General features: G+C 46.3%; 54 protein-coding genes and 1 pseudogene (2 of these 55 cut by a window edge). 16 read left to right on the forward strand and 39 right to left on the reverse strand.

The genetic code is table 11. The annotated features are described in order from the left end of the window. The 19 genes from V1499_RS17855 to V1499_RS17945 all read right to left on the reverse strand — a co-directional run. On the reverse strand, positions 1–626 hold the 5' portion of the coding sequence (locus V1499_RS17855) for a phosphopentomutase (RefSeq protein WP_409271278.1). 565 nt of this gene lie to the left of the window's left edge; 626 of the gene's 1,191 nt are visible here — the first part of the coding sequence; it begins with the start codon at positions 624–626; the stop codon falls past the left edge of the window. Between the two features lie 2 nt (positions 627–628). Further along, positions 629–1,789, reverse strand: coding sequence for a YhfX family PLP-dependent enzyme (locus V1499_RS17860; protein WP_409271280.1), 1,161 nt, complete (start codon positions 1,787–1,789; stop codon positions 629–631). Positions 1,790–1,830: 41 nt separating this feature from the next. Next, a complete protein-coding gene (locus V1499_RS17865) occupies positions 1,831–2,964 on the reverse strand; it encodes an aminotransferase class V-fold PLP-dependent enzyme (RefSeq protein WP_409271282.1) in 1,134 nt (377 codons plus the stop codon). 6 nt (positions 2,965–2,970) lie between these two features. Then, the gene (locus V1499_RS17870) at positions 2,971–3,882 is read right to left on the reverse strand and encodes a phosphotriesterase (protein ID WP_409271284.1); all 912 of its coding nucleotides are present in this window, start codon (positions 3,880–3,882) and stop codon (positions 2,971–2,973) included. Positions 3,883–3,897: 15 nt separating this feature from the next. Continuing rightward, complete coding sequence (locus V1499_RS17875) at positions 3,898–5,196, reverse strand: YhfT family protein (protein ID WP_409271285.1); 1,299 nt, start codon at positions 5,194–5,196, stop codon at positions 3,898–3,900. A 27-nt stretch (positions 5,197–5,223) separates the two neighbouring features. After that, positions 5,224–5,583 carry a DUF2620 domain-containing protein gene (locus V1499_RS17880; protein ID WP_409271287.1) on the reverse strand — a complete coding sequence of 120 codons (360 nt, stop codon included), beginning with the start codon at positions 5,581–5,583 and terminating at the stop codon, positions 5,224–5,226. After that, on the reverse strand, positions 5,580–5,963 hold the full coding sequence (locus tag V1499_RS17885) for a PRD domain-containing protein (RefSeq protein ID WP_409271289.1): 384 nt from the start codon (positions 5,961–5,963) through the stop codon (positions 5,580–5,582). The genes V1499_RS17880 and V1499_RS17885 overlap by 4 nt, the downstream gene beginning before the upstream one ends. A 55-nt stretch (positions 5,964–6,018) precedes the next feature. After that, positions 6,019–6,951, reverse strand: coding sequence for a GntR family transcriptional regulator YhfZ (gene yhfZ, locus V1499_RS17890; protein WP_409271291.1), 933 nt, complete (start codon positions 6,949–6,951; stop codon positions 6,019–6,021). 170 nt (positions 6,952–7,121) lie between these two features. Next, on the reverse strand, positions 7,122–7,607 hold the full coding sequence (locus V1499_RS17895; RefSeq protein ID WP_409271293.1) for a hypothetical protein: 486 nt from the start codon (positions 7,605–7,607) through the stop codon (positions 7,122–7,124). Further along, a complete protein-coding gene (locus tag V1499_RS17900; protein ID WP_409271294.1) occupies positions 7,607–8,395 on the reverse strand; it encodes a DUF3100 domain-containing protein in 789 nt (262 codons plus the stop codon). The genes V1499_RS17895 and V1499_RS17900 overlap by 1 nt, the downstream gene beginning before the upstream one ends. A gap of 344 nt (positions 8,396–8,739) precedes the next feature. After that, a complete protein-coding gene (locus V1499_RS17905; RefSeq protein ID WP_409271296.1) occupies positions 8,740–10,008 on the reverse strand; it encodes a M20/M25/M40 family metallo-hydrolase in 1,269 nt (422 codons plus the stop codon). 455 nt (positions 10,009–10,463) lie between these two features. Next, complete coding sequence (locus tag V1499_RS17910) at positions 10,464–11,804, reverse strand: PilX N-terminal domain-containing pilus assembly protein (RefSeq protein ID WP_409271297.1); 1,341 nt, start codon at positions 11,802–11,804, stop codon at positions 10,464–10,466. A 111-nt stretch (positions 11,805–11,915) separates the two neighbouring features. Next, entirely contained in the window at positions 11,916–12,332 is a 417-nt protein-coding gene (locus V1499_RS17915) for a type II secretion system protein J (protein WP_409271299.1), read from the reverse strand. 11 nt (positions 12,333–12,343) lie between these two features. Then, a complete protein-coding gene (locus tag V1499_RS17920; RefSeq protein WP_409271300.1) occupies positions 12,344–12,799 on the reverse strand; it encodes a prepilin-type N-terminal cleavage/methylation domain-containing protein in 456 nt (151 codons plus the stop codon). Between the two features lie 730 nt (positions 12,800–13,529). Next, positions 13,530–15,593, reverse strand: coding sequence for an Ig-like domain-containing protein (locus V1499_RS17925; RefSeq protein ID WP_409271302.1), 2,064 nt, complete (start codon positions 15,591–15,593; stop codon positions 13,530–13,532). A gap of 179 nt (positions 15,594–15,772) precedes the next feature. Next, positions 15,773–16,465: an AAA family ATPase gene (locus tag V1499_RS17930; RefSeq protein ID WP_409271303.1), complete on the reverse strand. Its 693-nt coding sequence runs from the start codon at positions 16,463–16,465 to the stop codon at positions 15,773–15,775. Between the two features lie 18 nt (positions 16,466–16,483). Further along, positions 16,484–17,257, reverse strand: coding sequence for a hypothetical protein (locus V1499_RS17935; protein ID WP_409271305.1), 774 nt, complete (start codon positions 17,255–17,257; stop codon positions 16,484–16,486). 42 nt (positions 17,258–17,299) lie between these two features. Continuing rightward, entirely contained in the window at positions 17,300–17,731 is a 432-nt protein-coding gene (locus tag V1499_RS17940) for a hypothetical protein (RefSeq protein ID WP_409271306.1), read from the reverse strand. Positions 17,732–17,858: 127 nt separating this feature from the next. Continuing rightward, on the reverse strand, positions 17,859–18,062 hold the full coding sequence (locus V1499_RS17945) for a hypothetical protein (protein WP_409271308.1): 204 nt from the start codon (positions 18,060–18,062) through the stop codon (positions 17,859–17,861). 176 nt (positions 18,063–18,238) lie between these two features. On the opposite strand from V1499_RS17945, the gene V1499_RS17950 reads away from it, so the two are divergent. Beyond that, positions 18,239–18,691: a DUF2269 family protein gene (locus V1499_RS17950; RefSeq protein WP_409271310.1), complete on the forward strand. Its 453-nt coding sequence runs from the start codon at positions 18,239–18,241 to the stop codon at positions 18,689–18,691. A 684-nt stretch (positions 18,692–19,375) separates the two neighbouring features. Here V1499_RS17950 and V1499_RS17955 read toward each other — a convergent pair. Further along, positions 19,376–20,302 (reverse strand): NERD domain-containing protein, encoded by a 927-nt coding sequence (locus V1499_RS17955; RefSeq protein ID WP_409271312.1) that lies wholly within the window; start codon positions 20,300–20,302, stop codon positions 19,376–19,378. A gap of 218 nt (positions 20,303–20,520) precedes the next feature. After that, positions 20,521–21,699, reverse strand: coding sequence for an LL-diaminopimelate aminotransferase (locus V1499_RS17960; RefSeq protein ID WP_409271313.1), 1,179 nt, complete (start codon positions 21,697–21,699; stop codon positions 20,521–20,523). Between the two features lie 164 nt (positions 21,700–21,863). On the opposite strand from V1499_RS17960, the gene V1499_RS17965 reads away from it, so the two are divergent. Continuing rightward, positions 21,864–22,934 (forward strand): LCP family protein, encoded by a 1,071-nt coding sequence (locus V1499_RS17965; RefSeq protein ID WP_409271315.1) that lies wholly within the window; start codon positions 21,864–21,866, stop codon positions 22,932–22,934. Between the two features lie 208 nt (positions 22,935–23,142). Here V1499_RS17965 and V1499_RS17970 read toward each other — a convergent pair whose 3' ends face one another. The 3 genes from V1499_RS17970 to V1499_RS17980 all read right to left on the reverse strand — a co-directional run bounded on the left by V1499_RS17970 (position 23,143) and on the right by V1499_RS17980 (position 26,076). Further along, positions 23,143–24,384 carry a transglycosylase SLT domain-containing protein gene (locus tag V1499_RS17970; RefSeq protein ID WP_409271317.1) on the reverse strand — a complete coding sequence of 414 codons (1,242 nt, stop codon included), beginning with the start codon at positions 24,382–24,384 and terminating at the stop codon, positions 23,143–23,145. A 114-nt stretch (positions 24,385–24,498) separates the two neighbouring features. Next, positions 24,499–24,954, reverse strand: a complete 456-nt coding sequence (locus tag V1499_RS17975) for a DivIVA domain-containing protein (RefSeq protein ID WP_409271319.1) — start codon at positions 24,952–24,954, stop codon at positions 24,499–24,501. 438 nt (positions 24,955–25,392) lie between these two features. Further along, the gene (locus V1499_RS17980; RefSeq protein ID WP_409271321.1) at positions 25,393–26,076 is read right to left on the reverse strand and encodes an SH3 domain-containing protein; all 684 of its coding nucleotides are present in this window, start codon (positions 26,074–26,076) and stop codon (positions 25,393–25,395) included. Between the two features lie 1,115 nt (positions 26,077–27,191). On the opposite strand from V1499_RS17980, the gene proC reads away from it, so the two are divergent. Both proC and V1499_RS17990 read left to right on the forward strand, forming a co-directional pair. After that, positions 27,192–28,025, forward strand: coding sequence for a pyrroline-5-carboxylate reductase (proC, locus tag V1499_RS17985; RefSeq protein ID WP_409271323.1), 834 nt, complete (start codon positions 27,192–27,194; stop codon positions 28,023–28,025). Positions 28,026–28,096: 71 nt separating this feature from the next. Further along, positions 28,097–28,291 carry a hypothetical protein gene (locus V1499_RS17990; RefSeq protein ID WP_409271324.1) on the forward strand — a complete coding sequence of 65 codons (195 nt, stop codon included), beginning with the start codon at positions 28,097–28,099 and terminating at the stop codon, positions 28,289–28,291. Positions 28,292–28,420: 129 nt separating this feature from the next. Here V1499_RS17990 and V1499_RS17995 read toward each other — a convergent pair whose 3' ends face one another. Continuing rightward, the gene (locus V1499_RS17995) at positions 28,421–28,702 is read right to left on the reverse strand and encodes a hypothetical protein (RefSeq protein WP_409271326.1); all 282 of its coding nucleotides are present in this window, start codon (positions 28,700–28,702) and stop codon (positions 28,421–28,423) included. Positions 28,703–28,922: 220 nt separating this feature from the next. Between V1499_RS17995 and V1499_RS18000 the strand changes: the two genes are divergently transcribed. Next, positions 28,923–29,306: a glyoxalase superfamily protein gene (locus tag V1499_RS18000; RefSeq protein WP_409271328.1), complete on the forward strand. Its 384-nt coding sequence runs from the start codon at positions 28,923–28,925 to the stop codon at positions 29,304–29,306. Positions 29,307–29,633: 327 nt separating this feature from the next. On the opposite strand, the gene V1499_RS18005 is transcribed toward V1499_RS18000, so the two are convergent. After that, positions 29,634–31,805, reverse strand: a complete 2,172-nt coding sequence (locus tag V1499_RS18005) for a prenyltransferase/squalene oxidase repeat-containing protein (RefSeq protein ID WP_409271330.1) — start codon at positions 31,803–31,805, stop codon at positions 29,634–29,636. 71 nt (positions 31,806–31,876) lie between these two features. Here V1499_RS18005 and V1499_RS18010 point away from each other — a divergent pair, with 71 nt between their 5' ends. The 6 genes from V1499_RS18010 to pstA all read left to right on the forward strand — a co-directional run bounded on the left by V1499_RS18010 (position 31,877) and on the right by pstA (position 38,547). Then, positions 31,877–33,064 (forward strand): DUF2515 family protein, encoded by a 1,188-nt coding sequence (locus V1499_RS18010; protein WP_409271332.1) that lies wholly within the window; start codon positions 31,877–31,879, stop codon positions 33,062–33,064. 143 nt (positions 33,065–33,207) lie between these two features. Then, entirely contained in the window at positions 33,208–33,648 is a 441-nt protein-coding gene (locus V1499_RS18015) for a CBO0543 family protein (protein ID WP_409271334.1), read from the forward strand. A gap of 310 nt (positions 33,649–33,958) precedes the next feature. Beyond that, the gene (locus tag V1499_RS18020; protein ID WP_409271336.1) at positions 33,959–35,740 is read left to right on the forward strand and encodes a stalk domain-containing protein; all 1,782 of its coding nucleotides are present in this window, start codon (positions 33,959–33,961) and stop codon (positions 35,738–35,740) included. A gap of 85 nt (positions 35,741–35,825) precedes the next feature. Further along, positions 35,826–36,677, forward strand: a complete 852-nt coding sequence (locus V1499_RS18025; RefSeq protein WP_409271337.1) for a phosphate ABC transporter substrate-binding protein — start codon at positions 35,826–35,828, stop codon at positions 36,675–36,677. Positions 36,678–36,741: 64 nt separating this feature from the next. Continuing rightward, positions 36,742–37,671, forward strand: a complete 930-nt coding sequence (gene pstC / locus V1499_RS18030) for a phosphate ABC transporter permease subunit PstC (RefSeq protein WP_409271339.1) — start codon at positions 36,742–36,744, stop codon at positions 37,669–37,671. A gap of 3 nt (positions 37,672–37,674) precedes the next feature. Further along, positions 37,675–38,547 (forward strand): phosphate ABC transporter permease PstA, encoded by an 873-nt coding sequence (pstA, locus tag V1499_RS18035; protein ID WP_409271341.1) that lies wholly within the window; start codon positions 37,675–37,677, stop codon positions 38,545–38,547. A gap of 216 nt (positions 38,548–38,763) precedes the next feature. Here pstA and V1499_RS18040 read toward each other — a convergent pair whose 3' ends face one another. After that, entirely contained in the window at positions 38,764–40,152 is a 1,389-nt protein-coding gene (locus V1499_RS18040) for a M28 family peptidase (RefSeq protein WP_409271342.1), read from the reverse strand. A gap of 473 nt (positions 40,153–40,625) precedes the next feature. Here V1499_RS18040 and V1499_RS18045 point away from each other — a divergent pair, with 473 nt between their 5' ends. After that, a complete protein-coding gene (locus V1499_RS18045) occupies positions 40,626–41,696 on the forward strand; it encodes a hypothetical protein (RefSeq protein WP_409271344.1) in 1,071 nt (356 codons plus the stop codon). A 261-nt stretch (positions 41,697–41,957) separates the two neighbouring features. Here the strand turns inward: V1499_RS18045 and V1499_RS18050 are convergent, their stop codons facing one another. The 3 genes and pseudogenes from V1499_RS18050 to V1499_RS18060 form a co-directional block, all read right to left on the reverse strand. Then, on the reverse strand, positions 41,958–42,749 hold the full coding sequence (locus V1499_RS18050) for a hypothetical protein (RefSeq protein ID WP_409271345.1): 792 nt from the start codon (positions 42,747–42,749) through the stop codon (positions 41,958–41,960). Between the two features lie 276 nt (positions 42,750–43,025). Beyond that, a pseudogene (locus tag V1499_RS18055) lies at positions 43,026–43,169 on the reverse strand (FCD domain-containing protein); the annotation flags it as partial. Between the two features lie 32 nt (positions 43,170–43,201). Next, the gene (locus V1499_RS18060; RefSeq protein ID WP_409271347.1) at positions 43,202–44,245 is read right to left on the reverse strand and encodes an NERD domain-containing protein; all 1,044 of its coding nucleotides are present in this window, start codon (positions 44,243–44,245) and stop codon (positions 43,202–43,204) included. Positions 44,246–44,494: 249 nt separating this feature from the next. On the opposite strand from V1499_RS18060, the gene V1499_RS18065 reads away from it, so the two are divergent. The 4 genes from V1499_RS18065 (at position 44,495) to V1499_RS18080 (ending at position 46,681) form a co-directional block, all read left to right on the forward strand. Next, positions 44,495–44,881: a hypothetical protein gene (locus V1499_RS18065; protein ID WP_409271349.1), complete on the forward strand. Its 387-nt coding sequence runs from the start codon at positions 44,495–44,497 to the stop codon at positions 44,879–44,881. Positions 44,882–45,002: 121 nt separating this feature from the next. After that, positions 45,003–45,506, forward strand: a complete 504-nt coding sequence (locus V1499_RS18070) for a DinB family protein (RefSeq protein ID WP_409271351.1) — start codon at positions 45,003–45,005, stop codon at positions 45,504–45,506. Positions 45,507–45,585: 79 nt separating this feature from the next. Beyond that, positions 45,586–46,170: a hypothetical protein gene (locus tag V1499_RS18075; protein WP_409271353.1), complete on the forward strand. Its 585-nt coding sequence runs from the start codon at positions 45,586–45,588 to the stop codon at positions 46,168–46,170. A gap of 70 nt (positions 46,171–46,240) precedes the next feature. Next, positions 46,241–46,681, forward strand: a complete 441-nt coding sequence (locus tag V1499_RS18080) for a GNAT family N-acetyltransferase (RefSeq protein ID WP_409271355.1) — start codon at positions 46,241–46,243, stop codon at positions 46,679–46,681. Between the two features lie 99 nt (positions 46,682–46,780). Here V1499_RS18080 and V1499_RS18085 read toward each other — a convergent pair whose 3' ends face one another. The 9 genes from V1499_RS18085 to V1499_RS18125 all read right to left on the reverse strand — a co-directional run. Then, positions 46,781–47,644, reverse strand: a complete 864-nt coding sequence (locus V1499_RS18085; RefSeq protein WP_409271357.1) for an ROK family protein — start codon at positions 47,642–47,644, stop codon at positions 46,781–46,783. Positions 47,645–48,085: 441 nt separating this feature from the next. Continuing rightward, positions 48,086–48,982, reverse strand: a complete 897-nt coding sequence (locus V1499_RS18090; protein WP_409271359.1) for an HNH endonuclease — start codon at positions 48,980–48,982, stop codon at positions 48,086–48,088. A gap of 111 nt (positions 48,983–49,093) precedes the next feature. After that, on the reverse strand, positions 49,094–50,311 hold the full coding sequence (locus V1499_RS18095; protein WP_409271361.1) for a hypothetical protein: 1,218 nt from the start codon (positions 50,309–50,311) through the stop codon (positions 49,094–49,096). Between the two features lie 74 nt (positions 50,312–50,385). Continuing rightward, positions 50,386–50,823 carry a hypothetical protein gene (locus V1499_RS18100; protein WP_409271362.1) on the reverse strand — a complete coding sequence of 146 codons (438 nt, stop codon included), beginning with the start codon at positions 50,821–50,823 and terminating at the stop codon, positions 50,386–50,388. Positions 50,824–51,099: 276 nt separating this feature from the next. Beyond that, positions 51,100–51,627 (reverse strand): competence protein ComK, encoded by a 528-nt coding sequence (locus tag V1499_RS18105; RefSeq protein WP_409271364.1) that lies wholly within the window; start codon positions 51,625–51,627, stop codon positions 51,100–51,102. A 914-nt stretch (positions 51,628–52,541) separates the two neighbouring features. Then, the gene (locus V1499_RS18110; protein WP_409271366.1) at positions 52,542–53,828 is read right to left on the reverse strand and encodes a glycosyl hydrolase family 18 protein; all 1,287 of its coding nucleotides are present in this window, start codon (positions 53,826–53,828) and stop codon (positions 52,542–52,544) included. A 319-nt stretch (positions 53,829–54,147) separates the two neighbouring features. Then, a complete protein-coding gene (gene opp4C, locus V1499_RS18115; protein ID WP_409271368.1) occupies positions 54,148–55,068 on the reverse strand; it encodes an oligopeptide ABC transporter permease in 921 nt (306 codons plus the stop codon). Between the two features lie 10 nt (positions 55,069–55,078). Continuing rightward, complete coding sequence (locus tag V1499_RS18120) at positions 55,079–56,044, reverse strand: ABC transporter permease (RefSeq protein WP_409271370.1); 966 nt, start codon at positions 56,042–56,044, stop codon at positions 55,079–55,081. A 149-nt stretch (positions 56,045–56,193) separates the two neighbouring features. Further along, positions 56,194–57,671, reverse strand: partial view of a peptide-binding protein gene (locus V1499_RS18125; RefSeq protein ID WP_409271372.1) — the 3' portion only. The gene runs 268 nt beyond the window's last position; 1,478 of the gene's 1,746 nt are visible here — the last part of the coding sequence; its start codon lies beyond the right edge, outside the window; it ends in the stop codon at positions 56,194–56,196.

Consider the following 57,671-nt stretch of genomic DNA (forward strand, 5'->3'; position numbering starts at 1 on the left):
GCTTTCGGGCTGTCGACTCCCCACTGCCCGGGATTCTTCTCCTTTACGACAGATAAAATCCGCTCAATCGACGTATAAGGGCCGCCATATGCAATCACCCTGCTGGTGTCAACGTGGCCACGAACTATTTTGCCAACCCTTTTTAATTCTTCGAAAGGCATTATGTTAAAATCTGCACAAAGATTGATAATATTCCCTAAAGAAGACTCTAAATTGTCGCCGACAACACACCCGCCGTTAACGAGGAAAACCGGGCGGTCTGGCCATGGATAGCTGATTTCATAGCCCTCATCTTTTAAAGCATCAGCCAATTCATTGTGAATATCCTTCATCAATCTTTTCGTTGATTTTTTCGGGCAGCTGCCCGCGATTTCCTGGTGTCCAAGATACGTATCCGCGCCGTGGTGGGCTAGCTTCGATCTCCCGTATGCAATGAAGGGAGGCTCTTTTCCATCTGCGAGCGCCCCGAGGCCCAATCCATATAGAGTAGGAATATGCAATGAAGGCACAGCTTCGCGGATGTGCTTAAATGTGTTTGCGTGGCAATCCGCTTGATTATATTCGCCGCAATCCTCCATGGCGCCAATCCCGAAGCTGTCAATGACAAGCAAAATCATTTTTGCCATTGTTACCACTTCCTTTCAAAATGTACCAGCTCGGGATTTCCGGCTTGAATGCCTTTAACCAATGCGATATGGGCCCTTGTGACAAAAACTTGAGTCCGGAAGGCGAACACGGCTGTGTCCCCAGTATTAATCGTAAAGGTAGCGCTTTTTCCGATTCGGCCATAATAATCGATGGCCTCGGGACTCCCTTCATAAGCGGGGACAAATTGATTCAAAATGGTCTCCTCGGAATCGCCCACCAAGCAGCCGGATAAATTTGAACGGCCATAATACCCTCCGCCAATCACATAATTGAAATCTGAATCGCTATGGGAAACCTCGGTGACATAGACAATGGCTGGCTCTTCCGGCAAATCCTTATAAGCATGCAATGGAGTTGTCCCTGTGAGTGCGTGTCCAGGTTCACCGTGGGTAACTCCGTTTTCCGCCAGGAAGGGAATCGTTTCAACACTTGTCGCGCTCGGGCCATTAACCTGTTGGACTGTAATGCCGTTCTGCTCAAGAATGCCCTTCGCCTTCAGCAATGTATAAAAGTTGGGAGTCGGAACCATGCTGTCACGGAATCCCGACAACTGGAAATTGGGAAAAGTAGTGATTCCGGCTATCCTGATTCCGGGGAAGCTTTTTAAAATGGCAAGGGAATCGTTCAAATCATTAATACAAAATCCACCTTCCTGCCCGGGATAAATAAGATCAGATTCCCCATACACTTTAAGCAAAACATCCTGGACTTGGCCTAGCTTTATTGCCGCATTTGAAACCTGCTCTGCTCTTTCGTTTGAAAAAACGGTTACTACCTCAGGTTTCCACGACAGCACTTCATCCCATTGGTTTTTGCCGGGCTGGACAAGGTGCCCGATATTTCCAATCGGAATTCCCGCTTCAAACAATGTTTTCCCTTCATCGAATTCAACCGCGACAGCTTTTTGAATGCCATTTTCATAGATGAGTTTGGCAACCTCGGGTAGCCTACCCAACTGCTTGCTCATAAAATAAAGATGGAAATTGTGCTCTTTAGCCGTATTGGAAAGCAGCCTGACATTTTGCTGTAAACTATCCAAATCAATCACATACGTATTTGGGGGAATCTTCCCCATTTGGTGCAGCGCGGCGCCGACACGGATTAACCCTGGATTCCTTCTTTTCGTAACATCTAAAAACACGAAGCTCCCCCCTTTTTACTGGGATTTTCTAACGATGCGTATCATGTTTCCATTGCTTCCGGTATCGTTTCTTGCAAAATTGAAATAATTGTTGATGCCCCTGCTTTCATCGGATTGATTCTGAGCCCATAGTCCTTAAGGCGGGGCTGGGCTTCAATAAAGCTTCCTGACACACGGTAAATCATCGGGATGATCTCGTATTTTGACTCAGCGCCGACTGGATGGGTCGCAGCACCTTTCAAATCACTAATTTCAATGACTTTTTTAGCGATCGGATGGGCCAATTCAACAATGACGTTTTTGGATTGAGCGTTTGTCATGTAGGCCGAACCGATACCCGGTACTTCCCCTTCATTCAACCGCCTGCAAAGTTCTTCCACCTGTTCGTTCTGAATGGCAAGTGAAACCGGGGCGAAGGTCATCATCCTAAGCAGCTCCATCGCTTCGTATCCTTGAACCTGGCCGCCGCCTGAGTAATTCCGTTCATGGACAAGATCGATTGCCTCCTTCTTCCCTACAATGATGCCGATGCCTTCGGGTCCTAAAACTTTAAAACCAGAAAAGGTAGAGTAATCCGCTCCATACTCCACGCCAATACCATGAGTCTTAAAAGCACAATAGTTATCATCCACCACAATTGGCAGATCAGGGCGAATATTTTTCACTGCGGAAATTACTTCCTTCAGGCTATAAGTGTCAGTAGGCTGCTGCCGCGCATGCTGAATATAAAAAACCTTCGCGTCACCGATCGTGTTGACAGCGTTTTGTACATCCTCAAGATTGTTAAAATCTACACTTTCCGTTTTCAAACCAAGAATTCGGATTGTTTCCTTCGTAGTCATGTAAACCGGGGCACTATGGATGATCATTTTTTCTCCCGCGGAGAGAAGAGCACTTAAGACAGTACGAATCGCTCCTGTTCCAGCACCCCTTACGAGTACACACTCCTCCGTTTCAAAAAAATCAGCGATAGCCCGTTCGACAAGGTATGTCTGTTCAGGGCGTTTCCATTTCGGTGAAACGCCCAAATCCCCCATTGATAAAAACTGCTTTCCTTCAAAATGCCTGCTCATCATATGGACAAGCCTGAACTGCAGTTCTTTTGCTTCCTCAATAGACAAGCTTGGCAAAACAGATTCCGCATATTTTAGTTTCGCAGGATCATATCCTGGCATCCTGAATCACTCCTTAACTGTAAAAGCTCTTGCCGGATTTGAAACCAGGAATAGATGAATAATCTCCTCTGGTACTCCCTCAGCTTTAAGGCGTGGCACAAAGTTCTGGAGAACAAGCCCATAACCAGGGCCGCCATGCTTTTTCCAATGTGACTTCCTCGTTAAATCAGCTGATAATAGAATTTGTTTTTCATATCCGCGCTTGATGAAATCTAGCAAAAAGTCAACCCGCTCTTCATCTGGGCGATAGTTGTTTTTTCCAATCGTGTCAAAATCAATGAAAACTCCTGTTTCAAGGACAGCCAGAACCTCATCCTTATTCGGATTAAGGTCCTGATGGCCAATAATGATTTGTTCGACTGGCAGTCCGTGGGAAGTCAACAATTCGACTTGTTCGAATCCCAATGTCCCCAGTGTGGTATGAGTTGTAACTGGAAGCCCGGTTTCCTTCCCAGCGATGGCCGCTCCAATCAATAGCTCTTTTTCGATAGGCTTCATCTCATCCTTGCTAGTACCAACCTCGCCGATCACGCCTGGAAGAATACCGGTCCCATCAATACCTTCTTTCGCCTCGCGGATAAAATGCTTTGCAAATTCTTCAGAATTCCACCCGGCAGCATAGTCTGGAATAAACGGATCTTTATAAAATCCTGTGCAGGTTACAATATGCACTCCAGATTTCTCACTGAGCCTTTTTAATCTTTTTACATCCCGGCCCATACCATCATTCGTCACTTCCACCATCGAACGTCCGCCCTGACGGTAAAAGTCTTCCAATTCCTCAAGCATGCCCTCTTCATCGTCAAGGATTGTATCGGGGTCTTTCTTAATCCTCGAAAGGTCAATCGACAAATGTTCATGGACAGCGCAAACGCCGAATTCCTCCGGCTTGATTTTGCCTAGAACTGTTTGTATCATCTTAAACCCTCATTCCTATGGTTGTGGTGGAATGGCCATAATCCCCATCGCTACAAGAATATTGGCAATAATTCCTACAAGGATTGCTCCAACCGGTCCTACCGCCATGCGCACAATCGGCCGGCCTGCAGCCTCATTCAACAAGTACGTGCCAGCGATGAAGAAGAAGCCAAATCCAGGGGCAATGGCATTCGCTGCATTGGCACCACCGATTAATAGGGCAACCTCAAGCAACTTCGACATGGCATTACGGATATTTTCACCTGAATTACGGATACCCGGGTATTTATCCAAAAACCTTGCAATAGTAGCCAAAAGCATGACTTCAAGGAAAATAACAATAACCCCTGCTAATAAAGCAACCCAAACATTCGGTGAGAATAAACCGACAACAAATATGAGCGTAAAGCCAACCGGGCTGTATACACCCGTTGCAATCGCGGTACTCGCTATAAGCGGAATGAACCCAAGAGCACGAGCGGCAGCCGCAATACCGGCGTCAGTCTCTTTGCCATCAGCAAGCAGATTGAGAGATATTGGATCCCCAGCCATGATCGCCAAGTTCGTAGCGGCGGCAATTAAGCCACCGATAATCATGAAGAAAACAACATTTTTTCTAATCTTGGCTACCTTGTCACTGAAGATGGCTGCCAGATCGATTGAAGTGCCTTCCTCTTTCTTTTCTTTCATTGCAAAAACAAGAAGGAAAATCATACCTGTAATAAGTGCCATACCTTCCTGGTTCAGCGTGACCGCTGTATCGGAGAAGGTCAAAAATTTGTTTTCATTCACAAAAACAGCCAATTGGCGTACAAGTGCGGAAACGATAAAGGTTAAGAGGCCTTTTTTTACACTGAACTGAAAAGCGACTGCCAGTGCGGGGAATGCCATAAACGTAACGACGACCGGCGCGCCAACCTGGCCCATGGCCGGAAGAAAGTTTAAAGGAAGTTTTTCAAAGAGCTTTACGAACCCCTCAAGCCCTACGAGCAAGCCGGCGCCATAGGCACCGCCAATAATCGCTGCCACAGGTGTACCCCACTTGTTCTTCGGGGTCATCAACCCGATAATGTCAGTCCCAAGCAGGATACTGTGGATCAGAATAATACTGGCCGTAAGTGTGAAGGGTATCCCAAAACCGATTACGAGGCCGAAACTCATGGCGAATGCGGTGAATGCAAGGTCCCTTCTTGTCAGCCGACCTTCAGTATGCTCGGATACAATTGGGCGGAGCCCATCATTGAACACTGCGATATTCATATTGGCCAAAACAGCAGCAACAGCACCGATTAAGACTATCAACGTCATTTCCATCTTATTTTCCTCCTAATAAATGTAGGTTTAGGCCTTAGTTTTTATTGCTGCTAGAATCATTGGAACTGCCTGCTCTTTATGGTCAGCCGTAAAGCCAAATGCTATCTTTCCTTCATTAACCGCTTGAATGACATTCGCCTCCACAGGCTTTCTGCCTGGCATTGAGACCGTTTCACAATTTGGTTTTCCAAGAAGAGCAATCGCCATGGCCAATGCGCCGCCGCCACCGGTGTGGCAAGCACCAAGATAATAATCAGCCTGGCCGGTTTTGACTGCCATTGCAGCTTCGAGATCCGATTTAACCATTGTGGTAATGCTGCTATCAAAGCTTTTTACTAAACTTTCAATCTCCTTTTTATCCACTTGCCCGCCAATTACAATTTTCATTCCGTCACGCTCCTATTTTGGTTTTGCGAAAAAACAGTCGTATAGTGAAGCAATAAATAATCAATTTCTTCCGGTGGCAATGGTTTTCCATGAATCGTTTCTAAGTATCTAATTTCTGCCATTGCCTCATTAAACCATTCTGACTGTCTCACCTCTTCCATTAATTCGGGTATTGGCCCTTCGATCTCTTCACCCCTTTCGATTCTTGAAATTGCGGTCGGCAAATGGGTAAATAACATTTCCGAACCCTCAATGTTTTCTGCTCCCAAACGCCTTACCAACCGCTGAAAAGCATCAAGGCAAATTTTCGCGGATTTTTCTGTGATAACTTCTGAATCTAGTAAAATAGAAAGTCTTTCTTCAAGGGCTTGGATATCCATACAAACCTCCAAAATACTGTATTTAGTATATTTGTTTTAAAGGAAAACATTCCGCTTAGTAATGCGGATACTTTTTTCCTTCGATAACTAGACGCTGAATACGCATGACGTTCTTAATGTTAATCGACTGGATTCTCTCCTTTATCTCATTTCGCATAGACTCGACGATTACCACAGCTGTCGTTGCCTTGGCTGCCAGTTCGTTAGCTTCTTTGGATGTAAAATCTGAGGAAGGAAATGTTCGAAAGGTATTTTCCTCATCCGCATTCCAAACAGCGGCATCAATCGTGCCTTCTTTTAGCATGGAAAAAAGCTGCATATAACCAGCTTCAATAAATTCTACGTGTTTCCCTTTGCATTCACGCAATGTGATTTCCGCCTGATCGACAGATGAGTAATCAATCCCCACTCTCATTCCGTCCTTGATAGAATTGAACTGCTCGTTAGAAAAAAAGATTTTATGCGAGGTAACATAAGATTCCTCTCCAAAGTCTCTTACGATTTCAAGGCCTTCAAATCTTCTCACTGCTTCTTCAGCCGCCAATAAAGACATAATTGAAAAATCATACCGGCGGGATTTTAACGCTTCAATCCGAGGTACTGCCCCTCTCATGTACGCAAGGCCGACTTTAATATTTAGACTTTGCAGCTCTTCAATTAATCCGGTAGCCAGCCCTTCATACCTTCTTGAATATGGTAGTGGCATTACCCCAACGATTGGCCCGATCCCAGCAATTTCATAAAGCAAATTCACATCTCTTTTACGTAAAAAAGTCCCCAAATGCCCGCGGGATTCCAATTGAATGGCGTGTAAATCCTCTAGAACCTTTAAGGCTCCCTGGACTGTCCCTCTTCCCAATTCCAGCTTTTCAGTAAAATCACTGACCCGTGGTATCCGCTGCCCTTCCTCCAAATCCAACAACTCTTTTGCAATATACCTGGCTGCCAAACCATTTTTAGAATAAAGGCTTTCCCAAATACGCGACATTTCCTCACAACCTTACATTCAGCAATATACAATATTCTGTATATTTCTACTATAGCGCTTTCAATTTTATTTAACAAGAAACAAACAACGCCTTTATAAAACTCGGCATCCTTGGGAAAGTAAAAACCCGCAAGTAATTTACTTACGGGTTTTTTAAAAAGTATCTTACTTTACTTCCCAGACACGAAGAGTCCGAATTGGGCCAGCAATGCGCTGCCGATGTAGGTGCCGAGGAAGACGAAGACGGCGACGATGCCGACTTTCCACGACGTTTTCCTTAGGTCCACGAGTTGGTCGACGACGGAGATTCCAGCAAAAGCCAGGATTGGTGTTGTGATCGATAGGAAGTCGACGGCGCCAATCGCCTTGATGAACCAGTCCGAGATTGAGCAGAAGATTAGCGATGTAATCGCGACCCATCCGAGGACCGGGAAGTCTTGAACTACTTTTACTTTAGTTTTTTTCATCAAATCGGAAATCAGGATGCCAATAAAGGAAAACATCCATAAAACGGCCAAGCCGTAAATGGTCATAATCGAAATCGGTGTTGATTCAGGGTTTTTAATTAGTTTTATTTGCTGGGTGAACAGGATTAGCCCGATACTAAGCAATAAAATCAGTCCGAATTTTACATATTTATTTAATCCAGCGGCCATTATTTTTCACCCCTTACAAATAGACGGTACATAAAGCGCTGCAGCGGAACGGCAAGGAAAACCATTGTGAACGTCCCGAGGAAGCTGGTCAAAAGCTGGCTGGCGGATGCGTATGCCAAAATCGTACTTTGCATATCTGGCATACGTGCCACAAGGCTCGAGGACGATGCCGTCATCATACTAGCTGATCCCATCCCTGAGGCAATCGCGAGTGCCTCGACACGGAAGCCAAGGTCAAGCAGGATTGGCGCCAGAATGCTGAAGAAAATCGCGCCAAATAGTGTACCTATGATGTAGAGTGACAATACCCCGCGCCCTTCAGGTGAATCAAGTGTATATTTCTCCGTAATGTAAGCCAGTTCCCCTTCACGGCCAAGCCCAAGCGTCGAGCCGATTGCTTCCCGCCTTAACCCTAGGAAAATCGCAACCGGAAGGCCGAAAAGGACCGTTCCTAAGTTCCCAAGCTCTTGGAAAAGAAATATCCAGCCAAGCTTGACAATTTCCTGGAAATGCGGAGCAACATCCGCTCCGTACCTTGCCATTAACGGAAGCATGATGAAAATCAAGTTCTTGCTAGAAAACAAAACATTTTCACGGCTGTAAATATTTTTTAAAATTCCTTTCCGAAACACTGGTATCCCCAAAATCATTGTAATCAAGATGGCGAATACGAGCGGCAAAAGTCCGACTTTAAAGGTTCCAATCGTAATCGCCTGGAAACCGATAAATTCAGCGGCAGTGATGACAAGCAGGACAAAAACGAGCAAATAAAGTAATTTTGATTTCATAGTCAGCCTCTCTGTGGTCGATAAATTTTTAAAAAAGTAGGTGTTTCGTATCGTGGCCAATGGCTGACGCCGGCCTATTCCCGATGTTTGGACAGTAAAGTGAATTTTCAAGGGTTCCGTGTCCAAAGATGCCCTATGTTTGGACAGTAAAGTGAATTTTCAAGGCATGTGTGTCCAATGATGCCCTCTGTGTACCGCGGACAATTCTCCGTGGAAAAGTACATAAAGTAGATAAAGCCAGCCAAACGGCGTTACAATTCACTCGGGGTTACATACCTTGGCATCACGACAAGGCAGGTAATTCAGAGTAACTTAAGTTAGTTTTCCCACACTCTATGCCTGTATTAAATTTGATCCTTTTCCAAAATCCCCGCGAGCAGTTTTTCATAGTCCGCATAGGAACGCTTGTACAGCTTGGAACGGTCGATTTTCCCGTTCATTTCTTCAAGTACCTGTACCATGAACCTTGGAAATACCTCAAAGATGTATTCCGGATCGATATCAATGAAATCATCGCCATGGATCGTGCCTGTAAATCCGCTGTACCCTACCTGGATGCATGGGAACATGTAGGAAAGGTCCCCAATATCACCGGCCGCGCTGATTGGGTTGTTGTTTTTAATCTGTGTGATTTCATCACTTTTTTCAAAAGCGCTAATCACGAACTCGTTCAGGTAGCGGTCCTGGACGAAAGGCAGGTAGCCCATTTGCGTTTCAATCGCGACTTCACCCTGAAGGGCGCGGGCGCTTCCGATGGCCGCGTCATCCATCCGCTTGACGACCTCTTTCATATAGCCAACCGATTGTGTCCTGATGTCGCTGCCAACTGTAATTTGGTTCGGGATGACATTGGTCGACATGTCCGACTCCATGACAATCGGATTGATGCGCACCATTTCGTCTTCGCGTAGCTGCTGGCGGCTTAGGCCGAGCGCCACATTAAAGAGCGTCGACATGCTGTAAGCATTTTTAGCAGAGAAAGGATCGAACCCTGCGTGGGTCGCCTTCCCTTTGAACGTGTATTTTTTGTATAAAAAGCCTGCCAGGTCACAGTTGACCTCGATCGTCCGCTCCGGGAACTCCCCGCCCATCGCATGGACGCAAATGCCGATGTCGATTCCGTCGAAAACCCCGAGCTTCATCGCTTCCGGCTTACCTCCGTAATAGCTGATTTTGTTTTCAGACAAAAGCTGGGCGCGGTAAGCGAGGTCCAGGTATTCTTCCGCAGGTACAAAAACGAACGTCAGCTTGTAATCGAAGTTTTTGTAAGCCTCTGTTTGGAAAAAATAGCTGTACAGAGCTAGCGCGATGCCGACCTGGGTGTAGTGGCCGCAATTGTGGGCCGCGCCGGTTTCCGGGTCCGACCACTTATGGCTCGGCGCGTAAACAGCATCAAGTTCTGCAATGATTGCGATGTTCAGGTCGGTTTGGCTGCCTAGAGTGGTTTTCAGCCCGGTTGTACTGAATTCTTCCATCTCAATGGCTGGATTCACCTTCTGTAAAAATTCCTTGACGGTGTCTCTCGTCTTGAACTCCTTGTAGCCTAATTCGGGGTTCTGGAAGATCCTCTTCGAAAGCTCTGCAATATTCTGATATTGTTTTTTGAATAACATTTCACAAATGCCCCCGTTCACTCTTGGAGTATAATTATTGATTACTTCAATATATTAGTCAAACAAAGTATGGTAGTCAATACGAATATTTTGTATTTCAGGAATCAAATCGTTTGGATTTAGGTTCAAAATTTCCAATTTAATTATGTATAAAACCCAATAGCATTCACAAAAGAATAATATTCATTCAATTCAAAATTGGTAAATAATAATACAGAAAATCATTCTCATATAAATTTTCTTCTATTGAAATTTTCCAAAAAGTTATTGTGCTTTAGTGTATCATTAAGTAGTACTTAGCACCAAAAACGCGGGACTTGAAGAACAGGAAAAGGCTGCTGAGCGGTTTGCTTCAGCAGCCTTTGTTTTTAAGCTTGCGAGGATTTTACTAGGTTTGGTGATAAACTGTTTCCCTAGACCGAGTTCCGTTTTGCCAATACCCGAACAGTAATCTGCTAGTTAATTTCCCTAAGTGGATCAGTGACGATGCTGTCCTGGAGGGGCGTTCCATTCGCACCTGTATCGATATAGAGGGGGGAATTCTCATAGTTGATTTGAACAAATTCAAATTTTCCAGATGTATTGGCACCTTTGGAAATTATTTTTTTCGCAATAATCGAGCCGGAAAACGTAACGTCTAAATCAACAGTTGCATGTGGGGCATAAAACATTCTTGGATAGGTGAGCGGGTCCCCTTTTAGCGTAATCTTAGACCCACCTGTAATAATGTGCCCTTGCACGCCATTGATGTTGTTTACATTCATATCGGCACTTTTTGCATACATTGAACCGTAAATGGTTCCATTGTTTAATGTACCCCCTGCTCCCTCAAGAAACACATAAAGCTTATTCAAATCTCTATCCACGTTTATAATCGTTCCGCTGTTCATCACAATCGTTTTGGCAAAAATGGACAGCTTTCCTTTTCCAATAATTTTTATTTTCCCATTTTGCGCTAATGCCAGATTACTAATGACAAGATTCCGGTTATAATCCCCTGTATCGATGGTCAATGTATTGCCGCTGCCCACAGTAAACCCTTTGAACGCCATATCCCGGTTCATTTTTAATAGATCGCCTGAAAAATCAATGGCAGTGGAAGGTACTTGAAAGCTAGGGAATTCTGGAAGGATGACAGGCGTATTGGCAGCATATTTTATTTGGCTTTCACTGATATTTACATTATTCCCCGTGATTTTTACATTTCCGCTTGCCTTTGTAGCATTGGTGCCGATGCTCCCGGAAATGGGGGTGTTTGCAATGTCTAACCCCTCTGTGCCGAACATGACTGTGTCCGCGTATATGTTCCTTACAACGCTCTTCGGCTTCCACGATACATGGACAATCCTCGAAACAGTTCTGGATCGGTTGTTGATTGTCCCCGTCGAAGTGATTTTATAGTCAATTGTATACGAGATGATCGTGTCGCTTGTTACTTTTTCAATTTTCACTTTGGCGACCGGCTTGTCCCCGAATGTTTCCTCAAATTCGATATACGGCTTTTCAACGCCCAGTTCAAGCGCAGCATCGACCGCATTGAAAAAACTTTGAAGTGTCGACTCGTTTTTATAAACCGTTCTGATTGCCGCACTCATTTCGTTCAATCTGGCGGTCGCGCCAGCCTCGGCGATGTAATACGCGGACTGGTAGCTCCGCTCAAATGAGCCCATCTTCATATTGTTCGCCGCCATCGCCATCATGCTGAGCCCCATGATTACAATAACAACCAAAACAAGCAGAACCATCACCATTGCCATGCCTTTTTCATTTTTCAAAATCGTTTTAGCCTGTTTCATGGTCTCACTCATTTCTGGGAAGCTTTCCTATTTCGGATATAAAACTAAGGAATCCAGGCAATTGTCGAATATAAATCCATTTAGTTTTTTTCAAAAATAAAGGCGGCTCTCTTATTTTCGGATAAAAATCGTTGTAGATAACGTGGTTTGCGGATTGTTCGGAGTGTTTTTGGCGGACATTGAAATGGTAACTTTATTGCCGGACATTTGAATTTTAAAATCTTTGAGGCCTGTAATAACCTGAGTGCTGTTTTTCATCAAATTGCTATTTTCCAGTTTGTAAATATCCGTTTCATTGATTGTCAGGACATTGTTGGCGACGTTCACACTTGTAGCCTTCCTGATTTCTTTTGTGATGATATTCAGGCCGAGGCGGACATCTGCCTGGTTTTGGACTTGCGCGGATTGATTTATTGCCTGTTTTTGCCCATACAGAAAAATCGAGCTGCCAAGCACCAGGATGAGTGAGAGGAGCGCAACGCCTGCTAAAACCTCTGCCAAAGACAAGCCTTTCTGATTTTTCAGCATGTTGAAACCCCCTATTGGTTCCACGAAAGTAACGTTTCCATCTGTGCTTCCTTAACGGCTTTTGTAGAATCTTTATATACTTTGACTTTCACCTTGGCCAATTCATTTGCGGTGCCTGAATTGGCAAGCTGGACAAAAGCGTAATGGCCGCTGTCCACTTTTTCAAAACACCTGCTGCCTGTTGGGCAATCGGATGTTGTTTGTGTATAGCCGTAGGTGGCATTTGTGAGTAACGCCGCCGCGCTATCGATGGACGGTACAGTCGAAACCACGTTGTAAACAGTCTCCATTTGCGCTTCTGCCACGTACGTTCCATCAACCATGTTTTTAGAAAAACTATTGGAACGGGCGGAATGGGCAAACATCGGCAGCATGGAAACAATGATAATCGACAGGATCATCATCGCGGCCAATATTTCAATTAGCGAAAACCCTTGTTTCGAATTAAGAATCCGAAATAGTTTCATAGTGGTAGTTTCCTTTGTAAAAAAGACTAAAAATTACAATGAGTGACATTTTCTCATTAGTTAAGCCTATTTTAGCAGTGGAAAACCTTTCATACAATTCCCCAATATGACAATAGTGTGGCGGTAAAACTTGTTAGTTAAGGTTGGAAATACCTAGTGGAATGGCTTTGTTACTGGGGAAAATGTTGATGCTTCCTCTTGGGACCGTTTTGGGGGAGATCCCATGGGGAAACGGTCTTGATGAACCCTCTAAAGACCGTTTTGAGGAAGTTCCTCCGAGGAAACGGTCTTGATGAAACGTCTCAGGACCGTTTTGAGGATGTTCCCCCGAGGAAACGGTCTTGACGAACCCTCTAAAGACCGTTTTGGGGAAGTTTCCGTGGGGAAACGGTCTTGATGGACCCTCTAAAGACCGTTTTGAGAAAAGTTCCCTTGGGGAAACGGTCTTGATGGACCCTCTAAAGACCGTTTTGAGGAAGTTTCCCCGAGGAAACGGTCTTGATGACCCTCCCAGGACCGTTTTGAGGATGTTCCCCCGACGAAATGGTCTTGATGAACCGTCTTAGGTTCTTTTTAATAGATTAATAATTTCTCCCTTCTAGCTTGAAGCTATATCCGAAAGAAAAAAGCAGACCGGAGCCAATTCCGATCTGCTTTTTATCCTAGAGGGCTTGCGCTCCACCAGGACATTTTTTTATCCCGGAGCGGGGCCGTACCCTAATTTTTTGTGTTAAAACGATTTTATCGTTGTTTCGAACTCAAATGTTTTGCCGTTTTGTGTTTTTACTGTGATTTTGGTTTTACTGTTGTCGAGCCACATGCCGAATTTGTAGTTGATGCTGAAGCCCCAACTGGCGTATGGGTTGATGGTTGCGCTGATACCGGCGCTTTCCAAATCAGACGCTGTATACGTTGTGTAGAGCCTTCCTTTTTCGTATATCTCGACTTTTTCGACAGTGACAGCCTGTTCATCACGGCTGTACACGTTGACCGCAAGAGATTGGATGACGTTGTTGATGAGCACAGACGGATAGCTGTTCAGCACAAGCTGCGGCCGGTCGCTAACTGTTACAACCGTGCTCGCGCTTTTCCCTTCCGCTGTTGCCGTAATGGTCGCCGTTCCTTCCGCAACCCCGGTCACGATCCCATTCTCATCAACAACAGCCACGCTAGGATCCGAAGTTGACCACGAAACACTTTTGTTCGTTGCATTGGCCGGGGAGACAACTGCGTTCAACTGCTTTGTCCCTGCGATTTTCACAGTCGCGCTCGCAGGCAACCCTACCGATGAAACCTTCTCAACATACGTCACAGCCTTGGAAAGCTCTTCCGTCGTATTGCCCACCGCGTCCGAAGCAACAACAACGATCCGGTTCAAGCCTTCCGCCAAAGCAATTTCTTTCGTAAAACGGCCTTCAGAATCAACCGTTGCCGCTTCACCGTTCACGGTAACAGCCGCGCCGGCCTCCACAGTCCCGCTAACCACATATGAACCGTTGTAAACTGTTTCATCCGCCACATCGAACGTGACCGTTGGAGGCGTTGTATCAATCGTAAACTTCACCTCAACCGTAGCCATTAAGTTATCATGCTCAGCTGTTACAGCCAGTACATAATTGCCATCTGCACGGATTTCCGAACCGAGCTCATAACCCGGCACTTCCACCCCGTCTTTTTTGAGGACGGCCGTGTACTCCACGCCTTCCACCGCTTTAACCGCAGGGGTAGCCGACTTCACAACATCCCCGTCAATCCCGGTTACCACCGGAGCTTCCGGTGCAATAAGCGGTTCAAGCACAATTGGAGCCGCATTTACAGCTTCACCGCTGCCAAGCTTTATTCCATAAACGATTTCTTGCTTCACAGTCGTGCGCTCCACTTTTGGGACCGCAACAACCAACTTGTTCCCATCCACCGTTATCGCATCCGATGCAATCTCGATGGCCTGGCCATTTTTTACAAAAACAAGCTCTTCAGGCACCTCGGTTACTTGCTTATCCAGCGTAACGGTTACCGTTCCATTGACGGCTGCCACGCCTGTCACTCCCGCCGGGCGCGCCTCCTCGTATTTCGGCATCACCACTTCGGCCTGCTCGGTCAGTTTAGCCTTGAATGTACCGCTGACTTTTGGAAGGTACTCGTTCACCTGGCGAGCCGCATCCTTCGCGGCGGCGAGTTCCTTGTCCTCAAGCCCCCCGTCGAGCAGCTTGTCCAGCTGGTCAAGCTTCATCGCGACGGACACATCATAAATCATACTATCGCGGAGATCCTGCGCCTCTTGCTTGTACGCTTTAAAGAGGTTCCGCGTCGTCAGGCCGTATACGCGGTAAATGATGACCGTCCGTGCCTTCAGCTGGTAAGAAATTTCGTGGTAGTACGACTGGACGCCATCAAGGTCGCCGGCATTGATGCTCTTTTGAAGAGCGTCGGTGTTCGCCATGACATTTTTGACAGTATAATTGTACGCGTCAATGTACGGGATGACCCGCTCGGTGATGTACGTTTTGTAGTTCGTATCCAATTTTAAAAGCAGCGCCGCCTTTTGCGTTCCGCCGCGTTTTACAACAGCTGCCCTCGCGCTCGCGTATGCCGCTTTGGCCGCGTTGTATTCCTTGTACACATCAGTGATGTTCGCGAATTTTCCAGTCGCCGTCACATCGCTGTACTGGTGGTAGGCCTTCTTCATCTGGACTATGGCCCGGTCCACCGTTGTCACAATGCTTGTCGCAGCGTTCGCCTGAAATGGCGACACGAACAACAGCAAGGACAATAATAAGATAGTTATCCTTTTCATTATGTAAAAACCCCCTTTTCAACCTAAATTATATAAATATACCAATTAGATTGAAACGGCAACTCTTTCCTCTAAAATTAGTTCCTTCCTTTATTACCAAAAATGGTATTTTTACATAATAATAAGGGGCAAGCCTTTATCGGCTTACCCCTTTCTTTTTTTTAAAAATGGACATCGCACTACATTGCCCCTGTCAAGATATTGAAGGCGACGTCCGGATTTGTTGTGCCGGTCTCCTCCAGAAACTCCACGTACGTGCCCTGAAAACTGATTGTGCCGCCATTGAGCAGGTAAAGCCTGGAGTCCACATACTCAAGTTCATGCAAAATATGCGTCGACATAAGGACGAGCGTGCCATCCTGTTTCGCCAAATCTTCAATTCTTTTTAAAATTTTGATCCTCGAGTCGGGGTCAACTCCGCTCGTGGGTTCGTCAAAAATATAGACTTTCCTTTCCATTTGGCATATCAATGATACAATTAGCCAGCGCCGTTCCCCAAGCGACATTTTGCCGTACGGAGTATCCCAGAGCTTTTTTAATAGAAGTTCCTCACGCTGGTCGAGCGTTTTGAAAGCTGCCTTCGAGTCCCTCCTGCGAAAATCGGTTTGAAAGAACAGCCTCACAATGTCCTTTCCTTTTAAAATATAGAGAAATGGCACGCTTTGAAGCTGATAAATTACTTCCTCTTCCCGCGGCGCATCGATGATTCCCCCATTCGCATCAAGCGCGCCGGATATCAGGTCAAAAAGCGTCGTCTTCCCCGCCCCATTTTGCCCGAGGATAACGTTCACCTTGTCCGAAGCGAAAACGAGCGAGATTTCGTTCAAAACTTTCTTATTTCCATAAGCAAAAGATAGATTCCGTATCTTCATGATTTCAACACTCCATCGTTAATTTCGGGCAATTTTTGAAACAATCCCGATCCGCCTTAATGTGAAAAAACCTAACGAAGAAAACAATAAAATGATTGCCAAGAATAGGACTGGCGGGGTTGCGGAGGATTCGTACCCGCCGATGGTGAACAGATTCCTTGCCATCCTTGCCACAAATTCCACGGGATTCAGCAGCGCCAGGAACACAAGGCCTGTTTCACGTGCCTCAAGCGTTATCATTGATAAATACGACAGGACGACCGGTAACAACATGGTAATCGGGGTCAGGGATTCCGCCTTCAAGTTCAATGCAGGTATCCACGAAAAAAGGAACGCAACCGGCAGGATTGTTACAAGCCCGATTAATAGTGAAATGAATACAATTTGCAATAGTAAATGTGGAACAAAAAACAGTGAAGTAACGATCGAAAACACGCTTATATTCAGCAGCAGGAAGGTAAACTGGGCGAGGAAAAACCCCGCGATGACCGTATATTTATTGCCAGCTACAAACTTGAACATTTTTAAAAAGCCGAATTCCCTCAAGTTGAGGAGACCCACGCCAACACCGTTCGCAGTTGTCATCACCACCATGAACCCTAAATAGAACGAGTACATCGGAACAAATTCACCGATATCCGGCTTTGCGGCAAACCACGCCCTCGCCGAATACGACATCATGATGGTCGGAAAAAGTAGAGTCCAAATAAACGACACTTTATAGCTTATCGCATTTTTAAAAAAGAGCTTGAAGAATGCTAAGGACGTTCTTGTGAAATTCCGGAATTTCATTTGGCACAGTCTCCTTTCATGGCGCAGCGCGAAGGTTTTGAATTACTTCCCCGCCGCTTCCATATACCGCCACATCAACCTATGGTGAGGGTACAGCTTGCGAGGGATATCGGCAAGAGTATGTATTTTTTCGTCTTCCTCATCTTTACGACCATAAAGGTAAAAAGTTCCGTCTAAAGGGATTGATTTTCGAAACTTAAAGAGAGCAACAACGTACGTTTCCTCGTCACCCTTTTCTAAGTCCTCCGGCTTTATCTTGTTGTAATTTTTCAAGGCTGTGATGCTGTCCCGGATTTGGACGGCTACATGGGGGCTAAATTCCTGGGGATAAAAGGTAGTCGTCGAGCTTATCGTCAGGAGGAGAGTAATTAGCCAAATAAACCTGTTTTTGCGGTGAGCGGTTCCTTTTCGGGTAAGGTAAATCGCCGCAGCCACGAGCGCAAGGTTTACCGAAAGAATAAGCGGGATAGCCAAAATGCGTGCAAGGCCGGTATACGGGAAAAGCCTTATGAACAATTCGATTAAGATGAACGTGGGTAGGATTCCGCCATCCCCTTTAAAACGGCTTTTTGCCCGCCGCTGAGCTCCTTCTCTTCTGCCATTAGCCTATAAACCACCTTGTTAGCATAACAAAAGCGAAAATGACAAACGCCAGCACCGCAATGTTAAACAGGATTTGCTTCCAGCCCCCGCGGAAAAACTCACCCGGCGGTCCGGTTAACCCTTGGCGCTGTGCCTCGTTGAACGTATAACCAGGGTCTTTCCGCATTTCCCTCTCAAGGCGGTCCCTATCCTTTTCCGACATCCAAATCCCCCATTTCGGCAAGTTTATTCCATTATATACCACCACTATTTAGACGAGTAGCTTGAATTTTCAAAAACGTTCGGTAATCGAATTATTTTTAAGCTGTTTCGTAATTATCCACAATTTCCAAGCATAATTTGGTAACACCCCAACTAAACGTATAAGGAGGAACAACCATGGACCTTTATCACTTTCTCGTCCTGATTCACATCATCGCCGCCATCGTCGGAATCGGTGCAACCTTCGCCCTGCCCGCAATCGCAAAAAAACCGAAAACCCCCTCACAGGCGCAATTTACCTTTGGTATCCTCGACGGAATCGAGAAGATTGCCAAAATCGGCAGCATCACCCTCCTGCTTACCGGACTTATCCTCGGCGCCCTCGAAACCAGCCTATTCAAGGAATTCTGGTACATCGCCTCAATCGTCATCTACATCGCCGTCCAGCCAATCGTCGCCGGCATCCTGCCAAAAAAAATCAAGCAGCAAAAGCAAATCCTCGAGGAGCACACAGGTGACGGCCTGCCCGAAGCCTACCTCACCATCGCCCGGCAAATGGACCGCCTCAACCAAATCACACACGCCGCCGCCATCATCCTCATCATCCTCATGGTCGCCAAGCCCTTTTGATTTTTTGTGAAAAAGGGCCCATGCCACAAGTATTTGTACACACCGGGTGCGGCGCTCCGGCACCGGGACATAACCGTGTAAAAACGCAGAAGCCAGGCAGAACCTGGCTTCTATTTCCTATTAAGTTTAAAAACAGGTTAATGGAGAGCCAGGCAAGTCTTTTCTAAATTTGCTTAAGCGGCCGCGCCCCGCAGAAACACCGAAACCAGGCTGAACATTGGCTTCTATGTTTCTATCAAGTTCAAAGACGATGTTAACGAAAGGCCAGCCAAGCTAGCTTTTTATTAAAGAAGCGAGTTTGATTCGTATTATTCACTCCAAGAAGTGAATTAAAAGTACCGTGGACTGATTTAAGAAGTAAATTATTGAACTTATTCTGAGCATAAGACTCATCAAGACCGTTTCATCTTAAGTAACCCTTCAAAACGGTCTTTAGAAGCGGTATTAAGACCGTTTCACCCTAAGGAACCCTTCAAACCGGTCTTTAGAAGCGGCATCAAGACCGTTTCACCCTAAGTAACCCTTCAAAACGGTATTTAGAAGCGGCATCAAGACCGTTTCATCCTAGGAACCCCTTCAAAACGGTTTTTATAAGCGGCTTCAAGACCGTTTCACCCTAAGTAACCCTTCAAAATGGTCTTTAGAAGGGATACACGAGAACGAGGAGAATAAGCAAGCTAATGTTTAATGTTCGCGAATATATTCATAAAAGGACCAACGACGTTTATTTACTAAATCTAAGTTTTTCTCTAAAACCCTCCGTATCCGCCGCTTCGACACCCTTCCCCCGCACCACTCAAAAATATCATTTGTAGTTATTTTCCTCCCGTGGAATAAAACCTTGTATTCCCACACATGCCGCATGACTGCAGCATCAACAATTTCTCTTTCTCCACAAGCCCCACAAACACAATAATGCCCCTCCACCCCAACGAAAGCCGAGCCGCACCGCCCACAGAAAAGCGCCTTTCGCAACCCATCATACTCATAAGCCGGGACATTAGAATAACGAGACTCCACCTGGTGCAGGGCAACTAGGTGATCCGCAAGCTGATAGTGGTTTTTCGTCAACCTCGTTTTACGCGAATCGAATTTTTTAAAAAAGCGGTTTAACTGGGAGTGCACGAGCATTGGCTTGTCGTAAGGAGCATGGAATAAGGTAAATTCGGGGTTAATAAATACGGCGGTTGATTGTATTTGTGGAGAGTAGCCAAGCGTGTGGAGCATATTGCGGAGCTGCGAATCATTGCGGGCCATTTGAAGCAGCGGATTCGTAACATCCACATCAGGTAGCCTGATAATCCGGTCATTCTTTGCTTCATAGACATGGTCGCCATAGAGGTTTTTCACTTCAAACGGGTAAAGCCTTTCGGGAGCCACAATCAGCGAATCGATTTGGAACGTCGTGTTGTTGAACTCGAAAAGCAGGTCGTTCAAGACAAGGCACTCACTTTGAAGCCGGCCTGTCCACTCATCAAACATCAGCTCCCCTTCAAACCCCTTCTTTTTATTGGCATAATAATTCGCATCCTTCTCAGCCAAGGCCGACCTAATATCCAGCATCCTCAGCACCGTCAACTCACCAGGTTCAGTACGCGGTTTGTACAGCATAATTCACAACCTTTCTCAATTTATCGACACAATTTTATTTTACAAAAGTTTCCTGTCTATCCACCGGACATTTATGAATTTTTTGCAAAAAAAGACCAGACAACGCGATTTGACGGTGCCTGGCAATGGATTTGCTTACGATAGTAGTTTACCTTATATAATTGTTATCTCATCAAGGTTTCATCTTTAAAAATATGAAAAAATGGAAAAAACTCTTATTATACTTCTACTCTAACCTTCAAAAACTCCCGAATCCGCCCGGCTGCTTCCGCGAGCCTTTCCGCTTGTTGGACGAGGGCTATCCTCACGTAACCTTCGCCTTGCTTGCCGAATGCGTCGCCCGGTACGACCGCTACGCCCGCATGATCCAACAACTGAAACGCAAAATCACGGGATGTCCAGCCTTCCGGGATTTTTGCCCAAACAAACATCGTGGCCGGGGATGATTTTACCTGCCAGCCGCTTTGGTTCAAGCCTTCAATAAGTGTGTCTCGGCGATTTTCGTAGATTTTCACCCGATCGGCAAGGTCTACAAAATCCGAAGTAAGCGCCGCTACGGCCGCTTTTTGAATCGGCAGGAAAATGCCGTAGTCGATATGCGATTTGAACGCCGCAAGGATGCGGATTGCCTGCTCATTCCCAACCGCGTAGCCAATCCGGCAGCCCGCCATGTTGAACGTTTTCGAAAGCGAGTTAAACTCGATGCCTACCTCTTTCGCACCCTCAACCGACATGAAACTGATTTGCGGGCGGTTGTCAAAAATCAGTTCAGAATACGCAAAATCGTGCAAGACGAGAATTTCATGTTTTTTCGCAAACGCGACGACTTTTTCAAAAAAGCGCCTGTCCGCCAAAGCCGGAATCGGATTCCCCGGGTAGCTGAGAATCATGAGCTTCGCTTTCGCCAGAACCTCCGCCGGAATGTCCTCAAGTACTGGAAGGAAATCATTCTCCTCATGAAGCGGCATTGGGTAAGCCTCAGCCCCGGCAATCGCCACACTTGCCTCGTAAATCGGGTAGCCCGGGTCCGGCACAAGCACATAATCGCCCGGATTCACGAGCGCGAGCGCCAAATGCGACAGCCCGTCCTGCGACCCCATCAGCTGCAAAACTTCTTTTTCCGCAATGATATCCACGTTATAGCGCTGCTTGTAAAAATAACTCACGGCCTCACTGAATTCCGCGGTCCCCTTTAGCGTGTACCCATAATTCAGCGGGTCGCTGCTGTACTTCGCAATCGTTTCCGTAACGAGTGGAGATGGAGGTAAATCGGGGCTCCCGACACTTAGATCAATTACATCCACACCCTTTTTCAGGAGCTCTTGCTTGCGATTTGCCAGGTCTAGAAAAATCCCGGATGGCAACTTTTCCAATATCGTCGATGGTGTAATCTTCATATGCAACTCTCCTTAATACGGGAATTTTTTTTTGTAAAATAGGCCGTGTATGATAATTTAGTGAATGTTAAAAATTATTTTAACAGTATAACACAGGATGTTTCAGCGTGCCGCTAAAAGTTCTAAGAGATTTCAGGGGATATTTTATAAACACAAGGGGGGGTATGACTTCTAAGAATTCAACATTCATAAGGCCAATAACGTTCTATGGCTACAGGGACTTATTTTCACAACGGGAATCATACCCTGTGCCGCGGCAAAATAAAATGTTCTGTATAGCTATCCATGTTGCTGAAAATGCTGGAGGATTGATGACAATGGCGGGGACGAAAAAGAAACGGTTGTTATTGATTGCACTCTCAGGCTTTATTGCCCTTTTCCTTGCAGGAGGGAGCTATGCCTTTACGGTCTACCATTCCTTATCCAAGGCTGCGGATACAATGCATGCGCCGATTGAACGCGTTCAATCACCGAAACGGGTGAAACAGGCCACGATAGAGAAGCAGCAGCCGTTTTCGGTCCTTCTGCTAGGAGTCGATGAGCGCGAGGGAGACCGCGGCCGGACCGACAGTATGATCGTGCTGACCATTAATCCGAACCTCAGCTCTGTAAAAATGGTCAGCATCCCAAGGGATACGCGGACGGTGATTGCGGGGCGGGGTGGCGAGGACAAAATCAACCACGCCTATGCGTTTGGCGGAGTGGAAATGGCGATGGAAACGGTCGAACAGTTTTTCGATATCCCGATTGACTATTATGTAAAAGTGAATATGGAGGGATTCAGCGGGCTTGTCGATGCGGTTGGCGGAGTCACAGTCACGAATCCATTCGCGTTCACGTATGGCGAGGATCAATTTTCAAAAGGGGAAATTGCGCTCGACGGCGAGTCGGCGTTGAACTATGCGAGGATGCGCTACGAGGACCCGAAAGGTGATTTCGGCAGGCAGGAACGGCAGCGGGCCATCATCAAGTCTGTCCTCGACAAGGGCGCGTCCATCTCATCGCTAGCCAATTTTGATAAAATTTCCGCTGAACTGGGCCAGTCCATCAAAACCAATCTAACCGTCGACCAAATGGTTGGCATCGCCACGAATTATAAGGGTGCAGCGAAAAACATCTACCAAATCGAACTGAACGGAACAGGCAAGAAAATCAACGCCATCTACTACTACCTCGTCCCCGAGGAAGAAAGGCAGCGTGTCCAAGCCGAACTCAAACAGCATCTAAAACTCTAATAATGGGCTTCGCGGTGAGGTTGGTGCCTGGTATACGGGCGAGGCGTTTCTGTCCCAGTCTGGCGCCTGGCACCTAACCCGGAACCCATTTTTCGACAAATTCCGGCACTGTTCCCGGGTGGTGACAGGCACTGTTCGTATTTTTCGCATTTCCATCAAAAAAAACCGGGGCGGACAGTGTAATCTGTCCGCCCCGACCGAACTAATTTCAATAAAAATTGGCGATGCATTTGACTGCGTCGAGCTTCGCTTTGCTAGGTGTTTCGTAGCTTACTTTTTTTGGTTCGCGCTTGACGAACTGCCCGGCGCCCACCCGGAGTTCGTCTTTTTTAAATCCATAAATTTTATACACTTGGCCTTTTTTCAGCATCCTCACAACCTTGCCGTCATTGGACAACAGAGGCGTATCCTGAAGGATGGTCAAACGGCCAAGCAGCCCCGGTACAAGCTCCCACTTATATTTCTCCCAATAAATTTTCTGGCCCTTCTTGTACTGCAAACATGGCGTGCAGACAGGCTTCGTCACGTACGCCGATGAAATGTATCCCACTTTTTTATCCGATGTCACGACAGGAATCCAAACAAACTGATTTGGGTTCGCCGAAGTATCGTACACGAAATCCCCGTTAATTGTCAGTGCTGAGAATTTGCCGAGCGTTTTTACCTTAGTGGAGCCTGTCCCCGGCCCTGACCTTAGAACCGCACCGTCAATCGTCGTAGCAACCTTTTCATTTTTATTATAAAAATAAGCTGACGGATGCACTGTCCCTTTAATCGTATAGGCCATTGTCGGAAACTTTATGTTGTCCGTACTATCCCGATTGTAATCAAAATCGCTCACCTTGAACTCCGGCTTCACCAATTTGCCGCCGTTTAGCAGGCTGTCGTTTTCAATATTCCGGAATACTTTTTCCTGGTAGGCGTCTGGATGCGGCACGCCCTCTCTCGTAATCGGGCTGTTCACCGGCTTCGTTCCATTATAGGCCATAACCGCGAAATACCAGCTTTCAATGTCATGCCGCCCGGTGTTCTTTATTTTCGGAATATCCGTCCTGGTGTACATGTACGCCAGAACCTCCACTCCTTTTTCAATATTGTAATAAACATCGTTTTTCAGGCTCTCCTGGTCCAAGTCAGGCTTGTTCGTAATCTGCATGATTCCGATTCCGCCATCCCCAGAAATGACCGGCTCACCATCGGCATCGAACTGTTTCCACTTCCCGTTTTCCTGGCTCGCGACTCCCTTCACAACTTCCGGCGGGACGTCAAACGCAATCGCCGCGCTTGTCAGCAGGCAATTCATGTGTTGGAAGGACGGGTTTTCATTCGGTTTCAGCGCGCCAAACTTCGAGCACTTCGAGGCCCACCCCGGTTCAGCTGCTGAAGCATTTTCATGATAAAATCCAAGGGCTAGTAGTGTAAGGACCGCTGCTTTCAATAGTGTTTTCAACTCGTCACTGCTCCAATCTGTTAATCTCGCAAAACTATCTCTCACACTATCATACTTGAAAATCACCAAAAATGTCCAAACCAACAGCGTAATTTTTCCAAAATTGGTCCAAAACTACTTCCTTCGCAGCTTCTCAATATCGTCTTTTAATATCTTATTTTCCTTAATTAACACTTTTTCAATGTAAGAATAATCTTTGAAAATCACATCCAAAAACGCATCGACATCCGACGGGTCATACCCGCGTACCAGCTTTCGCTTAAATTCCTTATCTTGAATGTCCCGTCCGCTTAACAAAAGGTTCGAATCATATTTTTGCTGAACTCCAGGAAGATCTCTTTCTAAAAGGATATCAAGCACACCCTTTGAATACGAGTAGGTCAGGAGAATCGACTCCCCCGCCGGTCCCGCCATTGTCAATTCAACCACAGAAATAACGTCACCCGTCTCCACAGCAACGCTTTGAGTATAAACGCTTGTCGCGGCAAACCCCTGACCTCGCTTCTGTTCATATGCCTTGGCCAGCTTCGGGAACTTCCCAATCGCCAAATCGATCATTTCCTGAATCACAAGCAAACCTCCTAGCAATCTCTTAGTCGTCTCTTAGTTCGTATCATTGCACAGCTTCATGTCGGCCTACCACTGGAAAATGAGACCAGAAACCCAAGGAAATCAGCCCTCCTTTTCTCTGAAACTATATACCCAACTTCTAGCCAGGAAAAATCTGCATCAAGGTGGTGCCGATATCCGAAAATTGAATCGTGGCCAAGTTAATTTTGTCCGAATTTATACCGATTTGAAGCGATATTAATGCCGATTGATGCATTATTAATGCCGAATCCGCCGATAATAATGCCTAACTCGGTCTTATTAATGCCGAATCGCCCGATAATAATGCCAAACTAGCTATTATTAATGCCTGACGCAATAAAAGCGGTCCCTCCATCAGGACCGCCCGCAAATATACCCGTATCATCACATTCAATTTTCACAAAATCCTAACACACTCTATTCCTCATAAACGACCAAATGATCATAAACGCGCCAGCCCGCCTTCGTTTTCAGAAAACAAATCGTCGTCGTTTGGTTGCCGCTCATTTCATTGAGATGGTACTGCGAAACGAACAGATACTCCACGCCGTCCCTCTGGTAGCGCACGACCGTCGGCTTCTTCGGATTGTACTTCAGCTCCCAGTCGAGCGGATACAGCGCCAGCCCCCAAATCTCCGTCTCAATCACGTGATACAGCTGATTTCCGCGGCTGTCTTTCCCATCCGTTCGGAACTGCTGCTTGAAATACCGGTCCACAAACTCGCGCGTGAACGCCTGCTCCATAATCGCGTAAACCTGCGCCTTTGTGTAGCTCTTCTCCCACGATACCCGCTGCACCGCATCCGCCCTGTCCGCGATTTTCCTCGCTTCCGCCTCCGTCATCGGCATGTAGATGCGCACATAATCGTCCAACACATAACCCGTCTTTTTCCCGAATGTAATCTGCACCCAGCCGTTTTTCACCGAGGCAACCGGCACACTCGCCTTGTTCTTCAACGACCCAATCTTCTTGTACTTCACCCCCGGCCCGCTCCGCACATTAAGCACGCCGCTTTTGATTTCTACCACACCCGTCTTCCCCGCGGCCACCGCCTCCGTCTTGCCCACTGGCGTAAAAAGCCCCAAAACCAAAACCGCCAACACCAACCCTTTTACAACCGCTTTTTTGAAAATTGACCAACGCCCCCATTCCCGCGCCGGAACCCCCGCCCCGAACGCCCCTTTTTCTACTCACATACCCCCACCATATGCAAAAAATACAAAAATGAGAAAATCGTCCTAGTGGTGTATGAGCTCAAAATTTTTAAAAATCGGTTTGAATTTTGTTTGGTGATGAAATTGCATTGCAGCAAAAACGAGGAAACCAATGCGGTTACAGGGAAACGTCCCGAGCCAGTGGAAGCTCCTTGAATGTGTGGCCGTTCCCTGCCCTGTTTGAGGTAATCTATTAATTCAAGCACAGCGCCCTAAATCCCTTTCGCCCAACCCCAAAAATAAAACCACAAAATCCGCCAGCAAAATCCGATAAAAATACCGCTTTTCATTGACCATTCTATGGTGCCAAAGACGGACTGACTTTTACAAAAAGAGTTGGATGGCCGGAGCTCACTTTTACAAAAAGATTTGATGGCAGGACCTCGTTTTTACAAAAGTAGAGGTTGGCCAGAACTCCTTTTACAAACAAGAGAATGGACGGAACTCTGTTTAAAGTAAAGCAACCGATTCATCCAAAACTTTTTTAAAGAAAGAATTCACTTGACAGAGGGGCTTGGTTTCCAGCATAATGACAATTAAAACTTTGGAAAATTCGAAAAAATGTATTGTGTAGAGTGTAGTGGCGGTTAATCATTTTGATGATCAAAAACTTGCTACTGCATAGCTCAATTCAATTAATGGCTTTGAAATTCACCAACTATATAGTGCAGAGCGTTGAGTAAGGCCAGTAGATGGAATACGGCGAAAGAGAGCGGGGCCCACCGGCTGAAAGGTTCCGCAGCCCTCTGGACCATTGAACCTACCTTATGAGCTGCCAGGCAAACCTGGCCGCGTGTCCGGCGATAGTGGATTTGAGTGAGCCTTTTTGTGTAAAAAGGGGCGTAGCGCGGGATTTTCTGTCCTGGTGCGTTGTCCTCTTTTTCCAAAAAAAGGGTCAATAAAGGTGGTACCACGGAAGAATGGCCTTTCGTCCTTTGCGGATGAAGGGCCTTTTTGTATTTTTCGATAATAGGCGATTTTTAAAAAAGGAGGCGGGTCCGATGAGGAAATTGGTGTTTGTTGGGGCGGGTTCGATGGCTGAGGCGCTGATTGCGGGGATTGCCGCGAATGGGCTTGTTAAGGCTGCCGAGATTTGGGTGACGAACAGGCGTGACGGGGAACGCCTCAAGGAGCTTGATGAAAAATATGGCGTGACGGTTACGTATGATAAAAAGGCATTGTTTGAGGATGCGGAAGCGGTGGTTTTGGCGATGAAACCAAAAGACGCGATGGCCGGGCTTGAGAGCGTTATGCCATATTTGACTGGGGATATGCTCGTTATTTCCGTGCTCGCGGGTCTTTCGATTAGGACGATAGAGCGAATAGCGGATAAAAAGCTCGCGATTGTCCGGGCGATGCCGAATACGTCGGCGGCAATCGGAAAATCGGCCACTGGCCTCGCGTTTAACTCGTTTGTTTCCGGAGAGCAAGCTGACCAGGCTAAGGCGCTGTTTGAAACCGTGGGGCTTGCGGCGTTTGTTGAGGAGAGCCAGCTCGACGCGGTGACCGGATTGTCTGGAAGCGGCCCGGCGTATATTTACTACTTGGTGGAAGCGATGGAGAACAGCGCTTCCGAGATCGGGCTCGAACGGGATTTGGCGAAGGAACTCATCGTCCAGACGCTGCTCGGGGCGGCGGAAATGCTGCGTGCTTCCGATAAGCCTTCTCGCCAGCTTCGGCATGAGGTCACAAGCCCAGGCGGCACAACCGAAGCCGGAATCCGTGTGCTTGAAAACAACCAGGTTCATGACTCGATGATTCAGTGTATTTTGGAAGCGACCGCCCAGTCCAAAAAACTCGGCAGCATGCTTAGCCGGGAGTTCGAGGCGGGGTGAGTTGTCATGACAAGCTTTACTGGCCGGAAAACCCTATAATAAATATGTAAATAGAAAAGGAGAGAGCAACATTGAAATTACCTATCGCAATAGTCGGAAGTGTCGCGATTCTAACGTTAGGGGGTTTGGCGGTTAACCAGATGCACAAAAATTATCAAGCAAATCAACTTATTATTGAAAAGTGCTTTGACAACTTTGATACAGTAGGGGAAGTAGTGATAAAAAAGGATGGCTTTTGGTCTCCTGTTATTTGTGAAAAGAAATAGTATTTTCAAGCGTTATAATGGAAGTCTTTTTTTCTTACCGGCCTATTCAAAAAAGCCTTGCGTTTTGACTGGTGCTGTTTTTTTTCAAAACAAAGGGCCCGCAAGCCGATACGATGCGAGCCCTTTCAATTAACTCAATGGTCCTGAGTCTTCCAGTAAATCCTTGATAATTTTCATATCCTCTTCGTACTGAACTTGATTGGTGTACACGTTCTCATAGACGACGGTCTCGGCTGGCGTTTCGAGTTCGAGCTGTACCTTCAGGTTTTGGCTGGCGCCTGTCGTGCTGTCTTCGTCCCCGATAGCCATTCCGTCAGGGCGAATTTCCTTTTCATTAAAACGTATGGCGGGTTGCCCGCCGGTTTCTTTCGCTCGTGCGACAAATTCGGAAAGCGATACATTGTTCGCCATGGAATCACCTCTATAATCGTTTACCTTCCTATCATTTAGTTGAAACGTCAAAATTATGCCTGCGGTTGAGGTGCAGGTAAAAACAGAAAGTTTTTCTGACCATGACCAAGCCTGCTACAGCACCCGGTTTGGTAATTTAAAAATGTTTGTTACCGTATGATAAGCGGTAACGGAGATGCCCATATTCACCTAAATTTCATGTAATAAAGGGGGAAATAGTATGAGTACGCCTAAAAAAAATATGAAAAGCCCAATTCCGATCCTACGTATTTTTGATGAGGAAAAAGCAAGAGATTTTTATTTATCCTTTTTGGAATTCAAGGTGGATTGGGAACATCGATTTGAAGAGGATTACCCTCTATACATGCAAGTTTCTTATGGAAATTGCATTCTTCACCTCACTGAGAACCATGGGGATTGCTGCCCCGGGGCAGCGATTAGGATTGAGGTGGACAACCTGGAGCTGCTCCATGCAAACCTTATATCAAAGCAATACAAATTTGCCCGTCCCGGCATTGAAACTACACCTTGGCATACGAGGGAAGTCCGAGTTGGCGACCCTTTCGGCAATCGAATTGTGTTTTATGAAAATGTGGGAAGGTAACAGGCCCGCCAAGAAATCGGAAAAATCGGGTTGGGTTGTCAGTATAGGCCCCGCTTATGTGACAACCGCAAGCGAAAATCCAGTTGGGGTGTCAGAATAAGTGCGGATATATCTGACAACCACAGGCCTAAATCCGGTTAGGTTGTCAGAAAAAGCTCGGATATCTGACAAGCACAGGCCTAAATCCGGTTAAGTTGTCAGAAAAAGCCCGGATATCCCACAACCCAAAAAATTAAACGTAGAGCAGTTTTCAACTATATAAATATCAAGGTATCAGTCTCTTTTAGAATTTCCGGCCGCTTCCTATTCGAATTTCACTTCCCAGTTTCACTCCCCAAACTTGGCGCGGTAGTGGGCTAATGCTAACAGCGGGAAGATGTAGCGGTAGCTGTGGTAGTGGATGTAGAAGTCGCCTGCCATTCCCTGCCCTTTTGGGTAGTCTTCCGTCCAGTCCGTCGACTCCAGATTCTCCAACAAATAGCCGATCCCCGAATTGATTTCTTCAGTTGGCCGCCCACGACCTGCCAGTGCAATCAACGCGTCGACTGCCCACGCTGTATGGACCAGCGTGCTCGCCCCAAGCGGAACATATTTGCCGGCACTGTCGCTCAGGCACGATTCGCCCCAGCCACCGTCCGCATTTTGAATCCCCTTCAGCCAACCGGCTGCCCGCGACAATACTTTCTCTGACGGAAAAATTCCCGCCGCCCGAAGCCCCGTCACCGCCGCCCACGTGCCGTAAATGTAGCAAATCCCCCAGCGCCCGTACCACGAACCATCCTTCTCCTGGTTCTCCACTAGCCAGCGAATCCCTTTCCTTACCGCCGGATCGCTCTTCGGAAGCGATGTATAATTGCACAAAAACTCCAGCGTCCGCCCAGTTAAATCCGCGGAGGACGGGTCTGTTAAAAGAAACTCCCCTTTCTGAACAGGTAAAAGCGCCAGCAGCTTGCTGTTTGTATTTTTTTCAAAAGCCGGCCAGCCTCCATCGTCGTTTTGCATGGACAGGACCCAGCGCACCCCGCGCTGCCAGGCTCCGGAGTAATCCGGCATCTGGGCCTCCCCACCAGAAACGGAAGCCGAGTGCGTGAAATTATTCCCAGCTGGCATACCTGGGATAGGGCCCTGCCCATACCCCAAATTTTGCCCCGACATGAATCCCGAATTTACATTCGCCCCATATCCTGTGCCCTGTCCGTACCCTAAATGCTGCCCAACCGGTAAACCCTGCCCAATCCCTGGCCCCATTCCATAGCCCGATTGCATCCCATAACCCTGCCCAAACAAAACCGCAGTTCCATGCCCAAGACCAACCCCCGAACTACCACCAGCCCTAGCCCCTCCTACAACACTCCACGAAATCGCCCGCAGTGCCGCCGTCGTATCATCCACATCTGGATGGAGCGTATTGCTGTCCGCAAACCCCCATCCGCCCGGAGACGCATCCCGGTTGTGAACCACCCAATCCCCATAGCGGTGGTGCTGCCGGCTCAGCAAATACCCATTCGCCCGCGCCACCATCGGATCCGCCGCCGGAACCCCCGCCTCCTGCATCGCGTAACTCACCAACGCTGTATTCCACACCGAAGCCGTCGTATACTGCATATGCAAATGCCCGCCAACAACCGTCCGCATCCCCGCCAATCCCCGGACCGCCGCAACAATCACCGGATCATCCTTCCGATACCCGAGCGCCAGCAACGCGAAAATCATCAAAAACGTCGAACTGAAATAACCCAAAAACGTCCCATCCGCCTCAATCCGGTTCAGCATATAATTCTTGGCCCGCTCAGTTGCCAGCCGATGAACCTCGCCAGGAAGCCCCGCAAGAGTTTTTAGCCCATTTTTCAAAAAAGACCCAAGCCCCCGCCACGAATCCGCATCCGGGAACAACTCCACCTCCCCGTCATCCCGAATCCACAAATCCGACAAATCCGGGCTCTGCTCCGTCTTCACCTGAAACTTCCGGTCAGCAAGAATCATAAGCGGTACAAGGTTCGCCCTCCCGAACACCGAAATACTATAGATATTCACCGGAAACGACAACGGCAGCAGCATCATCTCAAGCGGAAACGGAAAAAACCCCGGCCACCTCATCTGTCCCGTCACCGCCAGCATGACCTTCGTGAACATATGTGCCTTCGGAATCCCGCCGTTCTCCACAACAAAACGCCTAGCCGCCGCAAGCCTCTCATCACGTATTTCCAAAAGCCCCGAATAAAGCAGAGCGTAATAAGCCTCGAGCGTCGCGCTCACATTCCCCTCCCCTTCATCGGCAAAAAGCTTCCACGCCCCGTTCTCCCCCTGCCTGCTCAAAATACGCTCTGCAAGCGCCCGGATAAACTTTTCATCATGAATCTCAAGTGTCCTTAATAAAATGATCATATAGCAGTCCGTGCCAACCCCCGTCTCAAACGGATACTCCCACGACCCGCGCGGAGACTGGTCCCGCCTCTGCCGTTCAACAAGCCGCCGAATCCCTTCCTGCACACCCATCATCCACCAACCTCCCCGGCAAATTCCCTACCAAATACATATTCACCTGTAAGCTGAACAATTCACGAGAGGCGGTGGCCCCATTGTTTTTGAAGCTTTTTTTGAAAAATCGGCCCACGCTCCCGGGCCATCTTTTAAAACTGAAAAAAGACCTTAAGAAAAAGAAGAAACTTCACGCATCGCTTCCTCCGCACGAAGCGCGAATCGTCCAGGACATTCGAAATCGTACGAGCAGGCTAAACCTGAACAACATCACCCGCACAAAAGCGTATCTTGATTATTATGTGAAGTTTCCCGAAATTCACTGGGCGTTTTTGGGGCACATGGTTTCGCGGAATGGCGGCTGGAACATGACCGATTTGAAAGGGGGCTTGGTAGGAAGGCTTTTGACGAAGGAAGAAGCGGAAGCATTTTTCACGTTTTTGGAGCGCGGGAATTGGCTGATTTTCCAGGATGCGTACCCGCAGTTCCTTTTATATGAAGAAAGTGTGAAACGGGGCCGGAATCTCTTTCACCTCTTGCCGCATTTGGGCGTTTCAGCGTTTATGGAGACGGTATGGGATTATTTCTGGAAGAAGAAGGACCTCTATACCCTTACGGTGGCACTCGTTGTAAACGAACAAAGCTATTTGGAATCCCGCGTTTTGCAGAACCCTGATTTTAAAAAGAATGTTTTCAACACGCTCGAGTTCCTGCTTCAGGACGTGCTGTCCATGAACCATATTGTGTTTCCAATTCGCCACGACGGCCGTACGGAACTTGCAGGGCTGACCGTCCATCAATTCGAAAGCCTCGACAAGCGAATTTTATTAGGAAAAAAATTATACAAGCTTCTTTTCGGGGATGAAGAACGGTTTAATCTGGTGAAGGAATGGGCGCTGGTGAATCCGCATACCGGCTCGAGGAAGGACTATTGGCCGCACCTGTTCAATGACGTCGAGGAATTCGCTCCGGGGAGCGAACTGAAACCGAGGATTTTCTCCTGCCGGCTCGCACCAAGGGCAGCAAGAATTTTCAGTCCAAGGTTAGAGTTCGCCTGGCCAAACCAGCAGCATCCCCCCGCGGAACCCGGCGACTGGTTCACCGATACGGATGCTGTCCACCATCTTATAGAGCTTAAGGACGTGGTGGAAGGAGAAATCCAACAAGACTACTGTAAAACACTCGAACGCCTCGACCTGGCAGCAATAGCAAAAAAAGCCCTCCTCCTTCGTAACCAAACGAACGACGGTTCAATTATTCTCAGGCATTTGCGGGAGTAAAGCTAGGGGACGGAGCTAGCGCCTAAAGCAAACAACAAAACGTAGGGCGGCAGACGGCTCAACAAGGGTCCGGCCACCCGTGAAACAAGATTTGTCGGGTGGTGACAGGCACTGTTCGTATTTTTATATGAGGAGAGTAATAGATGAATATGATTAAATCTTTGAACGGGTTTCCCTCTTTGCGCTTTCGGAAAGGGAAATTCATTCCGGAAATCAAACCAATGATGCCTGCTGCGTTACTCGGGTCTTTGCTGGGCACGTATCTTGACCTTTATTTTACGGGAAAGGGCTTCTACTCTTTTCCCGTCAGGCCGCTGGGACATATTTTTTCTATTAATATTGCGTTTACGCTGATCGGCCTTCCCCTTCTAATTCTTGGTTTTCTTTTCATTTGCAAGAGGATAAATCCCCTACCGAGAATCGCACTCATCCTCGTTATGAGTCTCTTCATGGCTGCCATGGAAAAAACGTCCGAAACGCTTGGCCTGATGGAACACCATCAATCTTGGAAACACATCTACACCTTCTACGGCTATACCATTTTCTTAACAATTGTTTATCTCTATTATAAATGGAAGAAGTGAAGTAGGGGCCGGGTCTAAAAATCCGGTCCCTTTTCATTTGTGGAACACATCTGTGACACAAGAAAATTCGGGTGGTGCCTGTGTACTGTTCGCATTTTCGGAGGTACTGTTTGCCTTCAAAAACTCTGTCACCTTTTTGCGAGGTTTTTGTTAGATTTTTTTTACTCGAGTTCTACCTGTAATTTACAAAATTTACAGAATTCTAAAACCACGTTAACATACGAGGGATATAATGGGCTTGTTTCCTTCTTTTGGATAAAAACCCATAAGAAGGTCCTGGTTCTTAGTACATAACTAATGGAGGTTGGAAATGAAACGTCAATTTTCGAATTTGGTCATTGCGGCAGTGGTTGTATCGGGCAGCCTGTTCGCGCCCGTCGCCATGCACGAAGCCCACGCTGCTTCTGTGCAGCAGACTGTCAAAGCAAGTGTGAAAAATGAAATCGTGGTAGTGAATGGCCTGGAAAAAGTGGTTGGAACAAGTACCGTAAACAAGACAAAGCTTTATTCAAGCAAGCAGCTTGCCACATCCATGTCGGCGGCCATTACCTACAACGCGAAAACAAAGGTTTTCACTGTATCGAAAAAAGCAGGCAGCCAACTCAAAAAAGTCGAGTACAAAGCGAATTCAGCCACAGCGACCGTTAATGGCAAGCAGACAAAGCTCGCAGCCAAGCCTGTTGTCATTGGTGCCACTTTGTTCGTCGAGCCTGTTTCCTTCATCCGGGCGCTCGGCGGAGATGTATTAGCGGACAAAAACCTGCTCATTTCAACTTCCAGCTCTTTTAAAACCGAAGCAAAAACGCTAACGGTCGATGGCAGTGACAAAAAAGTCGCCACCCTCACAGCAAACGGCAAACTGCTGCATTCCGTCCAGGATGTAGCGAAATTATTCAACGCGGCCACAACCGTAACGAATAAAGAAGTGAAAATTACCAAAGCCAACAAAACAATCAAACTAAAACTTTACCAAAATACACTCACAGTCAATAACCAAACCGGCAAAGTAAAACAAAATCCAATCCTTTTAAAAGGCATTGTCTACGCCGACCTTTCCGATATCGTCGCTTCCCTTGGCGGAGACATTGTGCCGACGAAAACCGGCGTATTCGTCTCTACCGCCGGCCTGCCAAGCGGCGACACATTCAACCCACAGTGGGTGGACAATACGACAATTCTTGTCACTTCAGAGACCGAAGAAGAAAGCCGTTCAGCACTGCTGCACATCCCGACCAAGAAAGAGATTCTCAAAATCAACGGAACCGAACTCACCGTTTCCCCGAACGGCAAGCTCGCCATTTTCTCGGATGAAACAGGAGCCGTCCATCTCGCCGACCTAACCGCAAAAAAAGTAAATACCATTAATAGCAACGATGACTCCGTTAAGGTTGAATTCGTTTGGGCAACGGATGGTAAAGGCGCTTACTTCATCCAGGGCGAAAAAAGTGACGCGGTTTCCTACATCAACATCTCGACCGGGGAAATTAAGGAGATATTCAAGGACAAACTTAGCTATAAATCGAATCTGCGCCTTTCAAGCGACGGTACAAAACTGCTATATACAGTTGGAAAAGAAGGCAGCACAAAAGTTTCCGAAGGCGATAATTCTGAAGTCATTGACATCGACATCACCGGCACCGAAGAGCAAATCTATCTCATCAACCTAAACGCCGAAAAGAAAGAGGCCGCGGCTATCACAACTTCGACAGACAACAAAGTTTCCCCCGCATTCCTTGCGAACGGAAACATTGTGTACCTTAGCGCCGATCCCGAAAGCGACAGCCTTCCAGTGTTAAAATTGCTGAGCGCCGACAGCAAAAAAACCGAGGATCTGATTGCGAATAAAGACATTCTCGCCATCACGGTGACAGCGCAGGGCAAGGTCTTTATTTTAGCAAATGAAAACCTCACAACCATCTATGAAGTAAACCCGAATACGAAAAAATTAACAAAAATACTCGAAACAAAACTGGAACTCACGTCCTTCACCGTGTCTAGTGATGGAAAATCCATCATGGCCACCACCCCAGGAACCACCGGCGACACAGTCGTTTTTTACAAAAATGGAGCTTTTGAGGCTCTGACGAAGTAACCCCCGTTTTTTAAATAAATTGGCCCAGGCACATCGCAAATCTTCGGAAGATGGCCTGGGCCACCCATAAAAAGGAGCGATTTAAATGAAATTGATCAAACGTCTAGCAATCTCGGCCACAGCATTCGTTGCTGCCATCGGGTTCACATTTGGAGGCGAGGCTTCCGCGGCTTCAGCCAATAAAGTAGTCATCGCCGGTTCAACCGCCCTTCTTCCTCTGACGCAGCAGGCGGCGAAGGAATACAAGAAAGTCAATCCGAAAGTATCCGTCACCGTCTCCGGATCGTCTTCGATCGCCGGCCCGCAATCCGTATTGAAAGGTTCTGCGACGATTGGCGCGATTGACTGGGATCCGACAGAAGCAGTACCTGGTTTCAAAGCATTTTCCGGTTTGGTGGCCCACAAAATTGCTGTCATTCCTTTCGCCACTATCGTGAACAAAGAAAATCCGGTTAACAACCTGACTACGAAACAATTACAGGACATCTATGCCGGTAAAATCAAGAACTGGAAAGAAGTTGGCGGCAAGGACGCCGAAATCGTCGTCGTAAACCGCAAGCATGGCTCCGGAACGCGTGTAAATTACCAAATGAAGGCGCTCGACGGCAAGGAGTTCATGACGAAAGGCGATAACTACAAGGAAGTTGGCAAAAGCGGGGAAATGGTTTCCGCGGTCGGAACGAATCCGAACGCAATCGGCTATGTCGACCTCGCTTATGTAAAAGGGGATATCAAGTCCGTCAGCTTTAACGGCGTAGCCGCGACAACCGACAATGTCATTAAAGGAAAATACAAGGTATGGGGCTATGGCTACCTTGTCACAAAAGGGAAACCAACCGGCGCCAACGCCAAATTCATTGCCTATATGCAAAGCAGCAAATTCCAGAACGGGTCGCTGAAAAAATTGAAATTCATCCCAATCAGCCAAATGAAGTAATCGGTTCGAACGAGATGCCAGCCATTCACACGGCTGGCATTATGTTAGTTTATTGGAGGAGACCATGGCAAAAATCGAACATGAATTAAACATCCCCTACCTGGCACCCAGGAAGGACGACAAGCGCATCAAGGTCACGACCATTTATAAAAATAATCTGTTTAAGCTTTTTTGCTTATTTAGCGTCCTGTTATTGGGCCTTGTCCTTTTATCGATTATCGTATTTATTGGCCGAACAGGGCTGCTCGTTTTCAAGGACGTTTCCTTTACGGAATTCTTTTTTTCAACTGTATGGGAGCCTTATGACGGAAAATTCGGGGCGGGCGCCTTTATATTGGGGACGCTTGAACTGACCGGGTTGACGCTGCTGCTCGCAGCGCCGATTTCAATCGCGGTCGCGATTTTCACCGCGGAAATTGCCCCTGGCTGGCTGAAAGGGCTTTTGCGCCCTGTTCAGGATTTGCTTGTCGGCATCCCTTCGATTGTCTACGGCTATTTAGGATTAACCATCCTGATCCCCTTTTTAAGGGATCTCACAGGCTCGACGATGGGCGACGGGTTATTGGCCGCTGCGCTGGTGTTGAATATTATGGTGCTGCCAACCATTTCGAGGATCAGCGATGATGCCATCTCGGCCGTCCCTTTTGAACTCCGGGAAGCAAGCTACGCGCTCGGCGCCACGAGGATGCAGACGACGCTAAAAGTAGTCCTCCCGGCGGCTGCACCCGGCATATTTACAGGAATCATCCTCGGCATGGCACGGTCGATCGGCGAAACGATGGCGGTTGTCATGGTCATCGGCAACACGCCGCAATTGGCTGGCGATTTATTGACCCCAACCGCGGTGCTGACGAGCAACATCGTAAACCAGATCATCGACGTGGAATTTGACTCCACCTGGAACTACGCGCTTTACATGATGGCCTTCCTGCTGCTGATTCTCTCAAATCTGCTGATCGTGCTCGTTAGAAAGCTACGGACAAAAGGGGTATAAAACATGGCTGCCAGTTCACGGTACAAATTCAAAAAAGCGAACACATTCGCAAATACGTTATTCACAGTTGGATTATGGACCATCACAACGCTAGTTTTCATTCTCATTATCGGCTTACTCGTCTATATTTTATTAAAGGGATTGCCGAAGATTACGCCAGGCTTCCTCGTCGGCCTGCCAAGCGAAATTGAAGCTGGCGGCGGGATCGGCCCGTTTTTGTTCAACTCGGCGTATGTCCTGTTCATTTCATTGGCAATGTCGATACCGGTTGGAGTCGGCTCCGGCGTTTATTTGGCTGAATTCGCGCCCGACAACCGCTTCACAGGATGGATCCGCACCTGTGTTGAGAACCTGGCGTCGGTTCCGTCCATTGTCTTTGGCCTTTTCGGCTACGTCCTGTTCATCGATGTTTTTGACATCGGCCTGACCATACTAGGTGCCGGGGTGACATTGTCACTTTTGAACCTCCCCGTCATCACCCGTGTGACCGAGGAGGCAATCCAGGCGGTCAGCCCTGATTTGCGGGAAGCCTCCTTCGCGTTAGGGGCAACCGAATTCCAGACAATCGCCAAAGTGGTCATTCCCGCTGCCTTAAACGGAATCATCAGCGGGATCAGCCTCGCCGCATGCAGAGCCTTCGGAGAATCCGCGCTCATTTTAATGGCCGGTGGCACAGGCACATCCGGGGAAATGTGGGACTTCAACTTATTGTCGCAAGGAGGAACGCTGCCAGTCCATCTCTGGTACATTCAGTCCGAGGCACTCGTCGAGGACGCAAAGGAAATCGCCGAAAAAGCATCCGCCCTCCTCGTCCTCATCACCCTCCTGATCACGTTAACCATCCGCATCCCAATCTGGATCAAGAACCGGGGATAGGGTTTCTTCGTGATAGAGGAAAGGGCATAAAATTGGTAAAACAGGAGGCAAGGGACAATTTCTCTGCCTTGCTGAAACATAGGCAGTACGACAAGGGCCAGCAGTGAACCCCCCCCCCGTGAAACAAGAAAATTCGGGGAGTGACAGGCACTGTTCGCATTTCTCCAACCCCACAAAAAGAAAGCCGCACTCCCGCGGCTTTCTCTCCACTTCTTTTTATTTAATCAACGCAGGCACGTCTTTCCGAACGACATCAAACAACCCGGCCCCGATGATATCAAGCGCGGATTTCATGCGCTCAGCCGAAATGTTGTCTTCAATTGTATCCTGTGGCGTATGGTAGACTTTTTCGATGTGGTACACAAGCGGGTCCCAACTGTCGATGCCCATCCAGATAAACAGCGCAGCCGGTATACCCGCGCGGTGGAACGGCACGTGGTCACTCGACCCGAATGTTCCCGGCAGGATATCCGAGTTCCCCAAACGCGCACCCGCGGCTTCAACCGAATCCGTCACAAGATTCTTGCTGCCGTCTACAGTCATCGCATACAAATTCTTCGCCTTATCGTAATTTGTGGCAACCATGTCGGCGTTGAAAACTCCCTCAATATTCGCCTTCTCCTCCTCGGACAGCTGGTTCACATAATGGAAAGCCCCAAGCAAACCGCGCTCCTCGGAACCAAACGCAATAAACTTCATTTCCTTATCCGTGTTGTACCCTTTGAAAACCCTGGCAAGCTCAAGCATCAGCCCAACCCCGGAAGCATTATCATTCGCACCCGGCGCCCCGACAACACTATCATGGTGCGCACTGAGAATCACTTGCTTAGTATTCTTATTTTTTACCTTTGGAGCTTTTGTCGCAATCACATTCACTGACTGCAGGTTGGAAAAATGCTCCGCGGCCAGGGTCACTTTAACAGTCCCTTTCGCTGCTTGTTCCTTCAGCCACTCTCCCTGGATGAAAGCCGCCCCAAATACCGGGACATCCACTTTGGCAGCGAGGCTTGGATTGAACGCCTGTCCATAGTTCCCACGGCTGCCGACAAGGCTTTGCAGGATGACGGCCGATGCGCCCTTGCTAATCGCATTGTTCACCTGAGTGCGGTAATTAGCAGTCGTCGCTTCCCTTGCCATCACGACAATTTTTCCGGCAGTATCAGCCGGGAAGTCGCTCAGGTTCTTCCCGCCATTTACGAAAAGAACTTCCCCCGTAACCCCATCCTTGTCGATTTTTCCGTTAGGCGCGGCACCCATCTGCCACGATTTTCCGTCCTCGAACGAAACAGTCGCTATGTACTGGTCTGCAACCGGGAAGTATTGGTACTCAACATCGTACCCATAGCCCTTCAACACATCACCAATGTACTTGGCAGACTTCTTCTCGGCTTCAAGCCCTCCTGGACGCGGCCCGATTTCCTCTGACAGATAGCGAACATGCTCAATTGCCCGCTCCGCATCGACCCGGGCCACAACCTTCTGATCCTGTGAATACCCCGATTTACCGGGAATCGCTTCTGATGCTTTAACTCCCCACGAACCGAACACCATCGACAACGCCAACAGCGACGAAGCAACTTTCAGCCCTCTTTTACCATACGACATAAAAACCCTCCCTTGTTTCGGCCTACCAGCCTATTAAAATTTCCTGCACCTGATAATACTAGTAAGCCACTATTTTTAACACCTCAATCGTATTTCACAAACCGAAACCCTAACAAGTTGCTAAATTACTAAATATTCAAAATACTTTGTTTACCAATAGGACTTACTTGCTAAACACTACTAACTAAAAAATATCCACAAAATACAAATTGGAACAGAAGACTATCTCCTACTTTATTTTTCTTACATTATTTTTCTATTTATATCCGGGTGAACCCATATTCCGTTGCCTCCATCACCGTGAAATACCATGTGAAACAAGATTTTTCAGGTGGTGCCAGTGAATCACATTTCGCGTCTTCCTATTTTTCCCTTACCTTCCACAATCTCTACATGGAAAAGTGTGCATAATTTTAATAGGATAGTAATGTTGCAGGAATTTTAAGGATACTTTTAAAAACTTTGGAGGAATTATGAAGAAACTAGCAAACTTGGCGATTGCAGCCGTCCTTACGGGGACAATTATTCTTTCACCCATCCACACTGTGAAAACGGAAGCTGCCACTACGAATGCAGAAAAATACGTCAACCAGGCAATTTACTGGGCTGGCGCGCTCAAATGGCAAATTTCCATTGAATACAAAAAGGACGTTTCCTACCCGGATATGAAGGTTTTTAACGCTACTAAAGACAATATCCTAAAGGCTAAATCCGAGTTCAGCACGTTACCTACGGCTCAAAGAACCCAACTTGAGGCCAAACTCCGTGACCAGGCGGAGATTCATTATACCCGTGCCATAGCATACATTGACGCCATCAGCTCCGGCAAAAAATTAAAGGCTCAGGCGGATCTGTTCACAAGCTCCTATAACGCCAATCCGTCTACCGATGAAACCGAAAAGGCGTATCATGACCTAACATACAGAATCAAACATACTGCCAACCAGCTTTACAAAGTTTATGGAAGCACAACGAGGGAAGCCATCCTGAAGGAGTACAAACTTCCTGCAGAAAGCGCGCGCAATGCGGCAAGTAACGCGATCACAGCAAAAATGGCGATCGATCAATTCAGGACAATTGCCGTGGAAAGGCGGACTCCCGAACTACAAGCTCCCGTTGAGGAAAAAATCAAAAAAGTAGCCGATACAAACATCCGGCTGCTGTTGTTGCACAAGCTTCAAACCGGAGAAAACCAGCTACCTCCCAACATCGACAAATACAAGCAGGACTTTCAAAAGATGGGCTTTAAATTCAACTCTGACACAACAGCAGTTTACACCTATGGCGGCATGTCAATCGGCCTCTTGAACCGCGGAACCTATTGGCAGCTAAGATCAGACAACTGGAACGGCCACTACTATACTATGTTCAAAAAAAGCATTGCCGTCGTCTGGGGAGCCGATATTGCCTTTTCAAGCATGAAGTACCTCGAATACGCGATAGGGAGACCTGATACAGGATACTCAACCTCATACATTAAAACATTCGTATCCGGCGATAGCCTCGTCGTCTACGTCTATATGCCGCGAGCTCAAACACAATAACATAGTTGAAGCAGGGTTCGTATCTCCTTCTTCACTTTTCTATCAATTGATTGGAGCAGGGGGGTTTCTCCTGCTTCAATTTTTTGTACTGGGAAGGTAGGCGGGCGTAGCTTTTCTTCTTTTCACCCAAGCTACCAAAACCTTCGCTTAATACGAGGGTAGCCCTGAACCCATCCCTTTACACTTAGTGAAACAAAATAAACTGTTCGCCTCAAAAATGAAGGCCCGCGACTCAAGCACACACATCGCAGGCCTCCTTCTCTATTCTATTATCTTCTCAATTTTGTCCTCATCCGAGAGCGTCATTCCATACAACACGCCTGGCATGTTATAGCGGTATTCCTCCCCTGCCAAGCTGTACGAGAAAATCGGGGTAATCATCGCAAAGTCGTACTCCGTCTCTCCAAAGCCATCAACCTCAATATGCCCAACTTCACGCGGGCCAATTTTAAAATCATCCTCAAATTGATGCGAAATGTCACCTGATAAATCTTCAATCTCCAATCCATCTGCTTCCTGCCCGGACGTATTTTTAATCCGCATATCCAAACCTAACGACGGAACTGATGCTGTATAACTTCTGGCTGGTTCAAAATGCCCCTTCTCAAAGCCAGCCCCGTTTTGGACGACCAATTCCCCAAATCTATAAGTAGCCGTCTTCTCATCGCCGTACCAAATCTTCAGTTTATTTTCTCTCTCAAGTTCGCCGGTCAAAACCCGCGCCGTCACCTGGAAATTGACCAATTTATAGCCCTGGTGGACCATCCCGGAATCCACTTTGAAGTCCACAACTTCAATATTCGGATTCTCAAACTGGACGGAGGTTATCAAGTTTTCCAAAGCTACATTCTTATTCCATACATCTTGGACCGCAAAAAGATTCAATACTGCACCATTTTCATCATCGATTACATAGCTGATGAAATTGTCCGCAAACTCTAGCTTGATTTCTTTATCCTTACTGAATACGGGATTACCCGCCACGATCATAGCCAGAACCAAAAGCGCCGCTAAAGCAAAATACAGAAATAATAATCTCTTTCTAATAAACATTCCAACACCCCATGCGCATTTTGAAAACTCCATTACATAATATATTTCCTTAAAATTTTCAGATTCCTTCCAATAATAACTGTTTTTATAAAAAAAGCTCCCTCAGATTTTTCGTAAAAAATCAAATGGAGCAGCTCCTTTTTTATTAAAGTCAATTCACAGTAAAGAACAAAAGAATGCCACTTTCTTAACCCTCTTCCACTCCCCCGTGAAACACTCTTTGAAACAAGAAAATCGGGTGGTGCCTGTGGCACTGTTCGCATTTTCCCTACTGCTTCACTGTGCCAGGACGTGGAGGCAGAAGTCGAGGTCGGATTGGAGATGTTCTTTCATGAGGCGTTCGGCTTCATCGGCTTGGCGGTTGAGGACGGCTTCGTAAATGTATTGATGTTCATCGATGAGGAATGGGCGCTTGTGGAATTAAACGGTAGATCCCCCCCGTTTCACTCAGTTCACTGTTTCACTGGGGTATATACCCCATTTAATATCACCAGTATATCCGGTCCAAAGTCCTCGGCTTTCTTCGGACCAATCCCTTCGATGAGTAATAGTTCTTGTATTGTTGTTGGCCGGCTATTAAGCAAGGCTTCTAGTGTTTTATTCGTAAAAATATGGAACGGCTTGATATTCATTTCTCTAGACCGCCTTAAGCGGAATTCTTTTAATCGCGCTTCAATTGTAGCTATATCTTCCAGTTCCTTCACTGGTTCCGGCTCAAATGCAGGGATTTCAGCCGAAATGGACTCAGCAAGCTTATAAACATCGACATCAAATGGCTTCTTATTGCTGTTTTTCAAAAGAAAGTCTGCCAGGTTATAAATTACATCATCCAGCATAAATACTGGGGACTCTTTTTCCAACTCTTCCTTAAGAAAGGTTTTAATTTGATCATGGCGGATTACATTCGTTTGAACCGCAGCAGGTGCCTTTTTAGAAATATCCAGAATCGTTTTTGGATTAGCAAAGGTTACAGCAAATCGTATTGGACAATTATTAATTAGTTTTTGTGATTTAAGATATTTCTCAAGTATGGCCGCTTGCCGTTCAGCTTGATTTAGTGGACTGTACATTCCCTCCGTGCTAACAGTCCGGTTGCCTTTTGTTATAACCCGCTGAAACTCTCCTTTTTCTGTCACTCTCACGTTTCCAAACAACTTTTTGACTTCCAAAATAAGAATAAATTTGTGGGTAATCACAACAAAGTCAATTTGCGCGCTGTAATCTTCATATTCAATATTTACATCATGCAGAATCAGAATAGGAAGTAGTGAATTTTTCAACTCAAAAAAGACACTCTTTTCTCCGGCCTGGCCAATCGAAAATAACTTTAGATCATTCGTTGCTTTCTTGGAGTTTATTGTCGGGTCACTGCTATTCGCCAGCATCTCCAAACGGCGAAATAACTCCTCTCTTTCATTAAAATCTTTACAAACAATGGGTTCCTTAATATCCCGTTTCATGGTCAATATATTAATAGTTTTCTTAAGAAAAGACATCCTAAACATCCCTTCAATGAATCCTAATTTTGTATGTAAATCCCATCCCGAAATACTTCCACGCCAACTACATTGTACCAAATAAAACCAGTAAGCGAATCCGCAACTTTGATAATAAATTATTTCGGCCGCTCTCCTCATAGGAGAGAAGCAAGGGAAAAATCCGGTCCTTCAATTTAAACCTTTAACGAAACCAACTATTTAATGGCTTCGTCAATTGATTATAAGGATAATCAAGGGGGAAAACACATGGCATTGAAAAAACACCCATACCTTTTAGCACTTATGCTTTTAGCCGGGGCATTGCTCGCTTCATGCTCTGCTCCTAAAATAGTTGAACAGGATTACGACCGCGTCACGTTATTTAAAATAACTGCCGATAATAAACACGAAAAAATCGCCACGCTTACGGATAAAAAGAAAATAAAAGAACTAACTGATTTAATTAATGAAGGCAACCGAAAAAATGCACGTGAAATTGAGTTTGAAAAAGGGCCGGACGGCATGCTTCTTTTCGAAAAAAACGAGAAAAAACTGGCATTGGGCCTCTTTATCGATACAGGCAACGTATTAACTGAGGAATACTACATCAACAGCAGCATTGACATCAATAAATATTTTGGAACTAAACAGTGAAGCATTAGGTACGTCCCTGCCTTAGCCTTCCTCTTCGACAAAAGAATCGCTTTTCTCTCAAAGGATTTTTCCGCCATAAGGCGAATCATTAAATAGAAACCAAAAACGAGGAGGAATACATATGTTTCGTACAATTGAGGAATTTGTACAGACTTGGAAGCACGAAGGCCAGTCCACGCAAAAAATCATGGACGCACTCACGGATGAATCGCTGAACCAGCAAGTCGCCCAGGACCACAGGACGCTAGGCCAACTCGCCTGGCACATCGTTACGTCCGTGCACGAAATGATGTCCCGCACCGGCCTTGAGTTCGAAGCCCCTGAGCACGAAAGCAAGGTACCTGCAACCGCAAAGGAAATCGCAGACGGCTACCGCCAGGCAAGCAGCGCAATGGTTGCGGCACTCCAGGAACAATGGACCGACGAAACATTAAAAGAAGTCAAAGATATGTACGGGGAACAATGGCCAAACGGACTGACCCTGTCCATTTTGAACAGCCACCAAATCCACCACCGCGGGCAAATGACCATCCTCATGCGCCAAGCCGGTCTCCGCGTCCCAGGCGTCTACGGCCCTTCCCGCGAGGAGTGGCAGGAATTCGGCATGGAACCCCCAGCTCTGTAAACTGTATGCGGACAACAAAACCAGCCTTCACATCGACGTGGAGGCTGGCTCTTTTAACTTGAAAATGGGAGTTGGCTTCATGCAAACTAAATCGTATAGCGCCATTGAAATTTCGAAAATTATTGATCAAGCTATCAAGGAGATTTGGTCTCTAGAACTCTATTCGGACTATTGTAATTTCAGTTTACTAAAAGAGGATAGCTTGAAGAATGCCTTTTACCACCATCTAAGAAATAAACTGTCGGATCAATTTTTAATAGAAAATAACATCCGAATTTATACGGAATTCTATATGGATGGGATACGAGCTGATTTGGCCATTGTAAAACTTGATGACAATCCTGGACAATATAATCATCTTCAAGATTCTATTATTGATATCCTCGCAATTGTGGAAATGAAGTTTAAGAATCATTGGAATGACGGCCCTTTTAAAGAAGATATTGAGAAGGTAAAAAACTATATTAAAACTTCCCGCTATCCCAATTGCCAGTATTACTTAGCTTTTATCCAAGAAGCCATTTATGAACAAGGAGAATACACCTGGCTATCACGAAAGGATTTAAGTTGGGCTAACGGCCATGTAACCGAGTTGTTAGGTTATTACATACAAACGATCGAGCAGCCTGTTTGGAGAATCAATTCATATAATAACTTGAATTGAAGTACAATTTGGCCTTCACACCTACAGTGGGGGCTGTCTTTTTGTAAAAAACCTTGGAGGGGGAATAACCTTGAACCTTACCTATCTCACAACCAACAATATCCCTGAACCTGCCATATTGGATGGCATCCAACACCTCCACAACACCATCTTCGGAGGCAGAGACGACCTGCTGACCAAAATGCACGGCATGCCGAAACTACTCTTTAACCTCGCACTGGATGGCCAAAAACTCGTCGGTTACAAAATCGGTTTCGAACTCGACGAAACCAAATTTTACAGCTGGCTGGGCGGCGTCCACCCCGCACACAGGAACCACGGAATCGCCTCAACCCTCATGTACCAGCAGCACCACTATCTCAAACAAAACGGCTACACGTCCGTCCAAACCAAAACCATGAACAAATGGCGCGGCATGCTAATCCTCAACATCAAAAGCGGCTTCAACATCATCAAAACCTATACCGACAAAAACGGCCGCCACAAAATCATCCTCGAAAAGGACCTTTAAGACAGCTAATTCCCTTTTTGGAAAAATTGGCCCATGCCATAGGGGTGCACACATTTTGGTTTGGCGGGAACGTCCCCTGCTTAACTCGTCCTCCCTGCCTCACAATCCCTCCAAGGCTTGCTTCGCGAGGATAAGGGCGCCTGTGATTCCCGCATTGTCTCCGAGGCCGGGGCTGACAATATAATCCGAAAGCTCGGGCAAAGCAACATACCCTTGCATAAGCTCCGGCAAGTACTTATAAATAGAAGCAAAAACTGCTTTTTGCTTCATCACGCCTCCGCCAAGAATGATTTTCTTTGGAGACAAAGTGAGTATATACGTATAAATGGCTTGCGCAAGATAGTATCCCTCAAGGTCCCAAACCTCTTCACGGCCAACGAGATTCACGCCTTTTTCTTGCCAGCGCCCCTCAATCGCAGGACCAGCCGCCAAGCCTTCAAGGCAGTCCTGATGGTACGGGCAATTGCCAACATAGGAATCATCGGGGCTTTTTCTAACATACAGATGGCCCATTTCAGGATGCGAAAGACCTTGAAGGAGCTTTCCATGGACTACTGCGCCAGCGCCAATCCCGGTTCCGACCGTAATATACAGGCAGCTGTCCAAACCTTTTGCCGCTCCGAGGGTTGCTTCACCAAGCGCGGCAACATTTACATCCGTATTGAAGCCAATTGGAATTCCAAAAGCATCCGCCAGTGTTTTTACAAAGGGATAATCCTTCCAGGCTGTCTTCGGAGTAGACGTTATGCAGCCATAACTCGGGCTCTCCCGCGTAACATCGATAGGGCCGAATGAACCGATTCCTATTGCCTCTACATCATGCATTTTAAAAAACTCAAGCACTTGGGGCATGGTTTCCCCAGGGGTTGTTGTCGGTAGTTGAATCCGTTCCGAAATCGCCCCATTTTCATCGCCAACCGCGCAAACAAATTTCGTTCCCCCAGCTTCAATCGCACCTAACATGCGAACACCTCCAAACGATAGTACCTTACTGGCAGGGGAATGGTGGATGGAGATCACCTGCCCCTGCCTTTCTCTTTTAAAAAAACCATGTAGGCAGTAGAAAAAGCCACCCCCACAGGTTCAATCATACCAAACACTTATTATATCGGTGCTTAATTCCGCATCTCTTTTATTCTTTCACTTATACTCCTCAGGCTAAACCCGAGGGGTTCTAAATCAATTGCCTTCTTCTCTACCGTAAGCTTTTCTCAACAAATTCCATTCGAAGTTAGCACCCTACTAGAACAGAAGAAGAAGCTTCCTAATAACCGCGTCGACGGTTTTAAGGAAGCTTCCTTTAACTCATGTATAAACCCTCGCAAAGTTTGATGCCTAACTTCCCCAGCATCTACTTTCCATAATGAAGCACTAGGTCCGTCCCTGCTTCACTGCGTCATAATTTTACCGATACTCACTGCCGCCGCCCCAAATCGCACGGCCCCCAGTATGAGCTGTTTGCTCATGAGTATCTTCATCCACCAATTGCAATAATCCTGGTTCCTCACTATGATGCCATGTAAAACCTTCTGGTGTTTGTCCGTTCGCAAGGCTTTGAACATCCGCTTGGGAGAGACCCATTTTGCTTGCAAGAGATGGATCATCGGATATTGCTTGATACAACGTTTCATTTGCAATTTTAAAATGAAGCTCGTCGCTTTCGGTGTACAAATCTTCTGCCAGCAGGACATTGAAGTTACTATCAAATACCGGAAATACGCCCTCGACAACCCTTCCATTCGGCAAATCCACAGCTTTTTCCACAAAAGGCACACCCGTATCCGGATGCTCATAGCCATTTAAATGGTCATTCCTCGTCTCAAGCTCCTCCGCTTCAATGATATCCGCCCCATCAACAATATCGACTATGCCAATCGCAAAGGTTGTAACAGCGGCCACTTTGCCGAGATTTTTCAGCCCTTTTATAGCTTCTTCTCTATTTCCACTTGTAAAACCCTTATATGTAGTGCCAACGTTATTAACGGTATACTTTAACGTAGAACCAATCCCTTTGATTGTTCGTCCAGTCGAATCTTTGAGGTCGTTTATTCCCCGTTGCTTATAATACTCATCCTGTTTTATCGCTCCGTATGCACCTTGAATGGCCCCGTCCACAAATTGCCCGGCATTGTCCAAAGCAATCTTGGAGGCCGATTCGACTCCATCGCCAACTTCCTCAATCCACTCGCCGGCACCCTTCCACTTTGTCCCGACAACCACCCCCGCAACCCGGATCGTCCCGCCAAGCACTTTGCCGCCTACAGTTCCCACGCCCTTGCCAACATTCCGAAAAACCTTCACATCCGAGCCTCCCCTGAATAATTCTACAAAACAATTCCTTTTTTCAAGAAACTTCCAGGTGATTTTCATTATCTAAAAAAACTATTTGATTGATAATGATCCAAATGCAGTCTAGAGATTATAGTATTTTTTCCAACCTAGCATGAATTGTTCCTCGCTTACCCCAAAAATGGTTTGCATGGCGGAATTCATATCTTTGGACTTCAATTCCTGCATGAAATTCAATAGCTTTTGATGGCCATAAGTCTTTTCTACGTAATGGATAAGAGATTGATAGATTCCATAGTGTCTATGGTTATCGCCTGGGATGGAATCCAACGAACCCAAATTAGAAGCCCCTTCCTTAATTGCTTCGTTTATCCTGAAGTTAAAATCATCGCTAAGTAATGGTATGTGTTCTTTCGGAATCGCATATTTAGAGTAATCAATCAGGTTTCGGCTAATATAAGTCGCCATGCCTTCTGATAACCACCGTATCTTCGTACCCGGGCTGACGCTATAAGCCAATCGAATGGATGCATCATCAAATGCATGGGCCATTTCGTGGGCATAAATGACTGGAACCGATTCATCATAATGCCCATACGAATCAGGGTAAGCTAGTGAGCCGTAAACCAAAACCGTTTTGGTCTGGCTTTGATATTCACCAGGACCATTTCTAATCATGATGATTGGCTCATTGTATACAATAAATGCTGAAATGTTTGTTGTGTTGTTAAATCCATAGTAAGAAGCGGCATCTTTCAAGAGATCATCTGAAATATCAACGAGGTAAGAGTATTTTGTGTAGGATTGTTCTGTGAAGTATAACGTGGCAAATTTCGTTTTAAATCCATACCACTTCATTTGGCCGCCGCTATCCGACATATTCTTCGTGTCATAGTCGGTGTAAACCACTTTAGCGTTTTTAAGCTGTGTTTTTTTAAGTTCATCCTGCAGCTGTTTGATTAAGTCTTTTTGATCATCTATGATTTTGCTAGCTTCCTCGAGGTCTTTCTGTTGATTAGTGATTTGACTTTTTAAAGATTTAACCTCATTGTCCTTTTTGCCAAGCTGCGTCTTCTGGCTCGAGATTGTTTTGTCTTTTGCTGAATTGCTTGATTTTAAACCAGCGATTTCTTTGTCTTTCGCTTTTCCCTTGTCGATTAACGTTTTTACCTGGCTGTTTAAAGATTTTACTTGGTCGGTTAATGACTTTACTTGTTTTGTCAGCTGCGCCACTTTAGCTTCCAGCTGTGCTTTTGATAGTTTCGATGCCCCCAATGTTGGAGTGGAAATCGAGAATAATAACACAAAGCCTAATGAAAAAATAAGGAACTTCCTTTTCATGATTTCATTTCCTCTCAATAAATTATCCAACCAAGTTTCCACTCCGATTGAACTTCATCAATATCAGCTAGTTTCTATTTTTTCTCTCCTTCTTTTTTGACCGCTTCAAGCTTTGTTTTTTCTTCATACTTTTTCTTATAGTCTTCGGTATGAAAGGCATCCACTTGCCCAAGTGTTAAGGTAAAGGCAGTAACCCAAAATGATAAATAGATAGGAATGCCGATTAATTTATGGACCCGGCTAGAACTTCGTAATAATGGCAGCTTTCTATGAATTCCACCTAAATTGGTCAAAAGGATAAAAGGTATGACAAAAACAAAAAGAGTTAGGACAAACCCACTTAAATAATTGATATATACATCTTGTTTACTCGTTGATAGCGTTCCATCTCCTGTAAAAAAAATAAAAATTCCACTAAAAAGGACCATGATGGGATACCCAACACAAGCAACAATCCTTTTCCAAATAACCCCGGTTCTGAATCCAGGAACTTTATTTATGAATTTACCCATGAAAGCCTCCAAAAAGATTTAGAAAATTTTTATTATAGTTTTATTTCTACCATTTTCGCCAATACTATTCAACCTTAATTTTACAATTAATCCAATAACATCAAGAAAAAACGCCACCGTTATGACCGCGGAAACGGCCATAACAGAGGCGCAAACTATCATGCATCAGGCTGGTATATCGTGAACGACCGACCCCATGATGCCAAAAAAATATATTAATAGGAAGAAAATCGCCCCAAACGCATGTGAGAGACCTACCCGAGATCCTTCCTCCCCTCATTCCTCCACCCGATACTCCCCTTTTTTCTCTACAATCGTTAACCCCTCCTTCTGCTCACGCGAGAAACAGAAGGACTGCTGCGCGTTCCGGGTGACCAGCTCCCGGAGCCGCCGCGCCTTATCCATTTTCCTAATAAACAAGCTCTGCTTAATCTCCAAATCAATCTTATGGCCGAAATTTGTAAAAACCCGTGTTCCATCTTTATTCAGCCGCTCGGTCTCTTGAATATGCATCAGCGACAGCCAGAAACAATCAGGCCGGTCATACGCCCTCGTCGGAAGCAGGAAAATCCCCAGTGGCGCATTAATCGTAAGCGGCAGCATCTTGCAACCCTTTCCCAACAGCTGCCTTGACCCCGAAATCGCCCCATCCCGGCAAAATCCCAAGCTCACCAACGTTAAATCAATAATATCCCGCGGCGGCTGGCCGACCATCAACTGCTTCTCCCCATGAATCACACACGTCCCTCTATCCCCGTCCCCATAAAACCCTTCGCGAAGCCCAACAGTACTTTCATTAATCATATACCTCGGCCAGATAACTATTTTAAAATCCCCCTTTTTGTTGCATTATTTTCCAAAAGGGGTATACTAACTAATAGTTGGTATACCCAACAGCGCAACTCCCCGGGACCGTCTTCCAGGACACACTCCCGGGGTTTTGTTCTAAATTCCGCTACCACTTGCACCTAAAACACCACAACCCCACATCAATACATTTTCTCGAAAAGGCAAAAAACATCATGAACCCAACGCATTGCCCCATTATCCAAAAAGGAAAAGGAACGATCATGCCGTTTCATGATGTCTAGTATGTGTGATGTAACCTGCGCCTGGTGTCTGTGGATCGGAGTCGTACAGTTCATCGTTCAAAGATGCAATCGGCCTCAGCATGTAAAGTCATCGCTTCCTTTATGGAACGGAAGGATAGCCGCTATGCACCCCTCCTTCCCCTTATTATGGGCGAAAAAAATTGACAAGTAAATCCCATTTTTTCCTTATTTTCCTTTAATTGGACCACCCAATCATAAAGGCTTAACCTTCATTTACAACCAACTATTGCCAAAAATCCATTATATCTGTATACTATTACCTAATTCATTCAAAAAGCACAATAAACACGGAATCCAACCCTCGCCACACCCCCAAATTCCGCCACAATCTCTTTAAAAGCACAAATTATTATTTTTAAAGAACAAAACAAAAATTTTTACGAATTCATGGCAACTTCACAAAATGTTCATTCTGTTACTTTCTTTTTTTGGAAAAAGGGGCCAACGCACCCTGCCGCCACCACAAAAAAAGCACCCAACGCATAGCGCAAATGTCCCTGTCCCCAAATAGGTCGATCGAAAAAACCCGGACAGCACGCTCCTCTATGGCACCCAAAAACAAAAAGCGAGGAGAACCGCCGAATCCCCACCCTCTACATTCCGCCCTCAAGTAACGCCTCCCGACCTCTGCTTTACTATATCAATCTCACTTGATACATAAGCCCAATTTTGCGGAGCGGGAAGGCTGATTTGCCAGTAAGTCGTCCCCGCGAGGTTATATTGGTCGATAAGTTGGTATTTTTTAATAAAGCTGCGAATGTCCTCGAACCAAACAATATGCTCATCCGTCCCGCTCCAATACCGGTACCACGGCGATTGGGCGGTCGAATCAAATTGGATCGGCCTTCCCAACGATATCGCCTGATTTTGCGCGGCCAGGACCGACAATCCCTTCGCCGCATTTGTGGACACCACCTTGTCGTAGCCATACAGCGCTATCGCCATCATCAGTTTCAGCGGATTCACTAACGAAACGGCATACCTGACCACTTGCTCCACCCAATTAATTGGAGAAACCGGATCGGGCGGGCCGCCGGGATAGCCATAATCAATCGTCATCACCGCCATCAAATCGGCAATTTCCCCAATCGCCGCATAGTCATATGCCCCGACAATCCGATTCGTGGGCAGATCCTCTGTCTTCGCATGCACATTCACATGCAAAAGAAGATTCCCCAATCTCCGCTTCAAATCCCGTAGGAACAAGGAAAAATCATTTCGCCTTGCCGGAGGAATGAATTCCAGATCAAGGCTCACCCCCCCGAACCCGCGGCTCACTGCCAGATTGGCGATACTCGCCGCCAAGTGTTCCCGAAACGTTGGATTTGCAAGCACACTTCCCGCCAGCTCCGCACTGAACCCGCTCGACGTCACATTCCGGATCATCAACAACGGGACAATGTTTACCTGTTTGCACCTTGCAACAATCGCGGAGTCGTCCCTCTCTGCATAAGCATAACCCTGCGCCGTAAACGAGTAGTTCACAACCGCCACATACGTTAACTGATTGGCCAGCGAATCGATAACACTCAAATCCGCCGCGCTTCCAGAAGGAACAAGGAAACCCACCGTCCGCATCGCCAACTTGATCGGGGAGGGGACAACAAGAACCTGGCCAATTCGTAGCCGATGGATATCAAGGCCGGGATTCGCCCCGGCAATTGATGAAGTCGACGTGCGGAAGCGCTGCGCAATTTTCCAAAGAGCATCCCCCGCCTTAACCTGATAAACCCGGGACGAAAGGCCATCACCCGGAATATAAAGAGCAAGCCCCGGCACAATCACCGACGCAGATGCCAACCCATTCACACGAACAATCGACTCAATCGGAACCCCATACAGCTTCGAAATCTGCCACAACCTCTCGCCAGCAACCACCACATGCACACTCATCCCCTTACCCCCCTCATATAATCATATGAATGAAGCCCCGCCCATATGAAGCGGGGAATGGGTCCACTGATTCATCGCGTTACAGAATCTGAAACCAAAGTGAAGCACTAGGTGTCCTCTGCTTTACTTTTTCAGAGAAAAGTGACATCTAAAACGAATTTGGGCGATTTCTTACTCATCGGCTTTTGGGGAATTCTTTGGGATTTATGTGCAAGGGGCCATTCTCTTAGTAGTTGGAAGCACCAGCATCGGTCCCTGCATCCTGATTGATTTGAATACAATGACAGAAAAAGATGGTGCATTACGGCACCATCTTTTGTTATCTCTTATTACTTTTCGGGTCAAGAGCATCGCGGAGCCCATCACCAATAAAATTAATGCATAAAACCGTTAACAGAATTAACAAACCGGGCGGTATCCATGCACCTGGGCTATTACGTAAAATACGTAAGCTTTGTGCTTCGGAAATCATATTCCCCCAAGTAGGTGTTGGCTGAGGTATCCCAAAACCAATAAAGCTTAAACCTGATTCAATGATGATGTAAGTTGCCATCATTAACGTTGCATTTACCACAATCGGCCCAATCGCATTAGGGATAAAATGCCTTAAAATGATTCTCATATCACTGGCGCCAATTGCCCTCGCTCCGAGCACAAATTCCTGTTCCCTTAGAGAAAGGAAGGTTCCCCGAATAATCCTCGTTAGATTCGGCCATGCCGTGAGAGCAATGATTGTAACAAATATCCCGATTGTTACCTTTTCAAGTAGTGCAACAATGGTTAAACATAGAACAAGGAACGGCAACATTAGCATCATGTCTGTAAATCGCATGATGACAGCATCTACTTTACCCCCATAGTATCCCGCAATCGATCCTAACGTTACACCGATAATAAGTGTAAAAATCATCGCACTAAATCCAACTATAAGAGAGATTCGGCCGCCATATAATAATCTGGATAAAATATCTCGGCCGGAACTATCATTCCCTAATGGGTGGTCGGCACTTGGCGGTCTTTCAATCAATAATAAATTCGATTTTGTTGGGCTATGGTCGGTTAAATGGGGTGCTGCAGATACGGCCACTACGATTAGAAAAAGGATAATCACCCCTGCTACGGCAAGCTTATTTTTCATAAAACGCCGTAAGGCAATTTTAAAAGGGCTTTTCCCTGATTCCACTGTTTTCGGTACATCGGTTAAGGGAGTTTCCAAAGTTTCCTCAGTATTCGGTTGCAACGTTATCACCTCAATCGTAGCGGATTCGTGGATCTACAATACTATAAAAAATGTCGGCCAATAAATTTCCTATTAATATTGTACACCCAAGCAGGAGATTAATAGCCATAATAACCGGGTAATCACGGTTTCCAATTGAATTAATAAATAAAGTACCTATACCCTGGTATTGAAATACTCCCTCAGTAATAACAGCCCCGCTCAATAAAGCCCCAATTTCAAAGCCTAATAGGGTTATGATTGGGATTAAAGCATTGCGGAGGGTATGTTTGTATAGGACATTTTGCTCGGTCATTCCCTTTGCTCTTGCTGTTCGAATATAATCACTTGATAAAACATCAAGTACTTCAGAACGCATAAAGCGCATATATGAAGCAGTTCCAGCCAACCCAAGCGTTAATCCTGGCAAAATTAAATGGCTCAGTTTATCTTTGAATAACTCGAAGCCCTCCAAGCCAGGCTGTGAAACCGATCCATGTGAAGGAAGCCAACCGAGTTTTATAGAAAATAGATAAATAGCCACTAGCCCAAAGAAGAAGTTGGGAACTGCCAGGCCAAAAAATCCAAAGGTGGTCGCTGCATAGTCAAATGGCGAATATGGATTCCGCGCAGAATATATGCCAATCGGTATTGAAACGATAATTGTAATAAAAAGAGTAAAAATACCGAGGTAAAACGTATTCGCGAGTCGATCCCCGATTAATGTCGATACATCTCGCCCTCTATAAATAAACGACTCTCCAAAATCCCCCTGAACGACGTTTGTCAACCAATTGAAATATTGGACCGGTATCGGATCATTTAAACCCAACGCTTCCCTTTGCCTTTCAAACACTTCCGGGTCTATGTCAGGATTCATTAACCTGCCTGTAAGCGGATCACCTGGCGCGGCCTTTATTAGTCCAAATACAATAATGGTCAGGGCGATGAGCATCGGGATAAATATAAGAATTCGTCGGATGATGTATTTGTACACTATTCCCCCTCCATTCTATTGGGTATTGCATTAAAATTGTCCAGCTTCGGCGCACTCATCATGAAAACGAAAGCCCAAAAGTCCGTACTTCTACTTATTGAATAGAAAAGCGTTCGGCGTTAGCCCGAACGCTCTTCCTGTCTATCCCCTTACTTTGTTACATACCATAAATGAGGGTCATTTATGAATGTAGATGGCAATACGCTGATGCCTTGCACGCGCTTATTATGTGCCCAGATGCTGTTTTGTGCATACAGGATGAGAGATGGCATATCTTCTCCGAATAATACTTGCCAGTCACTGTATACTTTCTTGCGGTAATCCTGCTCAAACGCATCTGGAGGCCTAACCGCTTCTTTTAATAACTTATCAGAGTCCGGATTGATCCAGCGCTGATAATTGTAACCAGAAGTTGAAGCCCACAATCCGCTCGGATCCGGATCCGTGCTGCTCAAGCTCCAGCCCATCAGGTAAAGATCCCAGTCCTGGCTATTATTTTCAAGGTCCTCAAAGTAAGCCGCTGTTTCCTTAGGCTGGCGAAGTTCGATATCGATACCTACTTCCTCCAGGAACTCCACAATAATTGGGGCAGAACGCTCACGAATTTGATTGCCAGTTGGGTAGTTCATATTAAGAACCCATTTATTCCCTTGTGGATCTTCACGGAAGCCATCTCCGTCTTTATCGACATATCCTGCTCCATCAAGTAATTCTTTCGCTTTTTCCGGATCATATTTATATTGGTTTGGAGCTTCCCCGTCATAGGCCCAGAATTGAGTGGCAATTGGTGAATTTTGTACAGAACCGCGTCCGTAAAGTAAACCATCGATGATACCTTTACGATCTACAGCATAAGCAATTGCTTGACGGACTTGCTTATTCGACAGCTTCTTATTTTCAGTCCATTTTGACGGATTTACTGACGTATCACCCTTTGCGCGGTGGTTCATCATCATTCCCATAATTTGATATCCAAAATCCGGCTGTTCAATCAATTTTACATGTTCCATATCAGCTACTGTTTCATAGTCGGCTGGCTGTACTCCGTTCGGATCGGCTACAAAATCAATTTCACCTTTTTCCAGTAATCCCAGGATAATCGCTTGGTCAACAATTTTCCAAACGACACGATCTAGTTTAGGCTCCCCTTTCCAGTAGTCAGCATGCTTTGAAAGTACATATTGCTCCCCTTCAACCATTTCGGTAAATTTGAATGGACCGGTGCCAACAACCTCATTTGGATTACGTGAGGCTGGAGCTTGTGGAATGTCCGCAATTGGGATATCTTTGAAAACGTGCTCAGGAATAATTGGAAAAGCTGCATCCGGAAGGGCCATCACGTTCGGCTGGGCAAATTTAAATGTTACAGTATGTTCATCACCTGCCACCACACCTTGGAATTCCTGAGTTTTACCCGTCGAGAATTCCTCGTAGCCCAATAATCTTTCAACGTAGTTTACACGCACGCCACCTGCTTCTACGTAGCCAGGGCTGGCAAGTGTCTTATACGTGAACACGACGTCATTAGCCGTGAATGGTTCACCATCGTGCCACTTTACCCCTTCTTCCAACTTAAATGTAACTTCCGTCTGATCATCGTTGAATTCCCACTCCTTTGCCAGGTTTG

It is taken from the genome of Neobacillus oceani, assembly GCF_046237595.1.
Classification (GTDB): domain Bacteria; phylum Bacillota; class Bacilli; order Bacillales; family Cytobacillaceae; genus Bacillus_D; species Bacillus_D oceani.

What these genes read in the sequence shown, in the direction of transcription:
- V1499_RS17905 (WP_409271296.1), bottom strand. Translation starts at nt 10,008, where the DNA reads ATGTTATTCAAAAAACAATATCAGAATATTGCAGAGCTTTCGAAGAGG.
- pstC (WP_409271339.1), top strand. Translation starts at nt 36,742, where the DNA reads ATGGCAAAAATCGAACATGAATTAAACATCCCCTACCTGGCACCCAGG.
- V1499_RS17995 (WP_409271326.1), bottom strand. Translation starts at nt 28,702, where the DNA reads ATGGCGAACAATGTATCGCTTTCCGAATTTGTCGCACGAGCGAAAGAA.
- V1499_RS17865 (WP_409271282.1), bottom strand. Translation starts at nt 2,964, where the DNA reads ATGCCAGGATATGATCCTGCGAAACTAAAATATGCGGAATCTGTTTTG.
- V1499_RS18100 (WP_409271362.1), bottom strand. Translation starts at nt 50,823, where the DNA reads ATGGGTAAATTCATAAATAAAGTTCCTGGATTCAGAACCGGGGTTATT.
- V1499_RS17885 (WP_409271289.1), bottom strand. Translation starts at nt 5,963, where the DNA reads ATGGATATCCAAGCCCTTGAAGAAAGACTTTCTATTTTACTAGATTCA.
- V1499_RS18065 (WP_409271349.1), top strand. Translation starts at nt 44,495, where the DNA reads ATGGCATTGAAAAAACACCCATACCTTTTAGCACTTATGCTTTTAGCC.
- yhfZ (WP_409271291.1), bottom strand. Translation starts at nt 6,951, where the DNA reads ATGTCGCGTATTTGGGAAAGCCTTTATTCTAAAAATGGTTTGGCAGCC.
- V1499_RS18070 (WP_409271351.1), top strand. Translation starts at nt 45,003, where the DNA reads ATGTTTCGTACAATTGAGGAATTTGTACAGACTTGGAAGCACGAAGGC.
- proC (WP_409271323.1), top strand. Translation starts at nt 27,192, where the DNA reads ATGAGGAAATTGGTGTTTGTTGGGGCGGGTTCGATGGCTGAGGCGCTG.
- V1499_RS18050 (WP_409271345.1), bottom strand. Translation starts at nt 42,749, where the DNA reads ATGTTTATTAGAAAGAGATTATTATTTCTGTATTTTGCTTTAGCGGCG.
- V1499_RS17965 (WP_409271315.1), top strand. Translation starts at nt 21,864, where the DNA reads ATGACTTCTAAGAATTCAACATTCATAAGGCCAATAACGTTCTATGGC.
- V1499_RS18060 (WP_409271347.1), bottom strand. Translation starts at nt 44,245, where the DNA reads ATGTCTTTTCTTAAGAAAACTATTAATATATTGACCATGAAACGGGAT.
- V1499_RS17880 (WP_409271287.1), bottom strand. Translation starts at nt 5,583, where the DNA reads ATGAAAATTGTAATTGGCGGGCAAGTGGATAAAAAGGAGATTGAAAGT.
- V1499_RS17930 (WP_409271303.1), bottom strand. Translation starts at nt 16,465, where the DNA reads ATGAAGATACGGAATCTATCTTTTGCTTATGGAAATAAGAAAGTTTTG.
- V1499_RS17935 (WP_409271305.1), bottom strand. Translation starts at nt 17,257, where the DNA reads ATGAAATTCCGGAATTTCACAAGAACGTCCTTAGCATTCTTCAAGCTC.
- V1499_RS17910 (WP_409271297.1), bottom strand. Translation starts at nt 11,804, where the DNA reads ATGAAACAGGCTAAAACGATTTTGAAAAATGAAAAAGGCATGGCAATG.
- V1499_RS17950 (WP_409271310.1), top strand. Translation starts at nt 18,239, where the DNA reads ATGGACCTTTATCACTTTCTCGTCCTGATTCACATCATCGCCGCCATC.
- V1499_RS17875 (WP_409271285.1), bottom strand. Translation starts at nt 5,196, where the DNA reads ATGGAAATGACGTTGATAGTCTTAATCGGTGCTGTTGCTGCTGTTTTG.
- V1499_RS17925 (WP_409271302.1), bottom strand. Translation starts at nt 15,593, where the DNA reads ATGAAAAGGATAACTATCTTATTATTGTCCTTGCTGTTGTTCGTGTCG.
- V1499_RS18005 (WP_409271330.1), bottom strand. Translation starts at nt 31,805, where the DNA reads ATGATGGGTGTGCAGGAAGGGATTCGGCGGCTTGTTGAACGGCAGAGG.
- V1499_RS17955 (WP_409271312.1), bottom strand. Translation starts at nt 20,302, where the DNA reads ATGCTGTACAAACCGCGTACTGAACCTGGTGAGTTGACGGTGCTGAGG.
- V1499_RS17915 (WP_409271299.1), bottom strand. Translation starts at nt 12,332, where the DNA reads ATGCTGAAAAATCAGAAAGGCTTGTCTTTGGCAGAGGTTTTAGCAGGC.
- V1499_RS18045 (WP_409271344.1), top strand. Translation starts at nt 40,626, where the DNA reads ATGAAGAAACTAGCAAACTTGGCGATTGCAGCCGTCCTTACGGGGACA.
- V1499_RS17945 (WP_409271308.1), bottom strand. Translation starts at nt 18,062, where the DNA reads ATGTCGGAAAAGGATAGGGACCGCCTTGAGAGGGAAATGCGGAAAGAC.
- V1499_RS18095 (WP_409271361.1), bottom strand. Translation starts at nt 50,311, where the DNA reads ATGAAAAGGAAGTTCCTTATTTTTTCATTAGGCTTTGTGTTATTATTC.
- V1499_RS17870 (WP_409271284.1), bottom strand. Translation starts at nt 3,882, where the DNA reads ATGATACAAACAGTTCTAGGCAAAATCAAGCCGGAGGAATTCGGCGTT.
- V1499_RS18040 (WP_409271342.1), bottom strand. Translation starts at nt 40,152, where the DNA reads ATGTCGTATGGTAAAAGAGGGCTGAAAGTTGCTTCGTCGCTGTTGGCG.
- V1499_RS18085 (WP_409271357.1), bottom strand. Translation starts at nt 47,644, where the DNA reads ATGTTAGGTGCGATTGAAGCTGGGGGAACGAAATTTGTTTGCGCGGTT.
- V1499_RS17920 (WP_409271300.1), bottom strand. Translation starts at nt 12,799, where the DNA reads ATGAAACTATTTCGGATTCTTAATTCGAAACAAGGGTTTTCGCTAATT.
- V1499_RS18000 (WP_409271328.1), top strand. Translation starts at nt 28,923, where the DNA reads ATGAGTACGCCTAAAAAAAATATGAAAAGCCCAATTCCGATCCTACGT.
- V1499_RS18075 (WP_409271353.1), top strand. Translation starts at nt 45,586, where the DNA reads ATGCAAACTAAATCGTATAGCGCCATTGAAATTTCGAAAATTATTGAT.
- V1499_RS18110 (WP_409271366.1), bottom strand. Translation starts at nt 53,828, where the DNA reads ATGAGTGTGCATGTGGTGGTTGCTGGCGAGAGGTTGTGGCAGATTTCG.
- V1499_RS17960 (WP_409271313.1), bottom strand. Translation starts at nt 21,699, where the DNA reads ATGAAGATTACACCATCGACGATATTGGAAAAGTTGCCATCCGGGATT.
- pstA (WP_409271341.1), top strand. Translation starts at nt 37,675, where the DNA reads ATGGCTGCCAGTTCACGGTACAAATTCAAAAAAGCGAACACATTCGCA.
- V1499_RS18105 (WP_409271364.1), bottom strand. Translation starts at nt 51,627, where the DNA reads ATGATTAATGAAAGTACTGTTGGGCTTCGCGAAGGGTTTTATGGGGAC.
- V1499_RS18020 (WP_409271336.1), top strand. Translation starts at nt 33,959, where the DNA reads ATGAAACGTCAATTTTCGAATTTGGTCATTGCGGCAGTGGTTGTATCG.
- V1499_RS18025 (WP_409271337.1), top strand. Translation starts at nt 35,826, where the DNA reads ATGAAATTGATCAAACGTCTAGCAATCTCGGCCACAGCATTCGTTGCT.
- V1499_RS18015 (WP_409271334.1), top strand. Translation starts at nt 33,208, where the DNA reads ATGAATATGATTAAATCTTTGAACGGGTTTCCCTCTTTGCGCTTTCGG.
- V1499_RS17895 (WP_409271293.1), bottom strand. Translation starts at nt 7,607, where the DNA reads ATGGCCGCTGGATTAAATAAATATGTAAAATTCGGACTGATTTTATTG.
- V1499_RS17900 (WP_409271294.1), bottom strand. Translation starts at nt 8,395, where the DNA reads ATGAAATCAAAATTACTTTATTTGCTCGTTTTTGTCCTGCTTGTCATC.